This is a genomic window from Streptomyces sp. NPDC042346 (assembly GCF_055581845.1).
Map to the genome: position 1 here is coordinate 114193 of NZ_JBVJEH010000009.1, position 55953 is coordinate 170145.

Annotated in this window: 53 protein-coding genes (2 of these 53 cut by a window edge); 36 read left to right on the top strand and 17 right to left on the bottom strand. The window is 73.1% G+C overall.

Annotated features, from left to right (window positions below):
- From ACZ6K0_RS30400 to ACZ6K0_RS30410, 3 genes are all read right to left on the bottom strand, one after another.
- A protein-coding gene (locus ACZ6K0_RS30400; protein ID WP_376395314.1) for an LON peptidase substrate-binding domain-containing protein crosses the window boundary here: on the bottom strand, positions 1–158 show its start. The gene continues 580 nt to the left of window position 1, outside the view; only the first 158 of its 738 coding nucleotides appear in the window; it begins with the start codon at positions 156–158; its stop codon lies off the left edge, out of view.
- A gap of 11 nt (positions 159–169) precedes the next feature.
- Positions 170–1210 (bottom strand): hypothetical protein, encoded by a 1041-nt coding sequence (locus ACZ6K0_RS30405; protein ID WP_376395311.1) that lies wholly within the window; start codon positions 1208–1210, stop codon positions 170–172.
- Between the two features lie 308 nt (positions 1211–1518).
- Positions 1519–3132 (bottom strand): oxidoreductase, encoded by a 1614-nt coding sequence (locus ACZ6K0_RS30410; RefSeq protein WP_376395308.1) that lies wholly within the window; start codon positions 3130–3132, stop codon positions 1519–1521.
- A 289-nt stretch (positions 3133–3421) separates the two neighbouring features.
- On the opposite strand from ACZ6K0_RS30410, the gene hisD reads away from it, so the two are divergent.
- From hisD to ACZ6K0_RS30460, 10 genes are all read left to right on the top strand, one after another.
- Entirely contained in the window at positions 3422–4759 is a 1338-nt protein-coding gene (gene hisD / locus ACZ6K0_RS30415) for a histidinol dehydrogenase (RefSeq protein WP_469228286.1), read from the top strand.
- Positions 4756–5886 (top strand): histidinol-phosphate transaminase, encoded by a 1131-nt coding sequence (locus tag ACZ6K0_RS30420; protein WP_469228284.1) that lies wholly within the window; start codon positions 4756–4758, stop codon positions 5884–5886. The genes hisD and ACZ6K0_RS30420 overlap by 4 nt, the downstream gene beginning before the upstream one ends.
- Positions 5883–6476, top strand: a complete 594-nt coding sequence (gene hisB, locus ACZ6K0_RS30425; RefSeq protein ID WP_015032911.1) for an imidazoleglycerol-phosphate dehydratase HisB — start codon at positions 5883–5885, stop codon at positions 6474–6476. Before ACZ6K0_RS30420 ends, hisB begins: the two co-directional genes overlap by 4 nt.
- A gap of 2 nt (positions 6477–6478) precedes the next feature.
- Positions 6479–6643, top strand: coding sequence for a hypothetical protein (locus ACZ6K0_RS30430; protein ID WP_376395300.1), 165 nt, complete (start codon positions 6479–6481; stop codon positions 6641–6643).
- The gene (gene hisH, locus ACZ6K0_RS30435; protein WP_376395297.1) at positions 6640–7290 is read left to right on the top strand and encodes an imidazole glycerol phosphate synthase subunit HisH; all 651 of its coding nucleotides are present in this window, start codon (positions 6640–6642) and stop codon (positions 7288–7290) included. Before ACZ6K0_RS30430 ends, hisH begins: the two co-directional genes overlap by 4 nt.
- A 2-nt stretch (positions 7291–7292) precedes the next feature.
- Positions 7293–8027 (top strand): bifunctional 1-(5-phosphoribosyl)-5-((5-phosphoribosylamino)methylideneamino)imidazole-4-carboxamide isomerase/phosphoribosylanthranilate isomerase PriA, encoded by a 735-nt coding sequence (gene priA / locus ACZ6K0_RS30440; RefSeq protein WP_376395294.1) that lies wholly within the window; start codon positions 7293–7295, stop codon positions 8025–8027.
- Positions 8024–8425 (top strand): RidA family protein, encoded by a 402-nt coding sequence (locus tag ACZ6K0_RS30445; protein WP_376395291.1) that lies wholly within the window; start codon positions 8024–8026, stop codon positions 8423–8425. Before priA ends, ACZ6K0_RS30445 begins: the two co-directional genes overlap by 4 nt.
- Positions 8422–9177 (top strand): imidazole glycerol phosphate synthase subunit HisF, encoded by a 756-nt coding sequence (gene hisF, locus ACZ6K0_RS30450; protein ID WP_376395288.1) that lies wholly within the window; start codon positions 8422–8424, stop codon positions 9175–9177. The genes ACZ6K0_RS30445 and hisF overlap by 4 nt, the downstream gene beginning before the upstream one ends.
- 110 nt (positions 9178–9287) lie before the next feature.
- The gene (locus tag ACZ6K0_RS30455; protein WP_469228281.1) at positions 9288–9875 is read left to right on the top strand and encodes a helix-turn-helix domain-containing protein; all 588 of its coding nucleotides are present in this window, start codon (positions 9288–9290) and stop codon (positions 9873–9875) included.
- A complete protein-coding gene (locus ACZ6K0_RS30460; RefSeq protein ID WP_469228279.1) occupies positions 9872–11113 on the top strand; it encodes an MFS transporter in 1242 nt (413 codons plus the stop codon). The genes ACZ6K0_RS30455 and ACZ6K0_RS30460 overlap by 4 nt, the downstream gene beginning before the upstream one ends.
- A gap of 36 nt (positions 11114–11149) precedes the next feature.
- Here the strand turns inward: ACZ6K0_RS30460 and ACZ6K0_RS30465 are convergent, their stop codons facing one another.
- Positions 11150–11785: a TIGR03085 family metal-binding protein gene (locus ACZ6K0_RS30465; protein ID WP_376395281.1), complete on the bottom strand. Its 636-nt coding sequence runs from the start codon at positions 11783–11785 to the stop codon at positions 11150–11152.
- A gap of 84 nt (positions 11786–11869) precedes the next feature.
- Here ACZ6K0_RS30465 and hisI point away from each other — a divergent pair, with 84 nt between their 5' ends.
- From hisI to lgt, 11 genes are all read left to right on the top strand, one after another.
- Positions 11870–12220, top strand: a complete 351-nt coding sequence (gene hisI, locus ACZ6K0_RS30470) for a phosphoribosyl-AMP cyclohydrolase (protein WP_024757910.1) — start codon at positions 11870–11872, stop codon at positions 12218–12220.
- Positions 12221–12231: 11 nt separating this feature from the next.
- Entirely contained in the window at positions 12232–13722 is a 1491-nt protein-coding gene (locus tag ACZ6K0_RS30475) for an anthranilate synthase component I (RefSeq protein ID WP_469228277.1), read from the top strand.
- A 14-nt stretch (positions 13723–13736) separates the two neighbouring features.
- Positions 13737–14387, top strand: a complete 651-nt coding sequence (locus ACZ6K0_RS30480) for a TIGR02234 family membrane protein (protein WP_469228275.1) — start codon at positions 13737–13739, stop codon at positions 14385–14387.
- Between the two features lie 151 nt (positions 14388–14538).
- Entirely contained in the window at positions 14539–14793 is a 255-nt protein-coding gene (locus ACZ6K0_RS30485; protein WP_469228273.1) for an HGxxPAAW family protein, read from the top strand.
- A gap of 313 nt (positions 14794–15106) precedes the next feature.
- Positions 15107–15514, top strand: a complete 408-nt coding sequence (locus ACZ6K0_RS30490; RefSeq protein WP_469228271.1) for a DUF2752 domain-containing protein — start codon at positions 15107–15109, stop codon at positions 15512–15514.
- Between the two features lie 154 nt (positions 15515–15668).
- A complete protein-coding gene (gene trpC / locus ACZ6K0_RS30495; protein ID WP_376395270.1) occupies positions 15669–16478 on the top strand; it encodes an indole-3-glycerol phosphate synthase TrpC in 810 nt (269 codons plus the stop codon).
- Between the two features lie 64 nt (positions 16479–16542).
- The gene (trpM, locus tag ACZ6K0_RS30500) at positions 16543–16770 is read left to right on the top strand and encodes a tryptophan biosynthesis modulator TrpM (RefSeq protein WP_469228825.1); all 228 of its coding nucleotides are present in this window, start codon (positions 16543–16545) and stop codon (positions 16768–16770) included.
- 384 nt (positions 16771–17154) lie between these two features.
- Entirely contained in the window at positions 17155–18393 is a 1239-nt protein-coding gene (gene trpB / locus ACZ6K0_RS30505) for a tryptophan synthase subunit beta (protein WP_376396133.1), read from the top strand.
- Entirely contained in the window at positions 18390–19211 is an 822-nt protein-coding gene (trpA, locus tag ACZ6K0_RS30510; protein ID WP_469228269.1) for a tryptophan synthase subunit alpha, read from the top strand. Before trpB ends, trpA begins: the two co-directional genes overlap by 4 nt.
- Positions 19212–19275: 64 nt before the next feature.
- The gene (locus ACZ6K0_RS30515) at positions 19276–20118 is read left to right on the top strand and encodes a DsbA family protein (RefSeq protein WP_376395265.1); all 843 of its coding nucleotides are present in this window, start codon (positions 19276–19278) and stop codon (positions 20116–20118) included.
- A 64-nt stretch (positions 20119–20182) separates the two neighbouring features.
- A complete protein-coding gene (gene lgt, locus ACZ6K0_RS30520) occupies positions 20183–21196 on the top strand; it encodes a prolipoprotein diacylglyceryl transferase (RefSeq protein ID WP_469228267.1) in 1014 nt (337 codons plus the stop codon).
- A 63-nt stretch (positions 21197–21259) separates the two neighbouring features.
- On the opposite strand, the gene ACZ6K0_RS30525 is transcribed toward lgt, so the two are convergent.
- The 7 genes from ACZ6K0_RS30525 to ACZ6K0_RS30555 are packed head-to-tail and all read right to left on the bottom strand — an operon-like array spanning position 21260 to position 29613.
- Positions 21260–22075, bottom strand: a complete 816-nt coding sequence (locus tag ACZ6K0_RS30525) for an HpcH/HpaI aldolase/citrate lyase family protein (protein ID WP_469228265.1) — start codon at positions 22073–22075, stop codon at positions 21260–21262.
- Positions 22072–23289 carry a CaiB/BaiF CoA transferase family protein gene (locus tag ACZ6K0_RS30530; protein ID WP_376395256.1) on the bottom strand — a complete coding sequence of 406 codons (1218 nt, stop codon included), beginning with the start codon at positions 23287–23289 and terminating at the stop codon, positions 22072–22074. The genes ACZ6K0_RS30525 and ACZ6K0_RS30530 overlap by 4 nt, the downstream gene beginning before the upstream one ends.
- Positions 23286–24206 (bottom strand): ribokinase, encoded by a 921-nt coding sequence (rbsK, locus tag ACZ6K0_RS30535; protein ID WP_376395253.1) that lies wholly within the window; start codon positions 24204–24206, stop codon positions 23286–23288. The genes ACZ6K0_RS30530 and rbsK overlap by 4 nt, the downstream gene beginning before the upstream one ends.
- Complete coding sequence (locus tag ACZ6K0_RS30540; RefSeq protein WP_469228262.1) at positions 24203–25882, bottom strand: ADP-ribosylglycohydrolase family protein; 1680 nt, start codon at positions 25880–25882, stop codon at positions 24203–24205. The genes rbsK and ACZ6K0_RS30540 overlap by 4 nt, the downstream gene beginning before the upstream one ends.
- On the bottom strand, positions 25879–27045 hold the full coding sequence (locus ACZ6K0_RS30545; protein ID WP_469228260.1) for an ADP-ribosylglycohydrolase family protein: 1167 nt from the start codon (positions 27043–27045) through the stop codon (positions 25879–25881). The genes ACZ6K0_RS30540 and ACZ6K0_RS30545 overlap by 4 nt, the downstream gene beginning before the upstream one ends.
- Positions 27011–28621, bottom strand: a complete 1611-nt coding sequence (locus ACZ6K0_RS30550; RefSeq protein ID WP_376395247.1) for an ADP-ribosylglycohydrolase family protein — start codon at positions 28619–28621, stop codon at positions 27011–27013. Before ACZ6K0_RS30550 ends, ACZ6K0_RS30545 begins: the two co-directional genes overlap by 35 nt.
- Entirely contained in the window at positions 28618–29613 is a 996-nt protein-coding gene (locus ACZ6K0_RS30555; RefSeq protein WP_056645764.1) for an ADP-ribosylglycohydrolase family protein, read from the bottom strand. Before ACZ6K0_RS30555 ends, ACZ6K0_RS30550 begins: the two co-directional genes overlap by 4 nt.
- Positions 29614–29880: 267 nt before the next feature.
- On the opposite strand from ACZ6K0_RS30555, the gene ACZ6K0_RS30560 reads away from it, so the two are divergent.
- The 3 genes from ACZ6K0_RS30560 to ACZ6K0_RS30570 all read left to right on the top strand — a co-directional run bounded on the left by ACZ6K0_RS30560 (position 29881) and on the right by ACZ6K0_RS30570 (position 37127).
- Complete coding sequence (locus ACZ6K0_RS30560) at positions 29881–30609, top strand: VIT1/CCC1 transporter family protein (RefSeq protein ID WP_376395243.1); 729 nt, start codon at positions 29881–29883, stop codon at positions 30607–30609.
- 499 nt (positions 30610–31108) lie between these two features.
- Positions 31109–35674: a glutamate synthase large subunit gene (gltB, locus tag ACZ6K0_RS30565; protein WP_469228258.1), complete on the top strand. Its 4566-nt coding sequence runs from the start codon at positions 31109–31111 to the stop codon at positions 35672–35674.
- Complete coding sequence (locus tag ACZ6K0_RS30570; RefSeq protein ID WP_376395238.1) at positions 35667–37127, top strand: glutamate synthase subunit beta; 1461 nt, start codon at positions 35667–35669, stop codon at positions 37125–37127. The genes gltB and ACZ6K0_RS30570 overlap by 8 nt, the downstream gene beginning before the upstream one ends.
- Before the next feature lie 105 nt (positions 37128–37232).
- Here the strand turns inward: ACZ6K0_RS30570 and ACZ6K0_RS30575 are convergent, their stop codons facing one another.
- A complete protein-coding gene (locus tag ACZ6K0_RS30575; protein ID WP_469228256.1) occupies positions 37233–38357 on the bottom strand; it encodes an LLM class flavin-dependent oxidoreductase in 1125 nt (374 codons plus the stop codon).
- Positions 38358–38500: 143 nt separating this feature from the next.
- Here ACZ6K0_RS30575 and ACZ6K0_RS30580 point away from each other — a divergent pair, with 143 nt between their 5' ends.
- A complete protein-coding gene (locus ACZ6K0_RS30580; RefSeq protein ID WP_469228254.1) occupies positions 38501–39130 on the top strand; it encodes a PadR family transcriptional regulator in 630 nt (209 codons plus the stop codon).
- A 9-nt stretch (positions 39131–39139) separates the two neighbouring features.
- Here the strand turns inward: ACZ6K0_RS30580 and ACZ6K0_RS30585 are convergent, their stop codons facing one another.
- Entirely contained in the window at positions 39140–40084 is a 945-nt protein-coding gene (locus ACZ6K0_RS30585) for an aldo/keto reductase (protein WP_469228252.1), read from the bottom strand.
- Positions 40085–40154: 70 nt separating this feature from the next.
- Here ACZ6K0_RS30585 and ACZ6K0_RS30590 point away from each other — a divergent pair, with 70 nt between their 5' ends.
- The 5 genes from ACZ6K0_RS30590 to ACZ6K0_RS30610 all read left to right on the top strand — a co-directional run bounded on the left by ACZ6K0_RS30590 (position 40155) and on the right by ACZ6K0_RS30610 (position 44243).
- Complete coding sequence (locus ACZ6K0_RS30590; RefSeq protein WP_469228249.1) at positions 40155–40568, top strand: MerR family transcriptional regulator; 414 nt, start codon at positions 40155–40157, stop codon at positions 40566–40568.
- 4 nt (positions 40569–40572) lie between these two features.
- Positions 40573–40953, top strand: a complete 381-nt coding sequence (locus tag ACZ6K0_RS30595; protein ID WP_376395223.1) for a VOC family protein — start codon at positions 40573–40575, stop codon at positions 40951–40953.
- Positions 40954–41032: 79 nt separating this feature from the next.
- A complete protein-coding gene (locus ACZ6K0_RS30600; protein WP_469228247.1) occupies positions 41033–41542 on the top strand; it encodes a pyridoxamine 5'-phosphate oxidase family protein in 510 nt (169 codons plus the stop codon).
- A 27-nt stretch (positions 41543–41569) separates the two neighbouring features.
- On the top strand, positions 41570–42190 hold the full coding sequence (locus tag ACZ6K0_RS30605) for a TetR/AcrR family transcriptional regulator (protein ID WP_376395217.1): 621 nt from the start codon (positions 41570–41572) through the stop codon (positions 42188–42190).
- Between the two features lie 319 nt (positions 42191–42509).
- A complete protein-coding gene (locus ACZ6K0_RS30610; protein WP_376395214.1) occupies positions 42510–44243 on the top strand; it encodes a DEAD/DEAH box helicase in 1734 nt (577 codons plus the stop codon).
- Here the strand turns inward: ACZ6K0_RS30610 and ACZ6K0_RS30615 are convergent.
- Positions 44171–45076 (bottom strand): tyrosine-protein phosphatase, encoded by a 906-nt coding sequence (locus ACZ6K0_RS30615; protein WP_469228245.1) that lies wholly within the window; start codon positions 45074–45076, stop codon positions 44171–44173. The genes ACZ6K0_RS30610 and ACZ6K0_RS30615 overlap by 73 nt on opposite strands.
- A 345-nt stretch (positions 45077–45421) precedes the next feature.
- Here ACZ6K0_RS30615 and ACZ6K0_RS30620 point away from each other — a divergent pair, with 345 nt between their 5' ends.
- Positions 45422–45847, top strand: coding sequence for a guanyl-specific ribonuclease (locus tag ACZ6K0_RS30620; protein WP_376395208.1), 426 nt, complete (start codon positions 45422–45424; stop codon positions 45845–45847).
- Between the two features lie 66 nt (positions 45848–45913).
- On the opposite strand, the gene ACZ6K0_RS30625 is transcribed toward ACZ6K0_RS30620, so the two are convergent.
- Together ACZ6K0_RS30625 and ACZ6K0_RS30630 are read right to left on the bottom strand one after the other, a co-directional pair.
- Positions 45914–47383: an ankyrin repeat domain-containing protein gene (locus tag ACZ6K0_RS30625; protein ID WP_376395205.1), complete on the bottom strand. Its 1470-nt coding sequence runs from the start codon at positions 47381–47383 to the stop codon at positions 45914–45916.
- A gap of 145 nt (positions 47384–47528) precedes the next feature.
- Positions 47529–48413, bottom strand: coding sequence for a hypothetical protein (locus ACZ6K0_RS30630; protein ID WP_469228243.1), 885 nt, complete (start codon positions 48411–48413; stop codon positions 47529–47531).
- 142 nt (positions 48414–48555) lie between these two features.
- Between ACZ6K0_RS30630 and ACZ6K0_RS30635 the strand changes: the two genes are divergently transcribed.
- Positions 48556–49356, top strand: a complete 801-nt coding sequence (locus ACZ6K0_RS30635) for a S1 family peptidase (protein WP_376395199.1) — start codon at positions 48556–48558, stop codon at positions 49354–49356.
- Between the two features lie 73 nt (positions 49357–49429).
- On the opposite strand, the gene ACZ6K0_RS30640 is transcribed toward ACZ6K0_RS30635, so the two are convergent.
- A complete protein-coding gene (locus ACZ6K0_RS30640) occupies positions 49430–51256 on the bottom strand; it encodes a beta-galactosidase (protein WP_469228240.1) in 1827 nt (608 codons plus the stop codon).
- An 82-nt stretch (positions 51257–51338) separates the two neighbouring features.
- Between ACZ6K0_RS30640 and ACZ6K0_RS30645 the strand changes: the two genes are divergently transcribed.
- The 4 genes in view from ACZ6K0_RS30645 to pepN are tightly spaced (at most 58 nt apart) and all read left to right on the top strand, a layout consistent with a single transcriptional unit that may run on beyond the window.
- The gene (locus ACZ6K0_RS30645) at positions 51339–52226 is read left to right on the top strand and encodes a helix-turn-helix domain-containing protein (protein WP_376395193.1); all 888 of its coding nucleotides are present in this window, start codon (positions 51339–51341) and stop codon (positions 52224–52226) included.
- An 11-nt stretch (positions 52227–52237) separates the two neighbouring features.
- Positions 52238–52561 carry a chorismate mutase gene (locus ACZ6K0_RS30650; RefSeq protein ID WP_056645811.1) on the top strand — a complete coding sequence of 108 codons (324 nt, stop codon included), beginning with the start codon at positions 52238–52240 and terminating at the stop codon, positions 52559–52561.
- Entirely contained in the window at positions 52561–53547 is a 987-nt protein-coding gene (locus ACZ6K0_RS30655) for an asparaginase (protein ID WP_469228238.1), read from the top strand. Before ACZ6K0_RS30650 ends, ACZ6K0_RS30655 begins: the two co-directional genes overlap by 1 nt.
- A gap of 58 nt (positions 53548–53605) precedes the next feature.
- Positions 53606–55953, top strand: partial view of an aminopeptidase N gene (gene pepN, locus ACZ6K0_RS30660; RefSeq protein ID WP_469228236.1) — the 5' portion only. It continues 139 nt past the right edge of the window; only the first 2348 of its 2487 coding nucleotides appear in the window; it begins with the start codon at positions 53606–53608; the stop codon falls past the right edge of the window.

Below are 55953 nucleotides of genomic sequence, written 5' to 3' on the forward strand. Positions count from 1 at the left end.
ATGGCGACGACGGCGAAGCGGCGCGGCTCCGTGTCGTCGATCGTGAGCAGCTCACGCATCATGGCGCGATAGCGCTCCTCGAAGACGTTCAGCGGCAGCACGAGGCCAGGGAACAGCACCGCGTTGAGCGGGAAGAGAGGCAGGCGAGCGGTGGTCACAGCGGCCAAGCCTAATGGCCGCCGGGACCGCCCCGTCCGGCCCGTCCGTCTCCGGGCCTCCAGAGGGGCGTCCGGCCGGCCGACTCGGCCCGTACGACGTCCCGCACGGCCAGGAACCTGCGCAGCGGATCCTCCTGGACGGCACCCCGTGGAGCACCCCACGGGAAGGAGGTCGCATGGGGGCCGATCCGGCGGAACTCGTCCAGCGCCTCCTCCCACCGCGCCCGCTCCACCAGCACGTACGCGAGCAGATTGCGGACCTCGGCGGGCCACGGGTCGCCGGGTGGGAAGGCGGCCGACAGCGCGAGGGCCCGGTCGGCAGCCCGGTCGAGCCGCGTCGCGGCCGCCGAACGGTCCGGCCTGGGCAGCGCCCGGAGCCGGTCGTAGACCGCGCGGACCGGGAGCGCGCGCACGAGCGAATCCGGGGCGGCGTCGTCGGCGGCCTGCTCGGCGAAGTCGAACGCGGCCCGGTGCGAGCCGTACCACTGCGCGGAGAGGTACTTGAGCGCCGCGACGTGGCTGCCGTAGTGGTGCGGGGAGCGGCGCACGGCCTGCTCCCACAGCGTCTCGAAGACGGTGTGCCCGGCGTGCGCCCCGCGCGCGTGGTCCAGGGCCAGCCGCCACGGCACCGGATCGTGCGGCGCCTCCTCCGTGACCGTCCGGATCAGCGGGTCGAGCTCGCGCAGCCGCTCGGCCCGGGCGGGGGACTCCCAGGCCCGGCGGACGGCGAGCTGCGCCGAGACGAGCAGGGCGTCGGGGTCGCGGGGAGCGGCGGAGAGCCAGTGCTCCAGCCAGTCGCCCCTGTGGTACGCGAAGGTGGCGAGCCGGGTGACGTACCGGTCGCGGTCCTCCCACTCGGCGGCGTCCCGGGTCGTGGCGAGCAGCTTCGCGGCGGGTTCCGGGTCGGCCAGGGCGGCGGCGACCAGGGCGGGGGCGAGCCGCTCGTCCGGGGCGTCGAGCAGCACGTCGTCGTCCGGCACGAGCCCGGCGGCGAGCCGCGGGGTGTGCCGGGCCGAACGGACGGCGCCGATCACGGCGCGGAGGAAGGACATGGTGCGACGTATTTTCCCACCGGGTCGTGCTGTTTCGCTCCCATCTGCCCAGCCCTTTCACCCCCACCTCACCCCGCCCCCTCACAACGCCGCTTCCGCCGCCCGCGGTCGAGGGAGGCGGCGCGAGTCCAGGGCGAATGCGCGAGGCAGAGGGCGGCTGCGCGAGGTGGAGAGAGGCTGCCCGAGGTCGAGGGCGGCTGTGCGAGGTCGAGAGCGGCTGTGCGAGGTGGAGGGCGGCTGTGTGAGGTCGAGAGCGGCTGTGTGAGGCAGAAGGCGGCTGCCGCGAGGTCGAGGGCCGCCTCGCCCCGTCAGCCGCGGCGCAGGAGACGCGTCGCGCCCGCCGCCACCGTCGTCGCCAGGATCCAGCCGAGCAGTATCAGCGCCGCCGCCACCCACTGCCAGATGCCCTCCAGACGCCAGTAGCCGTCCTGCCCGAGGTTGATCACCGGCAGCAGCAGGTCTAGCGCGTACAGCGTCCCGTTCCACTCCGGAGCCTCGTCCCCCTTCAGCGCTATCGGGCGGTAGTGCGAGAAGGCCACCGTGCCCGCCGCCCACAGCACCGCCATCCACAGCGCCGCGCGCCCCGGCCGGTAGCCGTACGCCACCGTCCAGTCCTGCACGAACCCCCACAGCTTCCCCGCCAGCGGCAGCGTCTCCCGCCGGCGCCGCTGCTTGGCGAGCAGCACCTCGCGCGCGTCCGCGTCCTCCCCGCTGTTGCGCAGGACCGTCGCCAGGCGCTCGTACGGCTCGGGGGCGTACTCCGGAGTGGCCGCCGCCACCCACTCCAGGCGCCGCGCCAGCGGGAAGTGCCCGTACGGCACGAGGTTCTCGTAGACGAACCCGCCCATCGCCAGGCCGCCGGGCCCCGGCCAGCTGGTCGACAGGTCGATCAGCGTGACGATCCTGGCGCCGTTGAGCACCACCCGCCCCTCCTCCGGGCGCTCGCCGTTGAACCGCAGCTCCGGGGTGGCGATCCGGCGCAGCGACACCTCCTCCCGGCGCGAGCCGTTCAGCAGGAACCGGGCGCTGTGCAGGTCCACCGCGTCGCCGAAGCGGCCGTCGTCGAGCCGGACGCCGCCGTGGCACTCCACGGGTTTGCGCCGGGCGCCCTGGGCGGGCGTCACGCCGTACGGCGGGGTGGCCGTCGAGTTGGCCGTGCTTCCCGACGTCCCCGTCTCCTCGTACACCCACGCCGCGTTCAGATAGAGCGAGCGCTCCACCGTCAGCTGCGGGGCGTTGAGCGCGCGGCGCTGCTGCGCCCCGCGCAGCACGCTGCCCCGCAGGCTGAGCGAGACGCCGACCTTCGCCCCGCGCAGGCTCAGCTCGCCGTGCGTCTCGATCAGTTCGGCCTGGAGGTCCTGGGCCACCACCATCCCGTCCGCCGTGATCGCCCGCCCGCGCCGGTCCGGCCACACCTGGATCTGGTTGATCAGCAGGTCCGTGCCGATCTGCGCGTCCGTGAGCCGGATGCCGCGCCCCACCCGGCAGCGCGGCAGATGCAGGTCGCCCGTCGTGTGCAGCCGGGCCGCCTCCAGGCGCGGGATCGCGCAGGCGACCATCCGCAAGGTGCCGAACTGGGCCTCGGGGAGCACGACCTCGCCGTCGAAGCGGCAGCCGTGCAGCTCCACGTACGGCCCTATCGTCCCGCCGGCCAGATTCAGCACTCCGGTGATCCGCACCCCGCGCAGCTTCAGCGCGGCCACCCGGCCCGACCGGGCCTGCGGCCCGTCGAGCAGCAGCAAGGCCACCACGTCCGCGCGGACGCTCCGCTCCGGGCCCCACTCCCGTGCGCCGAACGGGTCGTCCCGCTCGGCGATCCCCTCCGTCAGATCGCAGGTCCTGCCGACCCGGAACGCCCGCCAGACGGCCCGCTCCGGGCCCGTCAGCCCGTCGGGCATCCCGTCCTCGTGCGGCTCGGTCACGCCGCCCCCTCGCTTTCCCCGTGAAACGTGAATCTGTGAATCTGTGAATCCGCGAAGCTGCGAACCCGGGAATCCGCGAATCGACGCGTCGGCGACCGGCGCTTCGGTGCATCCGCCCAGGCCGTTCGTGCCGTTCGTGGATTCGCACAGCCGTTCTTCCCGTTGTGTGACGGGCTGAACGCTAACGGTCAGGTGTGGCGACAAGACGCCACTGTGGCGCGTATCAGCACGTGTATCAGCCAGTGATACAGGCGACCGGAGCGATGGAGCCGTCTGCGAGAATTGACCCGTGATCTCTCGAATCGATCTGCGCGGCGAGGCCCTCCCCGAGGGTGCCGCCCTGCGCGACCTGCTGCCCCGTGCCGAGTTCGACGTGGAAGCCGCCCTGGAGACGGTGCGGCCGATCTGCGAGGACGTCCGGCATCATGGCGCGGCGGCAGTGATCGACTATGGCGAGAAATTCGACGGCGTACGCCTCACGCGCCTCCGCGTGCCCGCCGAGGAGATCAGCCGCGCCCTCGACGAGCTCGACCCGGCCGTCCGGGCCGCGCTGGAGGAGTCCATCCGGCGGACCCGCATCGTCCACCGCGAGCAGCGCCGCACCACCCACACCAGCCAGGTCGTCCCCGGCGGCACGGTCACCGAGAAGTGGATCCCGGTCGGGCGCGTCGGCCTGTACGTGCCGGGCGGCCGCTCCGTCTACCCGTCCTCCGTCGTGATGAACGTCGTCCCGGCGCAGGAGGCCGGTGTCGAGGGCGTGGCCATCGCCTCGCCCCCGCAGAAGGAGTTCGGCGGACTGCCGCACCCGACGATCCTCGCCGCCTGCGCCCTGCTCGGCGTCGACGAGGTGTACGCCGCCGGCGGCGCCCAGGCCGTCGCCATGTTCGCGTACGGCACCGAGGCGACCGCCGACGAGCCGGGCTGTGAACCCGTCAACCTGGTGACCGGCCCCGGCAACATCTACGTGGCCGCCGCCAAGCGCCTCCTCAAGGGCCGCATCGGCATCGACGCCGAGGCCGGACCGACTGAGATCGCGATCCTCGCGGACTCCACCGCCGACCCCGTGCACGTCGCCGCCGACCTCATCAGCCAGGCCGAGCACGACCCGATGGCCGCCTCCGTCCTCGTCACCGACTCGGAGGAGCTGGCCGCCGCCACCGAGGCCGAGCTGAAGACCCAGGTCGCCGCCTCCAAGCACGTCGACGACCGGATCGTCCCGGCCCTCGCCGGCCGCCAGTCCGCGATCGTCCTCGTCCGCGACCTGGCCGACGGCCTCAAGGTCGTCGACGCGTACGGCGCCGAGCACCTGGAGATCCAGACCCGCGACGCGGCCGCCGTCGCCGACCGTGTCCGCAACGCCGGCGCGATCTTCGTCGGCCCCTGGGCCCCCGTCTCGCTCGGCGACTACTGCGCCGGCTCCAACCACGTCCTGCCCACCGGCGGCTGCGCCTGCCACTCCTCGGGCCTCTCCGTGCAGTCGTTCCTGCGCGGCGTGCACATCGTGGACTACACGCGCGACGCGCTCGCCGAGGTCGCCCACCACGTGGTGACCCTCGCCGAGGCCGAGGACCTCCCGGCCCACGGCGCCGCGATCAAGGCCCGATTCGGCTGGAAGGTGCCCCGATGAGCCGCGGAACCGACACCGACGGCTTCGGCATCGACGACCTGCCCGTCCGGGACGAGCTGCGCGGCCAGAGCCCGTACGGCGCGCCCCAGCTCGACGTCCCCGTCCAGCTGAACACCAACGAGAATCCCTACCCGCTGCCCGAGGCGCTCGTCGCCCGGATCGCGGAGCGGGTCGCCGAGGCCGCCCGCGGCCTCAACCGCTACCCCGACCGGGACGCGGTCGAACTGCGCACCGAGCTCGCCCGCTACCTCTCCCGCACCGGGAAGCACCCGGTCGCCGTGGAGAACGTGTGGGCGGCCAACGGCTCCAACGAGGTCCTCCAGCAGCTGCTGCAGACCTTCGGCGGCCCGGGCCGTACCGCGATCGGCTTCGAGCCCTCGTACTCGATGCACGCCCTGATCTCCCGCGGCACCGGCACCGGCTGGATCTCCGGGCCGCGCAACGACGACTTCACGATCGACGTGGCGGCGGCCGAGCGGGCCATCGCCGAGAACACGCCGGACGTCGTCTTCATCACCTCGCCCAACAACCCCACCGGCACCGCGGTCGAGGCCGCGACCGTCCTCGCGCTGTACGAGGCGGCCCAGGCGGCCAAGCCCTCCCTGGTGGTCGTCGACGAGGCGTACGTGGAGTTCAGCCACCGCGACTCGCTGCTGCCCCTCATCGAGGGCCGGCCGAACCTGGTGGTCTCCCGGACCATGTCCAAGGCCTTCGGCGCCGCCGGACTGCGCCTCGGCTACCTCGCCGCGCACCCGGCCGTCGTCGACGCCGTCCAGCTGGTCCGCCTGCCGTACCACCTCTCCGCCGTCACCCAGGCCACCGCGCTCGCCGCCCTGGAGCACACCGACACCCTCCTCGGGTACGTCGAGCAGCTCAAGGTCGAGCGCGACCGGCTCGTCACCGAACTGCGTGCCCTTGGCTTCGAGGTCACCGAGTCCGACGCCAACTTCGTGCAGTTCGGGACGTTCCCCGACACGCACGCGGCCTGGCAGCGGATCCTCGACCGGGGCGTCCTGGTCCGGGACAACGGCGTACCGGGCTGGCTGCGGGTCACCGCGGGCACCCCCGAAGAGAACGACGCGTTCCTCGACGCGGTCCGTGAACTGATGAAGGAGCAGAAGCGATGAGCCGCGTAGGCCGCGTTGAGCGCACCACCAAGGAGACCTCCGTCGTCGTCGAGATCGACCTCGACGGCACCGGAAAGGTCGACGTGTCGACCGGGGTCGGCTTCTACGACCACATGCTCGACCAGCTCGGTCGGCACGGTCTGTTCGACCTCACCGTCAAGACCGACGGCGACCTGCACATCGACTCGCACCACACCATCGAGGACACCGCCCTCGCCCTCGGTGCCGCGTTCAAGCAGGCCCTCGGCGACAAGGTCGGCATCTACCGCTTCGGCAACTGCACCGTCCCGCTGGACGAGTCGCTCGCCCAGGTGACCGTCGACCTCTCCGGCCGTCCGTACCTCGTGCACACCGAGCCCGAGAACATGGCGCCGATGATCGGCTCGTACGACACGACGATGACCCGGCACATCTTCGAGTCCTTCGTCGCGCAGGCCCAGATTGCGCTGCACATCCACGTCCCGTACGGGCGCAACGCCCACCACATCGTGGAGTGCCAGTTCAAGGCCTTCGCCCGCGCCCTGCGCTACGCCTCGGAGCGCGACCCGCGCGCCGCCGGAATCCTCCCCTCCACGAAGGGCGCGCTCTAACCGTGAACGGCCTCTCCACCATCCTCATCGTCGTCGGGCTCTTCCTGCTCGGCGGCATCTACTCCTTCGTGAAGCAGCAGATGCCGAAGGGCCTCATCGTGCTCGTCGCCATCGGCGCCGCGATGTGCATCTCCGCCGGCGTGCTCCGCCTGGACGTGTGGTCATGACCGTGACCGGCAGCCCCAAGAAGGTCGTCGTCTTCGACTACGGCTTCGGCAACGTCCGCTCCGCCGAGCGCGCGCTCGCCAGGGTCGGCGCCGACGTCGAGATCACCCGCGACTACGACAGGGCCATGAACGCCGACGGACTCCTCGTCCCCGGCGTCGGCGCCTTCTCCGCCTGCATGGACGGCCTCAAGGAGGCCCGCGGCGACTGGATCGTCGGCCGCAGGCTCGCCGGCGGCCGCCCCGTCATGGGCATCTGCGTCGGCATGCAGATCCTCTTCGCCAACGGGATCGAGCACGGCGTGGAGACCGAGGGCCTCGACGAGTGGCCCGGTACGGTCGAGCCGTTGAACGCCCCCGTCGTCCCCCACATGGGCTGGAACACGGTGGACGCCCCCGAGGGCAGCACGCAGTTCGCGGGCCTCGACGCCGACGCCCGGTTCTACTTCGTGCACTCCTACGCGGTGCGCGAGTGGAGCCTGGAGGTCGGCAACCCCAACATGCGCGCCCCCAAGGTCACCTGGGCCACCCACGGCGAGCCGTTCGTCGCGGCCGTCGAGAACGGCGCCCTGTGGGCGACCCAGTTCCACCCCGAGAAGTCCGGCGACGCCGGAGCCCAGCTCCTCACCAACTGGATCGGAACCCTGTGACAGTGTCTTCCAGCCGCCTGCTCGAACTCCTCCCCGCCGTCGACGTCCGCGACGGTCAGGCGGTCCGTCTCGTACACGGCGAGTCCGGCAGCGAGACCTCCTACGGCTCCCCCCTCGAGGCGGCCCTCGCCTGGCAGAGCTCGGGCGCCGAGTGGCTGCACCTGGTCGACCTCGACGCCGCCTTCGGCACCGGTGACAACCGGACGCTGATCGCCGAGGTCGCGCAGGCCATGGACATCAAGGTGGAGCTCTCCGGCGGCATCCGCGACGACGCCTCGCTCGCCGCGGCGCTCGCCACCGGCTGCACCCGCGTCAACCTCGGCACCGCCGCCCTGGAGACCCCCGAGTGGGTCGCCAAGGTCATCGCCGAGTTCGGCGACAAGATCGCCGTCGGCCTCGACGTGCGCGGCACGACCCTGCGCGGCCGCGGCTGGACCCGCGACGGCGGCGACCTGTACGAGACGATGGCCCGCCTCGACGCCGAGGGCTGCGCCCGCTACGTCGTCACCGACATCGCCAAGGACGGCACCCTCCAGGGCCCCAACCTGGAGCTCCTGAGGAACGTCTGCGCGGCCACCGACAAGCCCGTCGTCGCCTCCGGCGGCGTCTCCTCCCTGGACGACCTGCGGGCCCTGTCCGGCCTCGTCCCGCTGGGCGTCGAGGGCGCGATCGTCGGCAAGGCGCTCTACGCCAAGGCGTTCACCCTGGAAGAGGCGCTCGCGGCGGTGAAGTCGTGACCTCCGAGGTCCGCAAGGTGGTGACCGGCGCTCCTTGGGAGGAGCAGTTCGGCTACTCCCGCGCGGTGGAGCTGCCGAACGGCCTGGTCCTCGTCGCCGGCTGTACGTCGGTGGTCGGCGGCCAGATCGCCGGGGGAGGCCCCTACGAGCAGACGGTCAACTCCTTCAACGTGGCCCTGGACGCGCTGAAGCAGCTGGGCCTGGGCGCCGAGCACGTCGTGCGGACGCGGATGTACATCACGCACGCGCGGGACGTGGACGAGGTCGGCCGCGCCCACAAGCAGCTGTTCGACGCCGTCCGCCCCGCCGCGTCGATGATCATCGTCTCCGGCTTCGTCGACCCGAGTCTGGTCGTCGAGGTGGAGGTCGAGGCGTACCGGACGGAGGCCTCCGCATGAGCCTCGCCGTACGCGTGATCCCCTGCCTGGACGTGGACAACGGCCGGGTCGTCAAGGGCGTCAACTTCCAGAACCTCCGCGACGCGGGCGACCCCGTCGAGATGGCCAAGCTGTACGACGCCGAGGGCGCCGACGAGCTGACCTTCCTCGACATCACCGCCTCCTCCGGGAACCGGGAGACCACCTATGACGTGGTGCGCCGCACCGCCGAGCAGGTCTTCATCCCGCTCACCGTGGGCGGCGGGGTCCGGGCGGCCGAGGACGTCGACAAGCTGCTGCGGGCCGGGGCCGACAAGGTGGGCGTCAACACCGCCGCCATCGAGCGCCCCGAGCTGATCCAGGAGATCGCGGAGCGCTTCGGCCGTCAGGTGCTCGTCCTCTCCGTGGACGCGCGCCGGACCGAGTCCGGCTCCTTCGAGGTCACCACGCACGGCGGGCGCCGGGGCACCGGCATCGACGCCGTCGAGTGGGCCCACCGGGCCGCCGAGCTCGGCGCGGGCGAGATCCTGCTCAACTCGATGGACGCGGACGGCACCAAGGACGGCTACGACACCGAGATGATCGCGGCCGTGCGCAAGCACGTCACGGTCCCGGTGATCGCCTCCGGCGGCGCCGGCAAGCTCTCCGACTTCGCGCCGGCCGTCGAGGCGGGCGCGGACGCGGTGCTCGCCGCCTCCGTCTTCCACTTCGGCGATCTGCGGATCTCGCAGGTCAAGGACGCGCTGCGGGAGGCGGGCCACCCGGTCCGCTGAGCCGTCGTCAAGAAGGGCCCCTGCGGGGGCCCTTCTTCTTCCCGAGACGTGCAGGATTATTTGTGCAATTTCTGTTGTGCAAGTTTTCCTGTGGATCTAGGGTCGGTGTCATGACCTCGCAGGAGAACCGTCGGATCACCGATCTCGGCACGCTCAAGGCCATCTCGCACCCGCTGCGGATGCGCCTCTACCGCGCCCTCTTCGTGGCCCGCACCGCCACCGCCTCCCAGCTCGCCGACCAGGTCGACGAGGCCGTCTCACTCGTCAGCTACCACCTGCGCAAGCTCGCCGACCACGGCCTCATCGAGGAGGCCGAGACCCAGTCGGCGGACGGCCGCGAGCGCTGGTGGCAGCCGAGCTCGTACGGGGTCAGCATCCGCGACGAGGACGTCCGCGGCACCCCCGAGCTGGCCGCCGCGAGCGACGCCCTCGGCCGCGCCATCAACGAACAGCGCACCGAACTCCACCGGCGCTTCCTCGACGAGCGGCTCACCTGGTCCGACGCGTGGCGCTCCGCCTCCGTCAGCGCCGAGTGGCTGCCCCGGCTCACCGCCGCCGAACTCGCCGCCCTCGGCGCGGAGCTCGACGCCGTCCTGGAGAAGTACGACCAGAAGGCCCGCGCCGCCGAAGCCGCCGGTGAGACCGAGGGCCGCGAGAACGTCGCCGTCCACCTCCACGCGTTCCCCTACCGCTCATGACGGCCACCCAGCTCGCCGCCCCCGTCGAGCGCCCCGCCTACCGCGACCCCAACATCCTGCGCTGGCTCGGCGCGTACACCGCCTCCGCCACCGGCGACATGGTCTACCACCTGGCCCTCTCCTGGGCCGCCGTCCAGAGCGGCACGCCCGCGCAGGCGGGGATCGTCCTCGCCCTCAGCGCCGTGATGCGCGCCCTCCTGATGCTCGGAGGGGGAGTGGTCGCCGACCGCTTCGGGCCCTGGCGGGTCGTCATATCCTCCGACGCCGTCCGCTGCGCCGTCGTCCTCGGCGTCGCCGCGACACTGGCGCTCGCCACCCCCGGCCTCTGGGTCCTCGCCGCCGTCGCGCTCGTCTTCGGAGCCGTGGACGCCCTGTTCATGCCCGCCGTCGGCGCCCTGCCGCCACGGATCGCCGCCTCGGGACAGCTCGGCCGGGTCCAGGGGATGCGGGGCCTCGCCTACCGCGTCTCGGTCCTCGTCGGCGCCCCGCTCGGCGGCCTCGCCGTCGCCCTCGGCGGATCGGCCGCCGCCTTCGGCACCGCCGGGCTGCTCTTCGCCCTCTCGCTGCCCCTGCTCCTGACGCTCCGCCTCAGGCCGCTGCCGACCGACGAGGGGGCACGGGAGAAGACCACCGCCCTGCGCGACCTCGCCGACGGGCTGCGCTACATCCGCCGCCACCGCGTCCTCGGCCCGCTGATGATCGTCGTCGCCCTCAGCGACCTCGGCTTCGTCGGCCCCCTCAACGTCGGCCTCGCGCTCCTCTCCGACCAGCGCGGCTGGGGCGCCGCCGGCATCGGCTGGGTCCTCGCCGGTTTCGGTACGGGAGCGGGGGCCGCGTCCCTGCTCCTGACCGTCCGGGGCCGCGTCCCGCGCGCCGGACTCGTCCTCTCCTGGACCATCGCCCTCGGCGCCGTGTCGATCGCCGCCCTCGCGTACGTGCCGGGGCTGCCCGCGGCCGTCGCCGTGTCCGTCTCGGTCGGCCTGCTCGCCGGCCTCAGCGGCGCCCTGTGCGGAGCACTCACCCAGACCGAGTGCGACCCCGCCTACCTGGGCCGGGTCACCTCGGTGTCCACCTTCTTCAGCCTCGGCATCGCCCCGCTGAGCTTCCCGCTCACCGGCGCGGCCGTCGGCCTGTGGGGCCCCGGGCCGGTCTTCACCGCCAGCGCCGCGGTCTGCGCCCTCGGCGGGCTCTACGGCCTCTCGGTGAGGTCCCTGCGCCGCGCGGAGCTGCCGAAGTAGCCCGGACCTGGACCCCCGAAGCAGCCCGGCCCGGACTCAGATCCCCAGCTGCTTCGCCTCGCGCAGCCGCTCGATCGCGTCCGGCTCGCCGTCCAGGGCCACCTTCGCCACCGCCTGGCGGCCGTACAGGTACATCAGGAGCTCGCCCGGCTCCCCGGAGGCCGTCACCACCGGGGTGCCGCGGTGGGCGACGGCCGTCTGGCCGTTCGGGCGGCGCAGCACCAGGCCCACCGGGGCCTTCCGGCCGAGGAGCCGGGCCATGCGCTCCAGACGGGACCAGAGGGCGTCCGCGAAGACCGGGTCGAGCTCGCGCGCCGACCAGTCGGGCTGGGCGCGGCGTACGTCCTCCGTGTGGACGTAGAACTCGACGACGTTCGCGCCCTCGTCCACCTGCTTGATGGTGAACGGCGAGAACCGCGGCGGCCCCGTACGAATGAGCTGGATCAGCTCCTCGTACGGCTTGTCGGCGAACTCCGCCTGCACCCGGTCCTGCCGCTCTTTGAGCGCCGGTACGAGCGCACCCGCCGCCGCGTCCGGGCGCCGCTCGCGCACCACCACATGGGCAGCGAGGTCCCGGGTCCGCCAGCCCTCGCAGAGCGTCGGGGCGTCCGGGCCCGCCGCCTCCAACAGATCGGCGAGCAGAAGCCGTTCACGTTTCGCATGCGTCGACATGCCCGCCAGCGTACGACCGGCGCCACCGGTCCGCCCAGTGGACGCCCCGCCGGACACCGTCCCCGGGCGCGGCACAATGGCGCCATGAGCAGCAATCTCGACCCGGCCATCGCCGCCCGCCTCAAGCGCAGCCCCGACGGGCTCGTGCCCGCCATCGCCCAGCAGTACGACACCGGCGAGGTGCTGATGCTCGGCTGGATGGACGACGAGGCCCTCCACCGCACCCTCACCACCGGCCGCTGCACCTACTGGTCCCGCAGCCGCAACGAGTACTGGGTCAAGGGCGACACCTCCGGGCACGTCCAGCACGTCAAGTCCGTCGCCCTCGACTGCGACGCCGACACCGTCCTCGTCAAGGTCGACCAGGTCGGAGCCGCCTGCCACACCGGCGACCGCACCTGCTTCGACGCCGACGTGCTCCCGCTCTCCCAGTAAGGTCTGGCGCCATGGATCTCGAGACCTTCCGCAAGCTGGCGGCCGACCGCCGCGTCATCCCCGTCAGCCGCAGGCTCCTCGCGGACGGCGACACCCCGGTCGGGCTCTACCGCAAGCTCGCCGCCGAACGCCCCGGCACCTTCCTCCTCGAATCCGCGGAGAACGGCCGGAGCTGGTCCCGCTACTCCTTCATCGGAGTCCGCAGCGACGCCACCCTCACCGTCCGGGACGGCGAGGCCCACTGGCTCGGCACCCCGCCCGTCGGCGTCCCCACGGACGGCGACCCGCTCCAGGCCCTGCGCGCCACCGTCGAGACCCTCCACACCCCGCGGAGCCCCGAGCCCGGCATGCCCCCGTTCACCGGCGGCATGGTCGGCTACCTCGGCTACGACATCGTCCGCCGCCTGGAGAAGATCGGGGACTCCACCCGCGACGACCTGGAGCTCCCCGAGCTCACCATGCTCCTCACCAGCGACCTCGCGGTCCTGGACCACTGGGACGGCACCGTCCTGCTGATCGCCAACGCGATCAACCACAACGACCTGGAGACCGGCGTCGACGAGGCGTACGCGCACGCCGTCGCCCGCCTCGACGCCATGGAGGCCGACCTGGCCCGCCCGGTCGCCACCGCCCCCGCCGCCCTCCCCGCCTCCGAACTGCCCGAGTTCTCCGCCCTCTGGGGCGGCCCGGCCTACCAGGACGCCGTCGAGGACATCAAGGAGCGCATCCGGGCCGGCGAGGCCTTCCAGGTCGTCCCCTCCCAGCGCTTCGAGACCGCGTGCACGGCCTCCGCGCTCGACGTCTACCGGGTCCTGCGGGCCACCAACCCGTCCCCGTACATGTACCTCTTCCGTTTCGAGAACGGCTTCGACGTCGTCGGATCCAGCCCCGAGGCCCTCGTCAAGGTCGAGGACGGGCACGCGATGCTCCACCCGATCGCCGGCACCCGGCACCGCGGCGCCACCCCGCAGGAGGACCACGACCTCGCCGAGGAGCTGCTCGCCGATCCCAAGGAGCGCGCCGAGCACCTCATGCTCGTCGACCTCGGCCGCAACGACCTCGGCCGGGTCTGCGCGCCCGGCTCGGTGGAGGTCGTCGACTTCATGTCCGTCGAGCGCTACTCGCACGTCATGCACATCGTCTCCACCGTGACCGGCAGGGTCGCCGAGGGCCGGACCGCCTTCGACGTCCTCACCGCCTGCTTCCCGGCCGGCACGCTCTCCGGCGCCCCCAAGCCCCGCGCCATGCAGATCATCGAGGAGCTCGAACCCTCCCGGCGCGGTCTGTACGGCGGATGTGTCGGTTATCTCGATTTCGCCGGCGACGCGGACACGGCCATCGCCATCCGCACCGCCCTGCTCCGCGACGGCACCGCGTACGTGCAGGCCGGAGCGGGTGTCGTCGCGGATTCCGATCCGGTCGCCGAGGACAACGAGTGTCGCAACAAGGCCGCGGCCGTGCTCCGCGCCGTACACACCGCCAACCGGATGAACGGCTCCTGAGCACGTAGGGGATAGTGGGGTACGTGAGTGCCGTACCCGTACCCCAGCCCCGGGCCGCCCGCGCGGCCGTCCCCACCGGCGGCCGCCGCAGCCTGGCCGCGGCCCTCCTCCTCGGCGCCCTCGGCGCCACCGTCGTCCTGCTCTCGGCCGGCCAGATCTGGGCGGAGGGCATCGCCTCCGTCGGCGGCGGCACCGTCGCCGTCGAGGCCGACGGCAGCGCCGTCACCGGCGTGCCGACGGCCCTCGCGATCGTCGGCCTCGCCGCGCTCTTCGCCGTCTTCGCCGTCCGCCGCACCGGCCGCACCCTCGTCGCCGCGCTCCTCGCGCTGAGCGGCGCCGGCGCCGCGCTCGCCGCCGTCCTCGGCGCGACCGACAGCGCGGCCCTGGACGCCGAGGCCGCCCGGATCAGCGGCGACACGGCCGCCGCCGTGGCCGGTCTGACCCACACCGCCTGGCCGTATGTCACGGCCGCCGGCGCCGTCCTCATCCTGCTCGCCGGGCTCCTCGCCCTGCGCTTCGGCAAGAGCTGGCCCGGGATGGGCGGGCGCTACGAGCGGTCCGGGACCCCGCGCACCGCACGCAAGGCCCCCACGGTCGACCCGGACCGCCCCGAGGACCTCTGGAAGGCCCTGGACCGCGGCGAGGACCCCACCCGCGGCGAGTGAGCCCGCGAAGGCGATCCGGAGGGCCGACCGCGACGCGTGATCGTCCGGGCACCCCCGATTCATCCTCGCGCGCCCGCGTGCGGGACAATGGGCACCGAGTGTCCGCGCACGCGAGACCTCACCACCGAGCAACAGCAACGAGGAGCAACTCATGGCGGGCAGCGCCCACGGACACACCCCGGCCGCCTGGACCGGTGTCATCATCTCCTTCATCGGCTTCTGCATCGCCGGCGTCTTCATGGTGGCCGCCAACCTGCCCGGGTTCTGGGCCGGCGTGGGTGTCATCGTGCTCGGCGGCATCGTCGGCGGCGCGATGAAGGCGGCCGGCCTCGGCATGCCGAAGGAGTCGGCGGCCGTCGCCGCCGCCCGCGAGGCCGCCACCGCGACCGCGCAGGCCCGTTCCTGACGCGACACGCGTACCTGAAGGCGCAGTCCGGCCGTGCCGGGCTGCGCCTTCGCGCGTCAGGAGCGAGAATCACCGGGTGGACCCGCAGCCGACGGCCGAAGCCGAGACCGACGATCCCCTCGCCCGACCGGGTGAACCCGCCCGGGCGGACGCCCCGGGTCCGGCCGCGCCCGCCGGACCCCCGGTGCACCCGGCCGTACACCCGGCCGCGCAGCCCGTTCCGGCGCCTCCCGCGCCTCCCGTGTCCCTCCTGCCTCCCGCGCATCCCCTGCCTCCCGCGCATCACCTCCCTCCGCTGCCTCCTGCGCCTCCCGTGCCTCCGCGGCCGCTCGCCCGGCGGCTCCTCGCGCCGGTCGCGACCCTCGCCGGGGTCGCCGCCGCCTTCGCCTACGTCGGGGCCGTCGACCCCAACGAACCCGGGCACTACCCCGTCTGCCCCCTGCTCCGCTTCACCGGCATCTACTGCCCCGGGTGCGGCGGACTCCGCAGCGCCCACGCCTTCGCCCACGGCGACCTCCCGGCCGCCCTGGGCTCCAACGCCCTCGCCGTCCTCGGCTACGGACTCTTCGCCGTCGTCATGGCCCTGTGGCTGATTCGTGCCATCCGCGGGGTGCCCATGCGCCTCGCGATCTCCCCGGCGTGGTGGTGGGGGATCGGGGCCGTCCTCGCCCTCTTCACCCTGGTCCGGAACCTTCCCTTCGGCTCAGCGCTGGCCCCGTGAGGGCCCGCGCGCTCCCGGGCAAACCCCCACGGGAGTCCCAGCAGGTGGGACGCCACTCCGGCCGATGCGAGTCCGGGGCCGTCCTGCGGATAGGATCGATGTGGCTGAACCTGGTTCCTCATCACCATCACCGTCCCGGAAGGGGGCCCCTCGCGTGAGTGTGCTCGACGAGATCATCGAAGGCGTACGCGCCGACCTCGCAGAGCGGCAGGCGCGGGTCACCCTCGACGAGCTCAAGGAACGCGCCGCCAAGGCGCCGCAGGCCAAGGACGGCGTCGCCGCACTGCGCGGCGACGGCGTCAAGGTGATCTGCGAGGTCAAGCGCTCCAGCCCGTCCAAGGGCGCGCTCGCCGCGATCGCCGACCCCGCCGGACTCGCCGCGGACTACGAGGCGGGCGGCGCGGCCGTCATCTCGGTCCTCACCGAGCAGCGCCGCTTCGGCGGCTCGCTCGCGGACCTGGAGGCCGTCCGGGCCAAGGTCGACATCCCGGTCCTGCGCAAGGACTTCATCGTCACCGCGTACCAGCTCTGGGAAGCCCGCGCGTACGGGGCGGATCTCGCGCTCCTCATCGTCTCGGCCCTGGAGCAGGAGGCGCTGGTCTCCCTCATCGAGCGTGCCGAGTCCATCGGGCTGACCCCGCTGGTCGAGGTCCACGACGAGGACGAGGTCGAGCGTGCCGTCGACGCGGGCGCCCGGATCATCGGCGTCAACGCGCGGGACCTCAAGACCCTCAAGGTCGACCGCTCCACCTTCGAGCGGGTCGCCCCCGAGATCCCGGCGCACATCGTCAAGATCGCCGAGTCCGGCGTCCGGGGCCCGCACGACCTCATCGCGTACGCCAACGCGGGCGCCGACGCGGTCCTGGTCGGCGAGTCCCTCGTCACCGGCCGCGACCCGAAGGCCGCCGTCGCCGACCTGGTCGCCGCCGGCGCCCACCCGGCCCTCCGCCACGGCCGGAGCTGAACCTGACATGACCGTCGTCCGCGCCACGCCGACCCCTCCGGGCACCGCCCGGGGGATCGTCGGCGTGCCGTCGACGGTCACAGGACGTGGCGGCAGGCTGCGTATCGCCGCCTCCGTCCCCGCGCATGCCCCGCTGGCCAGGGGCTGCCGACCGCGTGGCTGCCGCGCGCCCGCCCGCCGTGTCCACGGCCGCCGGGTCCGGTACGTGATCGGCGACGAGCCGGGCCAGGTCAACGGCATGCGATGGCGCCCGCGCCTCGCGCGCACCTTCATCAACACCACCACCGCCTAACCCGACCGCTCCGCCCCCTGCCCCTCCGTTGTGGGCAGTCGTTCCGCTGGGCTGGGGGTCCCCCCTCTGGGGGAGGGTGGGCACAACGGAACGGCGCCCTTGCGGGCGCGTTCCGCACCTGTGCCTACCCGCACCACGTGCCCGGCCCGCCCTCGTGGGCACCGGGTTTCGGGAGCGGAGGCACCCGCAAAGGGTGCCGTCCCGTGTGCCCACCCGTCCCGCCCTGCGGGACGATTGCCCACACGGGACTCGGGCGCAGCCCGCACGGGACCCGGGCGGAGCCCGGTGGTGTAGCGGCGTTGCCGTTGGTGAAGGGGTCGCGCGCATAACGTGACCATCTACCGCAACGCGATCCGGGGCACCCGCCCCGCGAGGAGCATCCGCATGTCCAGCGAGTTCTTCATTCCGGACCTGGAAGGTCAGGTCCCCACCGCCGAGGGGTACTTCGGCGCCTACGGCGGCAAGTTCATCCCGGAGGCCCTCGTCGCCGCCGTGGACGAGGTCGCCGCCGAGTACGACAAGGCCAAGGCCGACCCCGAGTTCGCCCGCGAGCTCAACGACCTCATGGTCAACTACACCGGCCGCCCGAGCGCCCTCACCGAGGTCCCCCGGTTCGCCGAGCACGCCGGCGGTGCCCGGATCTTCCTCAAGCGCGAGGACCTCAACCACACCGGCTCGCACAAGATCAACAACGTGCTGGGTCAGGCCCTGCTGACCAAGCGCATGGGCAAGACGCGGGTCATCGCCGAGACCGGCGCCGGTCAGCACGGCGTGGCCACCGCCACCGCCTGCGCCCTCTTCGGCCTCGACTGCACCATCTACATGGGCGAGATCGACACCCAGCGCCAGGCCCTCAACGTGGCCCGGATGCGGATCCTCGGCGCCGAGGTCATCGCCGTGAAGTCCGGCAGCCGCACCCTCAAGGACGCCATCAACGAGGCGTTCCGCGACTGGGTCGCCAACGTCGACAGGACTCACTACCTGTTCGGCACCGTGGCCGGCCCGCACCCCTTCCCCGCCATGGTCCGCGACTTCCACCGGGTCATCGGCGTCGAGGCCCGCCGCCAGATCCTGGAGCGCGCCGGACGCCTCCCCGACGCGGCGATCGCCTGCGTCGGCGGCGGCTCCAACGCCATCGGCCTCTTCCACGCCTTCGTCCCCGACGCGGACGTGCGCCTGATCGGCTGCGAGCCGGCCGGTCACGGCGTCGAGACCGGCGAGCACGCGGCCACCCTCACCGCCGGCGAGCCCGGCATCCTGCACGGTTCGCGCTCGTACGTCCTCCAGGACGAGGAGGGCCAGATCACCGAGCCGTACTCGATCTCGGCCGGCCTCGACTACCCGGGCATCGGCCCCGAGCACGCGTACCTCAAGGACAGCGGCCGCGGCGAGTACCGCGCCGTCACCGACGACGCCGCCATGCAGGCGCTGCGGCTGCTCTCCCGTACCGAGGGCATCATCCCGGCCATCGAGTCGGCGCACGCCCTGGCCGGCGCCCTGGAGGTCGGCAAGGAGCTCGGCAAGGACGCGCTGCTCCTGGTCAACCTCTCCGGGCGCGGCGACAAGGACATGGACACGGCCGCCCGCTACTTCGGCCTGTACGACGGGGAGGGTTCCAAGTGACGACCGGAAACATCCAGCTGCTGAGCGAGACCCTCGCCAAGGCCAAGGCCGAGAACCGGGCGGCGCTCATCGCCTACCTGCCTGCCGGCTTCCCGACCGTCGACGGCGGCATCGCGGCCATCAAGGCCGTCTTCGACGGCGGCGCGGACATCGTCGAGGTCGGTCTCCCGCACAGCGACCCGGTCCTCGACGGACCGGTCATCCAGACGGCCGACGACATCGCCCTGCGCGGCGGCGTCAAGATCGCCGACGTCATGCGCACGGTCCGCGAGGCCCACGAGGCCACCGGGAAGCCGGTCCTCGTCATGACCTACTGGAACCCGATCGACCGCTACGGCATCGAGCGCTTCACCGAGGAGCTCGCCGCCGCCGGCGGCGCGGGCTGCATCCTGCCCGACCTGCCTGTCCAGGAGTCCGCCGTCTGGCGCGAGAACGCCGACAAGCACGGTCTCGCCACCGTCTTCGTCGTCGCGCCCAGCAGCAAGGACGCCCGCCTCGCCACCATCACGGCGGCCGGCTCCGGCTTCGTCTACGCCGCCTCGCTCATGGGTGTCACCGGCACCCGCGAGTCGGTCGGCGAGCAGGCGGCCGATCTCGTCCGCCGTACCCGCGCCACCTCCGAACTGCCGGTGTGCGTCGGGCTCGGCGTCTCCAACGCCACCCAGGCGAAGGAGGTCGCCGTCTTCGCCGACGGCGTCATCGTCGGCTCCGCCTTCGTCCAGCGGATCCTCGACGCCGACGGCGACGAGGCCGCCGGGCTCGCCGCCGTAAGGGAACTGGCAGGCGAACTCGCGGCCGGCGTGCGTCGCGTTTCGTAACCCATTTGGGTGGATCTGGAACCGGGGAGGCACGTACGTGCCTCCCCGGTTCGTTGCTGTGGGCGTGAGCGAGAAGAACCGTGGTGACGGTAACCGGAGCGCGCGGGAGCGCCTCCAGCAGCAGCGCGAGCGCGACAAGGCCCGTGAGAAGCAGCGGCGCGTCCTCATCGTGTCGGCGGCGGTGGTCGGCGTCCTCGGCCTGGCCGCGGTCGTCGGGGTGATCGCCGCGAACAGCGACGGCGGCGGCGGATCGGACAAGGCGGGCCCGGTCGTGGCGCCGACGGGGGCCATCGAGGGCGACAAGCCCGCCGTCCCCACGGGCAAGGCGGACGCCCCGTCGACGCTCACGATCTGGGAGGACTTCCGCTGCCCGGCGTGCGCCCAGTTCGAGAACGTCATGCGGGACACCATCCACGAGCTGGAGGCCTCCGGCGCGCTCAAGGCCGAGTACCACCTCGCCACCCTCATCGACGGGAACATGGGCGGCAGCGGCTCGCTCCGCGCGGCGAACGCGGCCGCGTGCGCCCAGGACGCGGGGAAGTTCACCGCGTACCACGACACGCTCTACATCAACCAGCCGCCGGAGACGGACGACGCCTTCGGGAACAACGCCAAGCTGATCGAGCTGGCCGCGAAGGTGCCGGGGCTCGACACGCCCGCCTTCCGCAGCTGCGTCGAGGACGGCACGCACGACAGCTGGGTGGCGAAGTCCAACGAGGCCTTCCAGAACGGCGGCTTCCGCGGCACCCCGACCGTCCTCCTCAACGGCGAATCGATCTTCCCGACGAAGGGGAGCGAGCAGATCTCCCCGGAGAACCTGAAGAAGTGGGTCGCCGAGGCCAACAAGGGCAAGAAGTCCGGAACGGCCTCTCCGGCGGCCTCCTCGGCCGCTCCCTCGGCGGGTTAGTTACCCATACGTTGCCGGGTGGGCTGCCGTCGTGCCCGCCCGGCAAGGTAGCGTCGGACCTGCCATGGACCTTGCCTATATTCCCAGCCCGTCGACCGGCGTGATCAACCTCGGACCGATCCCGCTGCGCGGCTATGCCTTCTGCATCATCATCGGTGTCTTCGTCGCCGTCTGGTACGGCAACAAGCGCTGGATCGCCCGGGGCGGCACCGCCGGCACCGTGGCCGACATCGCCGTCTGGGCGGTGCCCTTCGGCCTCGTCGGCGGACGCCTCTACCACGTGATCACCGACTATCAGCTGTACTTCAGCGAGGGTGAGAACTGGGTCGACGCCTTCAAGATCTGGGAGGGCGGCCTCGGTATCTGGGGCGCCATCGCGCTCGGCGCGGTGGGTGCCTGGATCGGCTGCCGTCGACGGGGCATCCCGCTCCCGGCGTACGCGGACGCGATCGCGCCCGGCATCGCCCTCGCCCAGGCCATCGGCCGCTGGGGCAACTGGTTCAACCAGGAGCTCTACGGCAAGCCCACCGATCTGCCCTGGGCCCTGAAGATCACCGAGAGCGCGAACCGCGAGGCCGGGCTCTACCACCCGACCTTCCTGTACGAGTCGCTCTGGTGCGTCGGCGTCGCCGCCCTGGTCGTCTGGGCCGACCGCCGCTTCAAGCTGGGCCACGGGCGCGCCTTCGCGCTCTACGTCGCCGCGTACTGCGCGGGCCGCGTCTGGACCGAGTACCTGCGCGTCGACGAGGCGCACCACATCCTCGGTCTGCGCCTGAACGTGTGGACGGCGATCATCGTCTTCCTGCTCGCGGTGACCTACATCGTGATCTCGGCGCGGATCCGGCCGGGACGCGAGGAGATCGTGGAGCCCAAGGCCGAGAAGACCGACAAGGCCGACAACGCCGATGAGGGCGACGAGGGCGAGACGGCTGATGAGGCCGGGAAGTCCGGGGACGACGCCGTCGGTGGTGAGCCCGGGGACGCCGTGACGGACACGGATACGGACACAGACACGGATACGGATACGGACGTGGATCACGGTGCCGACAACGGCGCCGGATCGGCCGCCAAGGGCTGATCCTCCGTCGTCGAAGGGCCGTCGGGACCGAGAGGTTCCGGCGGCCCTTTCGCATGCGGCGGGTCAGGCCGTGCGGGAGGCGAGGGCGAGGACCCGGTGGGCGCCCTCCACGACCGCCGCGTCGACGAAACGGCCGTCGGGGAGAGCCAGGGCACCCCGGCCGGTCCGGGCCGCAGCGACGACCTCCCGCGCCGCGTCGACCTCATCCGGGGTGGGGAGGTAGGCCCGCTCGATGACGGGGAGCTGGCGGGGATGGATCGCCGCCCGGCCGAGGAAGCCCATCGCCCGGCCCCGGGCGCAGCTGGCGGCCAGGGCGTCCAGGTCGCCGATGTCGGGGTGGACCGACTGGGCCGGGGGCGGCAGGGCGGCCGCGCGGGCGGCGACCACGACGCGGCTGCGCGGCCAGTCGAGGCCGCTGTCGTCCCGTACCCCCAGGTCGGCGCGGAGATCGGCCTCGCCGAGCGCGATGCCGCGCACGTCGGGGTGGGCGGTGGCGATGGCGTAGGCGTGCTCCACGGCGAGGGCGTTCTCCAGGAGCGGGTAGAGGGGCAGACCGGGGGCGAGGCCCGCGATCCGGTGGATGTCAGTGGCGTGTGTCACCTTGGGTACACGGAGACCGCAGAGGCCGGGGAGGGGGGCCAGGGTGGGGATGTCGAGCGGGGAGTGGACGCGGACGTGCACCGGGACGGGGTGGGCGTCGGCGAGCAGATCGACCGTGGCGTCGAGGGCGTACGCCTTGCGGTGCGGGGCGACCGCGTCCTCCAGGTCGACGATGACGACGTCGGCGCCGGAGAGCAGGGCCTTGGACACGACCCCGGGGCGGTCGCCGGGCGCGTACAGCCAGGTGAGGGGAGTGCGCAGCCGCTCCATACCGGTCATACCGCTCCCTGGGCGCGGAGGGCGTCGATCTCGGCGGGGGTGAGGCCGAGCTCGGTGAGGACGTCGGCGGTGTCGGCGCCGTGCGGGCGGCCGGGCCAGCGGATCGCGCCGGGGGTCTCGGAGAGGCGGAAGAGCACGTTCTGCATCTTGATCGGGCCGAGTTCCGGGTCCTGCACCTCGGTGACGGTGCCGAGTGCCCGGAACTGCGGATCGTCGAGGACGTCCCGGACGTCGTAGACCGGGGCGATGGCGGCCTCGGCCTTCTCGAAGGCGGCCATGGCCTCGTCGCGGGTGTGGCGGGCGATCCAGGTGCCGACCGCCTCGTCCAGGACGTCCGCGTGCGCGGCGCGGCCCGTGCCGTCGGCGAACCACGGCTCGTCGACGAGCTCAGGGCGGCCGACGAGACGCAGCACCCGCTCGGCGATCGACTGGGCGGAGGTGGAGACGGCGACCCAGGAGCCGTCGGCGGTCCGGTAGGTGTTGCGCGGGGCGTTGTTGCGGGAGCGGTTGCCGGTGCGGGGCTGGACGTAGCCGAGCTGGTCGTACCAGAGGGGGTGGGGCCCGATGACGGAGAGCATCGGTTCGATGATCGCCATGTCGACGACCTGGCCGCGGCCGGTCGTGGTCCTGGCGGTGAGCGCGGTCATCACCGCGTACGCCGTGGCGAGGGCGGCGATGGAGTCGGCCAGGCCGAAGGGGGGCAGGGTGGGCGGGCCCTCGGGCTCGCCGGTGATCGCGGCGAAGCCGCTCATCGCCTCGGCGAGGGTGCCGAAGCCGGGGCGGTGGGCGTACGGGCCGAACTGGCCGAAGCCGGTGACGCGGGCGAGGACGAGACGCGGGTTGACGGTGGAGAGCTCCTCCCAGCCCAGACCCCAGCGTTCCAGGGTGCCGGGGCGGAAGTTCTCCACGATCACGTCGGCTTCGGCGGCGAGTCCGAGGAGGGTGTCGCGGCCGCCCGGTGCAGAGAGATCGAGGGTGATCGTCCGCTTGTTCCGGCCGAGGACCTTCCACCACAGACCGACGCCGTCCTTCGCGGGGCCGTGGCCGCGGGACGGATCGGGCTTGCGGGGGTGCTCGACCTTGATGACGTCGGCGCCGAAGTCGCCGAGCATCGTCGCCGCGAGCGGGCCGGCGAAGAGCGTCGCGAGGTCCAGGACGCGCAGTCCGTGGAGGGGAGGTGCGGGGGCGGCGGGGGCATGGGGGGCGGTCGTCATGCGGGGTCGGCCTCCAGGTCGTCGAGGGAGCCGAAGGCCGCCTCGATCTCGGTCCGGTACGGCATCGAGGTCGACGCGCCCTCGCGCTGGACGGAGAGCGCGGCGGCGGTCTGCGCCCAGGCGAGCGCCTCGGGGACGGGCCGGCCCTCGCCGAGGGCGACTGCGAGGGCGCCGACGAAGGTGTCGCCTGCGGCGGTGGTGTCCACGGCCCTGACACGGGGGGCGGGCACGGTGACCGGCTCGGCGCCGCGCGCCGCGTACAGGCTGCCGGCCGCGCCCAGGGTGACGACGACCTCGGGGACGTCCCGCAGCAGGGCCTGGGCGGCGGCGTGCGGGTCGGTGAGTCCGGTGAGCGCGGTGGCCTCGTGCTCGTTGGGCACCAGCAGGTCGGTGGCGGCGAGGAGTTCGGGAGGGAGCCGTTGGGCGGGGGCGGGCGTCAGAACGGTGCGGACGCCGAGACGGCGGGCGGTCGCGGCGCCCTCGACGACGACGGAGAGGGGGAGTTCGAGCTGGAGGAGCAGGGCGTCGGCGGTGCCGATCAGGGCCTCGTCGCCGTGACTGAGTGAGACGACGGCGGCGTTGGCGCCGGGGACGACGACGATCGCGTTGCCGCCCTCGTCGTCGACGACGATGTGGGCGGTGCCGGAGGGGCCCTCGGCGGTGCGCAGGAGGTCGGTGTCGACGGCGCAGTGCTCCAGGTTGGCCCGGAGCCGCGCACCGAAGTCGTCCGCGCCGACCGCGCCGATCATCGCGACCTCGGCGCCGGCGCGGGCGGCGGCGACGGCCTGGTTGGCGCCCTTGCCGCCGGGGATCGTGCGGAACGCGCGGCCGGTGACCGTCTCGCCGCGGGCGGGCGCCCTCGGGACGTAGGCGACGAGGTCCATGTTCGTGCTGCCGAGTACGACGATGCTGGTCATGGGCGTACTGCCTCCAGATGTGTCAGTTCGGCCAGGGTGTCGAACCCGATGCCGTCGAAGGACGGGACCGAGGTCGCGAGACGGTTCTTGAGGGGGGTGGTCCAGTGCTCGGGCAGCCGGTCGGGGTGACCGGCGAGCAGCCCGGCGACCGAACCGGCGGTGGCGCCGTTGGAGTCGGTGTCCCAGCCGCCCGAGACCGCCGCGCAGACGGAGCGGGAGAAGTCTCCGTCGCCGTGCGTGAGGGCGGCGGCGAGCAGGGCGGCGTTGGGGACGGCATGGACCCAGTGGTACCCGCCGAGTTCGGCGTGCAGACGGTCGACGACGGTGTCGAAGTCGCTCTCCTCGCGGGCGGACGCGATGCCCAGGCGGACGGCCGCGGCGAGGCGGGAGCGGGGCGGGATCACCGCGAGTCCGGCGGCGAGCGACCGGTGGACGTCGGCGGTGCCGGTCGCGGCGGTGGCGAGGGCGGCGGCGACGAACATGGCGCCGTAGACGCCGTTCGCGGTGTGGGTGAGCGCCGCGTCCCGGTAGGCCTGCGCGGCGGCGGCGACCGGGTCGCCCGGGTGGGTCCAGCCGTGGACGTCGGCCCGGATCTGGGCGCCGATCCACTCACGGAAGGGGTTGCGGTGGACGGCGGTCAGCGGGGGTTCGACGCCGTCGAGGAGATTGCGGTAGGCGACGCGCTCGGCCGTGAAGGTGCGGCCTGCGGGGAGTTCGTCGAGCCAGAGGCGGGCGACGTCGGCGGTGGTGAAGTCGCGGCCGTACCGCTGGAGGAGCAGCAGGTTGAGGAGGGGGTAGTTGAGGTCGTCGTCCTCGGGCATCCCGTCGATGTTCTCGGCGAGGGAGGTGGGGGCGGAGCGGCGGTTCCAGGGGTGGGCGGCGAGCAGGTCCGGGGGGACGCCGCGGGCGGTGAACCAGGTGGAGAGGGGCCAGTTGCCGGTGGCGCGGGCGAGGGCGCGGATGGCGGGGAGGGGCAGCTTCTCGACGGGCTTGCCGAGCAGACACCCGACGGCCCGCCCGAGCCAGGCGGCGTGCAGCCGGTGGAGGAGGGAGCCGCTTTCCCCCACCCCGCCCCTTCCCGAAACCCTGACGGGACCGGGGGCGCCACCCCCGAACCCCGGGGTCCCCGGCGCTTCGCGCGGGGGGTGGTGCGGGGGTTCGCCCCCGAACCCCGGGGTCCCCGGCGCTTCGCGCGGGAGGTGTTGGGGGGCTTCGCCTTCGAGTCCTCGGCTCTCCGGGGCTTCGCTTGGGGGGTGGTGGGGGGTGTCCGGCGTCGGGGGGTGTGGCCGGGCGTTCCTGTCTTCGTTGAAGCCGGGGGTGGGTGCTTCGTGAGGGGGTTCGGGGGTGGAGACCCCGGTGCCGGCAGGGTTGGGGGGAGGGGTGGTGAGAGGGGTGGTGAGAGGGGTCGTCAGAGTTTGGATGCTGGGCAGTGGTGTCGGTTCGTGCTTCGCCGACGGTGTGGGGAGGGTCGCGAGGGCGTCCAGGAGTTCCTCCGCCAGGGGGCGGAGGTCCGGGCGGGGTACGGCGGAGGCGCCGGCCGTCTCCGGGGCCTGCGGGCCGCCCGCCGCGTGCCAGCGCGCGGCGATCGCGGCGGCGTCGCGGCCGTCCTCCGCCGCCTGGCGCAGCTCGTGGCCCACCAGGTCCTCCGGCTGCACCCAGGTCAGCCGGAGGTTCACCGGTCCGCGCTCGTCAGTGTCGTGAAGGCCGCCTCGTGCGCCCGGCGCGCCTTCTCGTCCTGGGCGAAGACCTCGCGCGTCACCCGGGCCAGCGCCGCCGCCGGGGCGTGCAGGTCGAGCCGGCTCGCCTCCGCGACCCGCTTCGCCCAGTCGGCGGGAACGGCGGACTCGCCGTGCAGGGCGCCCACGATCGCGCCCGCCATCGTGGCGATCGAGTCGCAGTCGCGGCCGTAGTTGACCGACCCCAGGACCGTACGACGGAAGTCGCCCTCGCCGACGAGCAGCATGCCCAGGGCGATCGGCAGCTCCTCGATCGCGTGCAGGCGGGACGGGCGGCGGGCGCCGAGGGAGGGGGAGCGGTAGTCGGGGCCGACCGTGTCGAAGGGGGCCACCGCCGCGCGGAGCGGGGTGAGCGCGGACTCGAAGTCCGTGTGGCGGGCCGCCACTTCCGCGACCGCCTCGATCGCCGACCTGGTGCCGTCCTTCGCGAGGGTGAGGGCTGTGTCGACGATCGAGGAGGGCGTCGCGCCCGGCGCGCAGGCCGCGGCGACCGCCGCCGCGAAGACGCCCGCCGCCTCCCGGCCGTACGAGGACTGGTGCGCGCCCGCGACGTCGAGGGCCTCGGCGTAGGCGGCCGCGGGGTGGCCGGCGTTGACGAGCCCGACCGGCGCCATGTACATCGCGGCGCCGCAGTTGACGATGTTGCCGGCACCGGCCTCGCGCGGGTCGACGTGACCGTAGTGGAGCCGGGCCACGAGCCACTTCTCGGCGAGGAAGATCCGCTGGAGGGGGAGGGCCTCTGCCTCCAGCTCCGGGATCCAGACGGGGGAGCCCATGAGTTCGGGGACGAGGAAGTCCGCGACCGCGTACGCGTCGAGGTGGCCGCGGACCTTCTCGTACACCCGGATCAGGGCGTGGGTCATCAAGGTGTCGTCGGTGACGTGCCCGTCGCCCTTGTGGTACGGCGCGATGGGGCGGGCGGTGCGCCAGTCGTCGCCGTTCCAGGGGCCGACGATCCCGGTGACGCGGCCGCCGTGCCGCTCCAGGATCTGCTGGGGGGTGTAGCCCTCGACGGGGCCGCCGAGCGCGTCGCCGACGGCGGCCCCGAGGAGGCTGCCGGTGATCCGGTCATCCAGGGTGGGCACAGCCAGTGTGGGTGTCATGTCGGAATTGTCCACCTGGGGAGGCCGGTTCCGTGGCTCCCAGGAGCCCGGCGAGTTCGACCAGATCCGTCCCCGCGAGCCGGGGCAGCGCGCACCCCGCGAGCGTCCGGCAGGCCTCGCGCCAGGTCGCCGGCACCGAACGGCCGCCGCCCAGCGCGCCGGTGAGCGCGCCCGCGAGCGCGGGGGCGGAGTCCGCGACCCGGGAGAGGCAGACGGCGGCCGGTACCGCCGCCGTCATCTCGCCCCGGGCGGCGGTGGCGAGCGCGAGGGCGACCGGGACGGTCTCGGCGGCGGCGATCCCGTAGCTGTAGACGTGGTCCACGATCCGGTGCTCCAGGAGCGGGACCAGCTCGAAGGCCGAACCGGCGGTCCGGGCCAGCTTCACCGCGTACCGGGCGTTGCGGCCGATCTCGGTGACGGGCGGGAGTTCGGCGAGTGCCGCCTCGACGGCCTCGTCGACCGTCGCCCCGCCGAGGGCCGCGGCGACGGCCGCCGCCGTCGCGCGGGCGCCGTGGACGCCGTCCCCGTCCTGGGTGTACCGGGCGTCGAACTCGGCGAGTTCGGCGGCGGCGTGCGGGTCGCCGGGGTGGACGACGGCGAGGACGGCCGCCCGGACGCAGGCGGCGTCGTCGAAGTAGTGCGGGTTGTCGTGGCCGGTGGCGGGCGGGCGCAGACCGGTGGCGAGATTGCCGAGCCCGGCGCGTACGGAGATGCGGGCGCGGAGGGGGAGGACGGCGGACTCGACCTCGGGGGCGCGCTCGGCGGCGGCGGCGACCTGGCCGGCGAGGGCGTTCCAGGCGAGGTCGACGGCGGCGCGGAGGCGGCGCTCCGGGGGGAGGCCGGCGAAGACGGGGCCGGAGGCGGTGAGGATCGCCTCGGCGGTGAAGGCCGCCCACTCGGCGTCGTCGGAGGGGCCGAGGCGGAGGGGCTCGGGGGGCTGGTTGAGGGCGATGGGGACGGGGAGGGTGGTCGTCGCGTTCTGCTCGGCGAAGGTGTCGAGTTCGCGGGTGAGGCGGCGGGTCCACTCCGGCATGCGGGCGGCGCGGTGGCGGGCGGCGGGCCAGCCGGCGGCGTCGCCTGCGGCGAGGCCGAGGAGGAGGCCCTCGGTCTTGTCGCGACCGGCCCTGCGGGGGGCCTTCGGCTGAGGGGCGTCGGGCTGCGGGGCCTCGTGGGCGCCGGCGCCCCATGATCCGGTCCCGCGTACTGGGGCGGGGGCCAGGGGGTGGGTGTCCGGGAGTGGGGTGGGGGCCTGTGTGTCGGTGCCTGGGAGTGGGGCGGGGGCCAGGGTTTCGGTGCCCGGCAGTGGGGCGGGGGCCAGTGTGTCGGCGCCCAGTAGCGGGGCGGGGGCCTGCGGGTCACCGAGCAGGGGGCCGGTGCCCGGCATCGGGGGCTGTGCCCACCCGTCCCGCCCTGCGGGACGATTGCCCACAGCCGGCGCGGTGGTGGTGCCCACAGCGTTGGTGGCGGTAGCGCCTGCTGGGGCGGCGGTGTCCGCAGCGGTGGCGCCCGTGGTGGCGGTGGCGCCCGGGGTGGCGGCCGCGGCCGCCGCGGTGGTCGTCGTCGTGTTTGCGGTCATGTCAGGGTCTCCTCCGGGGTCAGCAGGTCCGCGATGTCCAGGACGTGGTAGCCGCGCATGGAGGGCAGGCAGCTGCCGGTGACCGGGGCGATGGCCGTCGACCATTCCTCCGGGATCGCCGAGGCGCCCGCCATCGCTCCGGCGAGGGCGCCCGCGACCGCTGCCGTCGTGTCGGCGTCGCGGCCCATGTTGACCGCGGTCAGGACCGCCGTACGGAAGTCCCCGCGGGCCGCCGCGAAGGCGCCGAAGGCCAGGCCCACCGCCTCCGGTGCCAGGTCCGTCCACGGGTAGCCGCCGATGACGACCGCCGAGCGGACCTGCCGTTCGCGGGTGAGCGGGTCCGGCTGGACGCGTTGCGCGGCGACGACCGCGCGGCGCAGGGAGCGGGCCGTCCAGGAGTCCATCGGGACGACGGAGAGCGCCGCCGCGATGATCGAGGTCACCCCCGCGCCCGCCATCGCCGCCGCGACGCCCGCCGCGACGGCCTGGCCCCCGTAGATGCCCTCGCCCTCGTGGCTGACGCTGCCGTCGATCGCGACGAGGCGCGCCGCCTCCGCCGGACGTCCGGCCGCGAAGACCCCGAAGGGCGCGGCGCGCATCGCGAGCCCGTCGCTCCAGGCGTGGCGGTGCTGGGCGGAGATGGGTGCGGCGAGGCCCCGGCGGAGGTTCTCCAGCGTGCCGCGCTCCGAGAAGCCCGCGCCGCGGAAGGGGCCCTCGTCGAGGTCGGCGATCCAGTGGTGCCAGGCCCGTTCGACGTGGTGGACGGTGAGCGCCGAGCCGTGCCGGGCGAGGAGCAGGGCCGAGAAGATCGCGTACTCGGTGTCGTCGGTGCCCGCCGGGCGGTCCGTCACGAAGCCCTCGATGCGGCCCCATCGGCGGCGGATCTCCGAGGGGCGCATGTTCTCGGCGGGCGCGCCGAGCGCGTCGCCGACGGCGAGGCCGAGGAGCGCCCCCCTCGCCCGTTCGCGCGTGTCGCATGCCGTGGTCGTCATTCTCGCGGCCCCTTCCTCGGTGGGGGCGCGCAGTGCGGCGTGCCCCGATGCCTGGATCTGTGCCACCGCGCGCCGCGAACTCGCTGAAGAAACGTCTCTGTCACCCGGCTGACACCTCGCCAGAACCAGGTTCACCCGGAGGGGCACTCCTAAGGGGCGCCTTAGTAAGTACGGCCTGCCTTGCTGGCGGGCCCCTTACATCGCGCGTATTTTCGAGGTGTTGGGGGCGGCGGGTGCGACCCGGCCCGCCGGAACGAGGGGAGAGCCATGTCCATCATCGAAGCTCAGGCGCCACTGCACGAGGCCCACCGCGACAACCACACGCACCGTGACGTGAACGGCGGTTGGCTGCGGCCCGCGGTGTTCGGCGCGATGGACGGACTCGTCTCCAACCTCGCCCTGATGACCGGTGTCGCCGGCGGCGCGGTCTCCACGCAGACCGTCGTCATCACCGGCGTCGCGGGGCTCGCCGCCGGTGCCTTCTCCATGGCGGCCGGCGAGTACACCTCCGTGGCCTCGCAGCGCGAGCTCGTCCAGGCGGAACTGGACGTCGAGCGCCGCCAGTTGTGCAAGCACCCCATCGACGAGATGGAGGAGCTCGCCGCGCTGTACGTGTCCCGGGGCGTCGAGCCCGCGCTCGCCCGCGAGGTCGCCATGCAGCTCTCCCGGGATCCGGAGCAGGCCCTGGAGATCCACGCCCGCGAGGAGCTCGGCATCGACCCGGACGACCTGCCGTCGCCGATGGTCGCCGCGGTGTCGTCCTTCGCCTCCTTCGCGCTCGGCGCCCTGCTCCCCGTCCTGCCGTTCCTGCTCGGGGCGACCGCGCTGTGGCCCGCCGTGCTGCTCGCGCTCCTCGGGCTCTTCGCCTGCGGCGCGCTGGTGGCCCGGGTGACGGCCCGCGGCTGGCTCTTCAGCGGGATGCGCCAGCTGGTCCTGGGCGGGGCCGCGGCCGCCGTCACGTACGGGCTCGGGATGCTCTTCGGAGCGGCGTTGTAGCTCCGGATATCGGAACGGATTCCGTACCCGCAGAGAAGGCCGGGAGGTCCCTACAAGGGGCCTTTTCGGCATTTCGGGGCACCTTTTCGGGACGAAGAGCCCGTATCGGTTGTGACGTATATCCCTGGCTGGATCCGCCGCGGCGATGAGACACTATGCACGACGCCACATAAGTAGCCGGTTACCCGGCGGTTTCGAACCCGTGACCAACGGGAAGAAGGCATGAGCGTCGTTGGGCAATGAGGCCCACCCAGTGTCGGACCGCCGGAAGCCCGGAGATCCTCCGGCTCCCCCCGGTCCGTCCCCCGCGGGACAGTCCCCTGTCCTCGCACCCCACAGGTGAGAACACACCACCATTGCGTGTCGGTGGTGTCCGCATGCTGGAATGAGCTATCCACTTCGCGAGAAGCCAGCCATCATGTAACCTGCACGAAATTTCGCGGAGGGCCAACGTCGTCCCTCGGCATCTGCATATGCCAATACGACGACGGGAGAGCCGATGCGTTCCGACGCCTGGTCGCCCATGGACGGTCGCCCTGCTCCGCAGGGGATGTACGACCCCCGTAACGAACACGACGCCTGTGGTGTCGGATTCGTGGCCACCCTCACTGGTGTAGCCAGCCACGCACTGGTCGAGCAGGCGCTGACCGTACTGCGCAATCTCGAGCACCGCGGCGCCACCGGCTCCGAGCCCGACTCCGGAGACGGCGCCGGCATCCTTTTCCAGGTCCCGGACGCCTTCCTCCGCGAGGTCGCCGGATTCGAGCTCCCCGAGGCCGGCGCGTACGCCGTCGGCATCGCCTTCCTCCCCGAGGACGGCACGGACGAGATCGTCTCGAAGATCGAGACGATCGCCGCCGAAGAGGGCCTCACCGTCCTCGGCTGGCGCGAGGTCCCCGTCGCCCCCGAGCTGCTCGGCGCCTCCGCCCGCTCCACCATGCCGGTCTTCCGCCAGCTGTTCGTGAAGGACGCCGACGGTACGGCCACGGGCATCGTGCTGGACCGCAAGGCGTTCGTGCTGCGCAAGCGCGCCGAGCGCGAGGCCGCGACCTACTTCCCGTCGCTCTCCGCCCGCACGATCGTCTACAAGGGCATGCTGACCACCGGCCAGCTGGAGCCCTTCTTCCCGGACCTGTCGGACCGCCGCTGCGCCTCCGCCGTGGCCCTGGTCCACTCCCGCTTCTCCACCAACACCTTCCCGAGCTGGCCGCTGGCCCACCCGTACCGCTTCGTCGCCCACAACGGTGAGATCAACACCGTCAAGGGCAACCGGAACTGGATGACCGCCCGCGAGGCGCAGCTCGACTCCGCCGTCTTCGGCGAGGGCTCGCTGGACCGGATCTTCCCGATCTGCACCCCGGACGCCTCCGACTCGGCCTCCTTCGACGAGGTCCTGGAGCTGCTCCACCTCGGCGGCCGTTCCCTGCCGCACGCGGTCCTGATGATGGTCCCCGAGGCGTGGGAGAACCACGACTCGATGGACCCGGCCCGCCGCGCCTTCTACCAGTACCACTCCACGATGATGGAGCCCTGGGACGGACCGGCCTGCGTCACCTTCACCGACGGCGTCCAGGTCGGCGCGGTCCTCGACCGCAACGGACTGCGCCCCGGCCGCTACTGGGTCACCGACGAGGGCCTCGTCGTCCTCTCCTCCGAGGTCGGCGTCCTCGACATCGACCCCGCCAAGGTCGTCCGCAAGGGCCGCCTCCAGCCCGGCAAGATGTTCCTCGTCGACACCGCCGAGCACCGGATCATCGAGGACGACGAGATCAAGGCCGGTCTCGCCGCCGAGAACCCGTACCAGGAGTGGCTGGAGACCGGGGAGATCGAGCTCTCCGACCTCCCCGAGCGCGAGCACATCGTGCACACCCACGCCTCGGTCACCCGCCGCCAGCAGACCTTCGGCTACACCGAGGAAGAGCTCCGCGTCATCCTCGCCCCGATGGCCCGCACCGCCGGCGAGCCGCTCGGCTCCATGGGCACGGACTCGCCGATCGCGGCCCTGTCCGCCCGCCCCCGGCTGCTCTTCGACTACTTCACCCAGCTCTTCGCGCAGGTCACGAACCCGCCGCTGGACGCCATCCGTGAAGAGCTCGTGACGAGCCTCCGCTCCTCGCTGGGCCCCCAGGGCAACCTGCTCGAACCGACCTCCGGCTCGTGTCGCAGCGTCACCCTGCCCTTCCCGGTGATCGACAACGACGAGCTGGCCAAGCTCATCCACATCAACGCCGACGGCGACATGCCCGGCATGAAGGCCGTGACCCTCTCCGGTCTCTACCGGGTCTCCGGCGGCGGCGAGGCCCTCGCCGCCCGCATCGAGGCGATCTGCGCCGAGGCCGACACCGCGATCGAGGGCGGCGCCCGCCTGATCGTGCTGTCCGACCGGCACTCCGACGCCGAGCACGCGCCGATTCCCTCGCTGCTGCTCACCTCGGCCGTCCACCACCACCTCATCCGCACCAAGCAGCGCACCAAGGTGGGTCTGCTCGTCGAGGCCGGTGACGTCCGCGAGGTCCACCACGTCGCCCTGCTCATCGGCTACGGCGCCGCGGCGGTCAACCCGTACCTCGCCATGGAGTCCGTCGAGGACCTGGTCCGCGCCGGCACCTTCATCGAGGGCCTGGAGCCCGAGCAGGCCATCCGGAACCTGATCTACGCCCTCGGCAAGGGCGTCCTCAAGGTCATGTCCAAGATGGGCATCTCCACCGTCGCCTCCTACCGCGGCGCGCAGGTCTTCGAGGCCGTCGGCCTGGACGCCGGCTTCGTCGCCACGTACTTCAACGGCACGGCCACCAAGATCGGCGGCGCCGGTCTCGACGTCGTCGCCAAGGAGGTCGCCGCCCGCCACGCCAAGGCGTACCCCGTCTCCGGCGTCCCCTCGGCGCACCGCGCCCTGGACATCGGCGGCGAGTACCAGTGGCGCCGCGAGGGCGAGCCGCACCTGTTCGACCCGGAGACGGTCTTCCGCCTCCAGCACGCCACGCGCAACAAGCGGTACGACATCTTCAAGCAGTACACGGAGCGGGTGAACGAGCAGTCCGAGCGCCTCATGACGCTCCGCGGCCTCTTCGGCATCACCTCCGACCGCCCGTCGATCTCCGTCGACGAGGTCGAGTCCGTCAGCGAGATCGTCAAGCGGTTCTCGACCGGCGCCATGTCGTACGGCTCCATCTCCCGCGAGGCGCACGAGACCCTCGCCATCGCCATGAACCAGCTGGGCGCCAAGTCCAACACCGGTGAGGGCGGCGAGGACCCGGACCGCCTGTACGACCCGGCGCGCCGCTCCTCCATCAAGCAGGTCGCCTCCGGCCGCTTCGGCGTCACCAGCGAGTACCTGGTCAACGCCGACGACATCCAGATCAAGATGGCGCAGGGCGCCAAGCCCGGCGAGGGCGGCCAGCTGCCCGGCCACAAGGTCTACCCGTGGGTCGCCAAGACGCGTCACTCGACGCCCGGCGTCGGCCTCATCTCGCCGCCGCCGCACCACGACATCTACTCCATCGAGGACCTGGCTCAGCTGATCCACGACCTCAAGAACGCCAACCCGGTCGCCCGCATCCACGTGAAGCTGGTCTCCGAGGTCGGCGTCGGCACGGTCGCCGCCGGTGTCTCCAAGGCCCACGCGGACGTCGTCCTCATCTCCGGCCACGACGGCGGAACGGGCGCCTCCCCGCTGACCTCGCTGAAGCACGCGGGCGGCCCCTGGGAGCTCGGCCTCGCCGAGACCCAGCAGACCCTGCTGCTCAACGGCCTGCGCGACCGCATCGTCGTCCAGACCGACGGCCAGCTCAAGACCGGCCGCGACGTCGTCATCGCCGCGCTGCTCGGCGCCGAGGAGTTCGGTTTCGCGACCGCGCCGCTCGTCGTCTCCGGCTGCGTCATGATGCGCGTCTGCCACCTGGACACCTGCCCGGTCGGCATCGCCACCCAGAACCCCGCCCTGCGCGACCGGTTCTCCGGCAAGGCCGAGTACGTCGTCAACTTCTTCGAGTTCATCGCCGAGGAGGTCCGCGAGCTCCTCGCCGAGCTGGGCTTCCGCACCATCGAAGAGGCCGTCGGCCACGCCGAGCTGCTCGACACCAGCCGTGCCGTCACGCACTGGAAGGCGCAGGGTCTCGACCTGGAGCCGCTCTTCTACGTGCCCGAGCTGCCCGAGGGCGCGGTCCGCCACGCCCTGATCGAGCAGGACCACGGTCTGGAGAAGGCCCTCGACAACGAGCTGATCGAGCTCGCCGCCGAGGCCCTGAACGCCGCCTCCGCCGAGGAGGCGCAGCCGGTCCGCGCCCAGGTCGCGATCCGCAACATCAACCGCACGGTCGGCACCATGCTCGGCCACCAGGTGACGAAGAAGTTCGGTGGCGCCGGCCTCCCGGCCGACACCATCGACATCACGTTCACCGGCTCCGCCGGCCAGTCCTTCGGCGCCTTCCTGCCGAGCGGTGTCACCCTCCGCCTGGAGGGCGACGCCAACGACTACGTCGGCAAGGGCCTCTCCGGCGGCCGCGTCGTCGTCCGCCCGGACCGGGGCGCCGACCACCTGGCCGAGTTCTCGACCATCGCGGGCAACACCATCGGCTACGGCGCGACCGGCGGCGAGCTGTTCCTGCGCGGCCGCACCGGCGAGCGCTTCTGCGTCCGCAACTCCGGCGCGCTGGTCGTCTCGGAGGGCGTGGGCGACCACGGCTGCGAGTACATGACCGGCGGTACGGCGGTCGTCCTCGGCGAGACCGGCCGCAACTTCGCGGCGGGCATGTCGGGCGGCGTCGCCTACGTCGTCGACCTCGACCGGGACAACGTCAACTCCGGCAACCTGGGAGCGGTCGAGTCCCTGTCGGACTCCGACAAGGCGTGGCTGCACGACGTCGTGCGCCGCCACCAGGAGGAGACCGGCTCGACGGTCGCCCAGAAGCTCCTCGCCGACTGGGACGCGAACGCGGACCGGTTCAGCAAGATCATCCCCACCACGTACAAGGCAGTGCTCGCCGCCAAGGACGCCGCTGAGCTCGCCGGTCTCTCCGAGACCGAGACCACCGAGAAGATGATGGAGGCGGCGACCAATGGCTGACCCCAAGGGCTTCCTGACCACCGGGCGCGAAGTCGCCAAGACCCGGCCGGTGGGCGAGCGAGTCAGGGACTGGAACGAGGTCTACGTTCCCGGTTCCCTGCTGCCGATCATCAGCAAGCAGGCCGGCCGCTGCATGGACTGCGGCATCCCGTTCTGCCACAACGGCTGCCCCCTCGGGAACCTGATCCCCGAGTGGAACGACTACGCCTACCGCGAGGACTGGTCGGCGGCGCAGGAGCGCCTGCACGCCACCAACAACTTCCCGGAGTTCACCGGCCGCCTGTGCCCGGCTCCGTGCGAGTCGGCGTGTGTCCTCGGCATCAACCAGCCGGCCGTCACCATCAAGAACGTCGAAGTCTCCATCATCGACAAGGCCTGGGACGCGAACGACGTCAAGCCGCAGGTGCCCGAGCGCCTGTCCGGCAAGACCGCCGCCGTCATCGGCTCGGGCCCGGCGGGTCTCGCCGCGGCCCAGCAGCTGACCCGGGCCGGCCACACCGTGGTCGTGTACGAGCGCGCCGACCGCATCGGCGGCCTGCTGCGCTACGGCATCCCCGAGTTCAAGATGGAGAAGCGGCACATCAACCGCCGCATCGAGCAGATGCGCGCGGAGGGCACCAAGTTCCGCACCGGCATCGAGATCGGCCGCGACCTGACGTCGACGGACCTGCGCAAGAGGTTCGACGCCGTGGTCATCGCCGCCGGCGCCACCACCGCCCGTGACCTGCCCGTCCCGGGCCGCGAGCTCAACGGCATCCACCAGGCCATGGAGTACCTGCCACTGGCCAACAAGGTCGTCGAGGGCGACTTCGTGGCCCCGCCGATCACCGCCGAGGGCAAGCACGTCGTCGTCATCGGCGGCGGCGACACCGGCGCGGACTGCGTCGGTACGGCGCACCGCCAGGGCGCGGCCTCGGTCACGCAGCTGGAGATCATGCCCAGGCCGGGCGAGGACCGGAACGCCGGCCAGCCCTGGCCGACCTTCCCCATGCTGTACAAGGTCACCTCGGCGCACGAGGAGGGCGGCGAGCGGGTCTACTCCGTCTCCACCACCCACTTCGAGGGCGACGAGGACGGCAACGTCCAGTTCCTCCACCTCGTCGAGGTCGAGTTCGTCGAGGGCAAGCTGACCCAGAAGCCGGGCACGGAGCGCAAGATCCCCGCCCAGCTGGTCACGCTCGCGATGGGCTTCACCGGAACGGACGTGGAGAACGGCCTGGTCGCGCAGTTTGGTCTGGACCTGGATGCGCGGGGTAACATCGCCCGTGACGCGGACTTCGCCACCAACGTCGATGGCGTGTACGTCGCCGGTGACGCGGGTCGCGGCCAGTCCCTCATCGTGTGGGCCATCGCCGAGGGCCGCTCCGCCGCCCGTGGCGTGGACCGCTTCCTGACCGGAGCCAGCTCGCTGCCGGCCCCGATCCGCCCGACGGACCGTTCGCTGACGGTCTGATCCCGCCGGATCACCCCTGAACGTCCCGTACAACGACGTGCGGAACTGAGCGCGGCGCCCCCCGAATGTCCCCGACCGGACGACTGGGAGGGCGCCGCGGTGCGTTCACCCGCCGGAGAGCGCCCGGAAGTGCGGGATGACCTTCGTGCCCCACTGCCGGATCGTCTCCAGGCAGACCTCCTGCGGCACCGTGCCCATCTGGATCAGGCACATCACCTCGTCGACGCCGATCTCCCGCAGCCGCTCCACGTAGGCGATCGCGGTCGCGGCGTCCCCGTACGCGTGGTCGGTGTTGTACGTGCCGGTGTCGACCGGGCGGGCCGGGATGCTCGCCTCGTGGAGCCGGGCCACCAGCTTCCGCCGCTCCTCCTCCAGGGCGCCCGTGTGGTCCTCGTCCTCCGCGTAACCGGTGGGCGCGGGGGCGCCGCCGTACCAGTGGGCGATCGACTCGGCGAAGAAGCGCTGGCCGCGCGTGCCGAGCCGCAGCGCGCGGTCGGCGTCGTCCAGGACGACCGTCGGGCACAGGGCCGAGAAGTGGTCGTTGACCTCCGTGGAGACGAACCGCGACCCGTCCCGTACGGCGATGGCCCCGTCGTACACCGCGCGCATCGCGCGGACGTCGTCGGCGCCCGCGAAGCCCATCACCAGCGCCCCGATGCCCAGTTCGGCCGCCTGCCGCAGGGAGTCGTGCTGCGAGCAGGCCATGAAGAGGGGCGGGTGCGGGTGCTGCACGGGGCGCGGCAGGACCGCGCCGGGGCCGATGTCGAGGGAGCCGTGCCACTCGAACTCCGGCTCGCGCCACGCGGCGGCGAAGATCCGCAGGGCCTCCTCGGTCTGCGGCCGGGTGTCCTCGGGGTCCACCCCGAACATCCGCATCTCCTGGCGGGTCGCGCCCCGGCCGGCGCCCACGTCGAGCCGGCCGCCGGACAGCACGTCGAGCATGGCGGCGCGTTCGGCGACCCGGACCGGGTGCTGGTAGCCGAAGGGCATGGTGACCACGCCGTGGCCGACGCGGATCGTCCGCGTACGGGCGGCGACCCAGGTCAGGAAGATCTCGGACGCGCTCATGTGGGCGTACTGGGTGAGGGAGTGGTGCTCGACCGCCCAGACGCGGTCGAAGCCCATCTCCTCGGCGAGGACGGCCTGTTCGACGCAGTCGTGGATGACCGCGCGTTCGCGTGCGGGGGTGGGGTCGACGAGCTGTGCTTCGAAGATCATGGAGAACTTCACGGTGAGCTCCTCCCGGACCTGTGCGGGGACCTGTGCGGGGACCTGTGCAGGGACCCGTGCGGGGTCCTGCGCGGCGGATATGCCTAATCGAAATACTTCTAGCAGGCATAGGGAGAGGAGGGAAGCGCCGTACACTTCCGCCCGTGGACGAGAAGACGGAGGGGACTCCGGAACCGCTGCCCGGGCTTCCGGCGACCGGCTGGGCCGTGCTCGGACTGCTCTCCTTCGGACGGGAGCTGTCCGGTTACGACCTCAAGAAGTGGTCGGACCGGTCGCTGCGCCTCTTCTACTGGAGCCCGTCGTTCAGCCAGATCTACAGCGAGCTCAAGCGGCTGGAGAAGACCGGCTACGCCACCTCGCGCCTGGTCGCACCGGAGGCCGGCACCCGTGACAAGCGCGTCTACCGGATCACCGACGAGGGCCTCGCCGCCGTCCGGACCTGGGCCCGCACGGCCCCCCTCGACCCGCCCGTCCTCAAGCACGGCCCGATGCTGCGGCTCTGGCTGGGCCATCTCGTCGAACCCGACCGGATGCGCGAGATCCTGGCCGGACACCGGGAGTACGCCGAGAGCATGCGGCTCCGTGCCGAGGCCGACGTGGCGGACGCCGGCGCCGACGAGGCGTGGGCGTACCCCCGGCTCACCCTCACCTGGGCCGAGCGGTACTACGCGGCCGAGCGCGACCTCGCCGACGCCATGCTCGCGGACATCGAGCGGCTGGAGACCGAGCGGTTGAAGGCCGAGGGGCTGGAGACCGAGCCTCCGCGGCCGTGAGTGTCGGCTTCAGTCCTCCTTCCCGAGTCGCGCGAACTGCTCCTCGGTGAGGGTGACGTCGAGCGCGCCCAGGTTCTCCAGGAGGTGCGCCGCCGAGGACGTACCGGGGATGGGGAGGATGTGCGGGGCCCGGTGCAGGAGCCAGGCCAGGGCCGTCTGGGACGGGGTGGCGCCGACCTCGCGGGCGACCCGGGCCACCGGGCCGTCCGGCCCCGCGTGCCCGCCCATGGCGATCGGGAAGAAGGGGACGAAGGCGATGCCGCGGCCCGCCGTGTGCGCGACCACGGCCTCGTGGTCGCGGGTCGCCAGGTTGTAGAGGTTCTGCACCGCGGCGATCGGGGCGACCGTCTCGGCCTCCTCCAGCTGGGCGACCGTCACCTCCGAAAGACCGATGTGCCGGACCTTGCCCTCCTCCTGGAGTCGGCGCAGAGCGCCCACCTGCTCGGCGACCGGGTAGTTCTCGTCCAGGCGGTGCAGGTACAGCAGGTCGATCCGCTCCGTCCGCAGCCGGCGCAGGCTCAGCTCGGCCTGCTGGCGCAGATAGGCGGGGTGGCCGAGCGGCACCCACTCGGTGGGGGAGGGCCTGACCACACCGACCTTGGTGGCCACCGCCACGGCGTCGCCGTACGGAGCCAGCGCCTCGGCGAGGAGCTCCTCGCCCGCCCCCAGCGCGTACGCGTCGGCCGTGTCGAAGAGGGTGACCCCCGCCTCGGCGGCCGTCCGCAGCAGGGCCAGCGCGGCCGCCCGTTCGGCAGGGGCCGACCAGATGCGGGCCTCGGGGCCCGTCGGGTCGCCGGGGCCGTCGGCGAGGCGCATCGTGCCGTATCCGATGCGCCGGACCGGGAGGTCGCCGCCGAGCTGGAATATCGTCGGGTCGATGCCGGACGTCCGGTCGGTACGGGCTTCGGCGTCCGTGGTGTTCGTGTCATTCGTGGTGTTCGTGTTGTTCGTCATGTCCGGCACCGTAGGAGCTCACACCGGTGTGAGCTTCAAGCGGCAACGGGCCGATGTGAGGGGGGTCACAGTGAAGATCGGTGAGCTGTCGCGTGAGACCGGGGTCGGCGTCCGGCTGCTCCGCTACTACGAGGAGCAGGGCCTCCTCTCCTCGGAGCGGACCCCGGGCGGGCAGCGGGTGTACGGTCCCGACGCCCCCGTCGTCGTCCGCCGTATCCGGGCCCTCCTCGGCGCCGGACTGCCGACCAGGGTCATCGCCGAGGTCCTGGACTGCGTGTGCGGCAGCGAGGCGGAGATCGAGCCCTGCCTCAGCCCGATGCTCGTCGCCCAGCTCGACGCCATCGACGAGAAGATCCACGGCCTCCAGGACACCCGTTCCTCCCTCGCGGCGCTCGTCGCGGTCACCGAGGACCGGCAACTCGCCGCCACCGACCGGGCGATGGGTATTCCGGTGGCCGGCGCCGCGGCGCCCGGGCGATCATGACGCCATGACTTCTCTCGTACGCCACGTGACCATCGACTGCGCCGACGCCCACGCCCTGGCGAGCTTCTGGGCCGCGGCGCTGGACGCGAAGCTCGCCGACGACGACTTCCCCGGCGACCCCGAGGCCACCGTCGAGTCGCCCGGCGCGAACCTCCTCTTCATCCAGGTCCCCGAGGCGAAGGCGGTGAAGAACCGCGTCCACCTCGACCTCCAGCCGCAGGACCGCACCCGCGACGAGGAGATCGAGCGGCTGCTCGCCCTCGGCGCCACCCTGCTCGACGACCGGCGGAACGCCGACGGCACCGGCTGGGCGACCCTCGGGGACCCGGAGGGCAACGAGTTCTGCGTCGAGCGCAGTGCGGCGGAGCGCGCCGCGGCCTCCTGAGCCGGCCGCCCGAGCCTTTCGGGAAACGTTCGGAGTAATCCGGACAGAAGATGTCGGGTATCCGGGGTTTCCTGGAGTCATGGGAGACACCGGAACCACCTGGTCGGCCTTCGAGGCCGCCGAACCCGAGCTCGCCGCGGCCGTGCGCGAGCGCTTCGGGCAGTACACCCACCACGCGCTCGCCACCGTGCGGAAGGACGGCTCGCCCCGCCTCAGCGGCATCGAGGCGGACTTCCGCTTCGGCGAGCTCTGGCTCGGCATGATGCCGAACTCCCGCAAGGCGCTCGACCTGCGCCGCGACCCCCGCTTCGCGCTGCTCGCCAACCCCGGCTCCGGCACCGACATGGGCGGCGGGGACGTCCGCGTCTCCGGGCGGGCGGTCGAGATCACCGACCCGGAGACCGTCGACCGGTACGCCTCCGACGCCGGCGCGCCGCTGCCCTTCCACCTCTTCCGGGTGGAGCCCACCGAGGTCGTACGGACCCGGGTGGACGGCGAGGAGCTGGTCGTGCGGACCTGGGCCCCCGGGCGTCCGGCGCGGACGATCCGGCGCGGCAACGACGACAGCCCGCCGCGCGGGGAGTCCTGAGACACCCGCTGGGGCCAGAATGGACGGGTGCCGAACACTGTCAGCAAGAAGAAGACCCAGGTGAGTGCCGGGCCCGAGCGGCGCCGTGAGCTCCTCGACACGGCGGCCGAGGTGTTCGCCGCCCAGGGGTACAACGCCACCACCGTGCGCAAGATCGCGGACGCCGCCGGCATGCTCGCCGGCAGCCTCTACTACCACTTCGACTCCAAGGAGTCGATGCTCGACGAGATCCTCTCCAGCTTCCTGAACGAGCTGTGGGAGGGGTACGACGCCGTCCTCGACGCCGGGCTCGGGCCCCGCGAGACCATCGAGGCCCTGGTCACCGAGTCCTTCCGGGAGATCGACCGGCACCGCGCCGCCGTCGCCATCTACCAGAAGGAGTCCCGGCACCTCACCGACCTGCCCCGCTTCCACTACCTCGTGGACTCGCAGGAGAGGTTCGAGAAGGCCTGGCTCGGCACGCTGGAGCGCGGGGTCGCGGCCGGGGTGTTCCGGGCGGACCTCGACGTCCGGCTGACGTACCGCTTCGTGCGCGACACCGTCTGGGTCGCCGCGTCCTGGTACCGGCCCGGCGGGCAGCACAGCCCGGAGGAGATCGCCCGCCAGTACCTGAGCATGGTCCTGGACGGCGTCGCCGTACGCGCGTGAAGGGAGTGCCCGACAGGGCCGGGTCCACCCGACGATCACCGAACGGCTGTGAAGTCGCCCACGTCGCGGCGTCCGGGCCTGGTCTGATCCGTCCGGGCATCGGTCGCGCGGGGCGGGAAGGTCCTGAGGCGCACTATTGTTCCGGTAGAGACATCCGGAGTGCGTATCGCGTGTTCCGGGAGAAACAGCCGGGGTCCGTTCACGTGCTCCGGGAGACACAGCCGGGGCCCGTTCGCGTGTTCCGGGTAGAACAGCCGGGGCCCGCATCGTGCAGGTGCGGGCCCCGGCTGTGCCGCGAGCACCGGCCAGGAAGGCACGCATGACCCGCTCCGAACGCCCCTTTAAGCGCGGCCCCCGCACCGCCCAGGCGAAGTCCACGTCACAGCCGAAGGCCTCCCGCGGTGGCCGTCGTCCCACCGCGCCCCCGCCGCCGAGCGAGTTCACTCCGCCGGAGACGGTGACGCCCGCGCTCCCCGCGGTGGCCTCCTTCGCCGACCTGGACATGCCCGAGGGCCTCCTGCGGATTCTGGGCGAGCAGGGTGTGACGGAGCCGTTCCCGATCCAGGCCGCGACCCTCCCGAACTCGCTCGCCGGGCGCGACGTCCTCGGCCGGGGCCGCACCGGCTCCGGCAAGACCCTCGCCTTCGGCCTCGCGCTGCTCGCCCGCACCGCCGGCCGCCGCGCCGAGCCGACCGCGCCCCTCGCGCTGGTCCTCGTGCCCACCCGTGAGCTCGCGCAGCAGGTCACCGACGCCCTCACCCCGTACGCCGGCGCCCTGCGCCTGCGGATCACCACGGTCGTCGGCGGCATGTCGATCTCCCGGCAGTCCTCCGCGCTGCGGCGCGGCGCCGAGGTGCTCATCGCCACGCCCGGCCGGCTCATGGACCTCATCGAGCGCGGCGACTGCCGTCTCGACCAGGTCGCCGTCACCGTCCTCGACGAGGCCGACCAGATGGCCGACATGGGCTTCCTGCCGCAGGTCACCAAGCTGCTCAAGCAGGTCGAGCCCGGCGGCCAGCGGCTGCTCTTCTCGGCCACGCTCGACCGGAACATCGACAAGCTCGTCAAGATGTTCCTGGACGACCCGGTCGTGCACTCGGTCGACCCCTCGGCCGGCGCGGTGACCACCATGGAGCACCACGTCCTGTACGTGATGGACGAGACCGACAAGAAGGCCGTCACGCTGAAGATCGCGGCCCGCGACGGCCGGACGATCCTCTTCCTCGACACCAAGCGGTCCGTGGACCGGCTGGTCAAGCGGCTCCTCGCCAACGGCGTGCGCGCCTCCGGCCTGCACGGCGGGCGCTCGCAGCCGCAGCGGAACCGGACCCTGGACCAGTTCAAGAACGGCCAGGTCACCACGCTCGTCGCGACGAACGTGGCGGCCCGCGGCATCCACGTCGACGACCTCGACATGGTCGTGAACGTCGACCCGCCGATGGACCACAAGGACTACCTGCACCGCGGCGGCCGGACCGCCCGGGCCGGCGAGTCCGGCAGCGTCTTCACCCTGGTCCTGCCCGAGCAGAAGCGGGACATGGGCCGGCTGATGTCGAACGCGGGCATCAGCCCCCGTACGGCGCAGATCAAGTCCAGCGACCAGCACCTGACCGATCTGACCGGCGCCAAGGAGCCCTCGGGCGTCCCGATCGTCATCGAGACGCCGCAGCCGACCCCGCCGCGCAAGGCGGCGGGAGCCGGTGGCTCGGGCTCCGGCGCCGGCCGAGGCCGTCGTCGCCGTCCCGCGGGCACCGGTGGCGGTACGGCCGCCACCGGCACGTCGATGGGTTCGGGGCGCGCCTCCGGCTCCGGTACGTCCACGGGTCGTGGATCCGGTTCCGCGGGCGGCTCCGGGCGCTCCGCTGGCGGCACGGGCCGTTCCGCGGCCGGTGCGGCGCGCGGCTCCGGCACGGGCCGGGGCTCCGGTTCCGGCGCGGGCGCCGGGCGCGGTGCCGCCGCGGGGGCCGGCCGTGGTGGGCGTCAGGCGCCGGCCACGAGCCGTTCCCGCAGCGCCAGCACGTCGCGGAACTCCAGGCCGAGGCCGACGGAGTAGTAACGGGCGAGGCTTCCGTACGAGGCCCGGACCTGGTCGAGGGCGGTGTCGAGATACTCCGGACGCACCTCCTGGAGCGGCACGATCAGGTCCGGGTTCTGCATGAACCCGCCCTGCCGGAGGCCCTCGCGCACCTGGGCGTCGTAGGCGGCGCGGATCGTGTTCGAGGCCAGGTAGTCGGCGCGGGCCGCCGCCGTCGGCACCCCCAGCAGGGTGAGCAGGAGATAGCCGGTCCAGCCGGTGCGGTCCTTGCCCGAGGTGCAGTGGAAGAGCAGCGGCCCCCGGGCGGGGTCGGCCAGGTCCCGCAGGTTCGCGGCGAAGGCGGCCCGGTTCGCGGGCTCGGTGACGAACGTCCGGTAGACGTCGCTCATGAAGGCGGCGGCCCGCCCGCCGCCGAGCATCTCCTCCTGCCGCACCGGGTCGCGGGAGCCGATCGCGGCCATGAGGCGCCCGAAGAGACCGTTGTCGGTGACGGGCCGGGCGACCGGGAGCACGCCGGACGGCAGCCGGTCGGCGCCGTCGTATCCGACCTCCAGCGGGATCCGCAGGTCCACGACCGTGCCGAGGCCGAGCCCGGCGAGCGTGGTGAGGTCGGCGGCGGTGAGCTTACCTAGGTGGTCGCCCCGGTAGGCGAGGCCGTGACGGACCCGGCCGCCGTCGTAGGTGCGGTATCCACCGAGGTCACGGACGTTGACCGCGCCCTGGAGCGGGATCTGCCGGATCGTGTTCCGGGGGGCTCGCGGTGTCGTGCGCGCCTCCGCGTTCGCCGGCAGGGCCGCGAACAGGGCGGTGGCGCCGGTGGTGGTGAGCAGCGCGCGTCGGGACAGGGGCATGGCGGACTCCCTCATGGACGTACGGGCTGACGGGCGGACGGGCCCACCAAACGTTTGTTAGATGATTGGGGAGGAAGGTAGCAGCCGCCGGGTCCGGGCGGGAGGGGCCTGCTCGTGATCGGTGACGCGCGCTCGGTGGCGAGACCGGTGACGAGCCCGGCCGGTGGCGAGCCCGGCTGGTGACGAGCCCGGCTGGTGACGAGCCCGGCTGGTGACGAGCCCGCCGGCGTGCTCGGTGAAACGTCGTGCACGACATCCCCACGACTGGTGACGAGTGGTGAACGTCCGGGGAATTGAAGGGCGTCGGCCTTCCGGGGGCCGCTCTACGCGCGTCATCATCCAGCCATGCGCATCCCCCCTCGATTCACCCTCGCCGGCGGTGTCGCCGCCGCCCTCCTCTCCTCCCTCCTCCTCGGCGCCCCCGCGACCGCCGCGCCGGCCCCCGCACCCGTCACCGTCGCGTCCTCGCTCGCGGCGACCGCGGCCGTCGGGGACATCTGCTACTCCGACCTGCCGTCCCAGGCCCACGACACCCTGCGGCTGATCGATGCGGGCGGCCCGTTCCCGTACCGCCAGGACGGCGTCGTCTTCCAGAACCGGGAAGGGGTCCTCCCGTCCCACTCGCTGGGCTACTACCACGAGTACACGGTCAAGACCCCGGGCGTCTCGACCCGCGGCGCCCGCCGCATCGTGACCGGGAACTCCGTCCAGGAGGACTACTACACGGCCGACCACTACGCCACGTTCGACCTGATCGACCACGGCTGCTGACACACCGCCGGCGCCGGGCCGGCGCGACTGCCGGCGCCCGCGGCCGTCGCGACCGCCGAGCGTGCGTCAGCCCCGGCGCGGCGCCGTCCACTCCAGGCGGGTCCTGACCCGGGCGTCCCGGACGTGTTCGAGGGCGGCGAGCGCCGTCTCGCGGGCCGCGCCGTCCGGGTCGCCGTCCGCCAAGACCGTCGCCAACGCGTCGACGGCCCGCGGATCCTGACGGATCGCCAGGCCGCGCGCCGCCTCCGCCGCCGTCTCCGGATCGTCGTCGCCGAGCCGCTCCGCGAGCCCCTCCCGTACGAGAGGGGTGTCGTCGGGCAGCTCGGCGAGGGCCAGCGTCGCCCAGTCCCGCACCCGGGCGTCGCCGTCCCGGCTCAGCGCGAGGAGCACCCCGAGGGCCTCCGTGTGCCCCGCCGGCACGATCCCGGCCAAGGCCCCCGCGACCGCCCGCCGTACCGCCGCCTCGGGATGCCCGGCCGCCGCGAGCAGCTCGGGCACGGCCTCCGCGTCCCCGCACTCCCCGAGCGCGAGCACCGTCGACAGCAGGGGCTCCCGCGCCGTGGGCGCGGCCTCCGAGGCCAGCCGCCGCAGCACCGGCTGCGCGCTCGCCGCGAAGCCCGGCAGCGCGCCGAGCACCCGCGCGCCGAGCGCCCGGCGCAGCGGATCGCGGTAGGCGCACCAGCCCGCCGCCGCCACGAAGGTCTCCTCGTCGGCCCGGCCGGCCAGTTCGGCCACCGCCGTCGTCCAGGCGTCGAGCTCCGGGTCCCCGCAGCGCAGCGCCCGCGCCGCGAGCTCCTCGTGCGGGGTGCGCAGCCCGATCGCCGCCTCCAGGAGCGTGGCGATCGCCGCGTGACCGGTCTGCCGCTCGTCGCCGCGCGTGGGCGCGCCGTCCTCCCGCAGCAGCTCGACGACGACCGTCACCCCGCCGTCCTCCCGGACCCGGCGGACGACCGCCTCGTACGTCTGCCCGCCGTCGTTCCCCGCGACGAGCCCGCGCCGCAGCTCGGCCGCGATGTCGGCGCCGATCCACCGCCGCGCCTCCCGCAGCGCGGCCTCCGGGGCCGCCGCCTCGTGGTCGAGCAGCGCCCGTACGCAGGCGGCGGAGCCGCGCCGGGCGGCGGCGACGAGCGGGAGGAACCCGTCCGGGCCCGGCCGGTCCGGGTCGGCCCCGTGCTCCAGGAGCACCCGGGCCGTGTCGGCGTGCCCGAGCCGGAGCGCCCAGGCGAGCGCCGTGAAGCCGAACTCCTCCTCCTGGTCGGCCGGCGCGCCGGCCGCGAGCAGCGCCCTGACGACCTCGGCGTGCCCGCCGCAGGCCGCCCCGCACAGTGGTAGGTCGCCGTCCTCCTCGCCGCTGCGGCGCGCCGGATCGGCTCCGGCGGCGAGCAGCACCCGGACGATCCCGGCCTCGTCGCCGACGGCCGCGCGGTACAGCGGTGTCTCCCCGTCCTCCCGGCCCTCGGGGTCCGCCCCGCTCCGCAGGGCCCGTACGGCCCCGTTCTCGTCCCCGGCTCGGATGGCGTCGAACAACGTACTCATGCGTCGACCCTGACGCGCCGTCCGCACATGGCGCAAATCCATTCCCCGTACGGAGGCAGGGGTGCGTGCCGCCGAACCCCCGTACGGGGGCAGAGATGTGCGCCGCCGCGCCCCGGACGGGCGCTCCCGTTTCGCCGTACGCGGGTCAGGGCGCGCACTCCAGGACGGAGCCGCACACTCCGCACCGCGCCCGCACGGTCCGCCCGGCCGGGACCCGCAGCCGCTGGAGGCAGACCGGGCAGGCGAAGGAGACGCCGGTCGCCGGGGCCCCGCCGTCGAAGGCGTACGGGGCGCCCGCCGCCGCCCGGCCCTGACGCCGCTCCCTGCCGTACCGCCGCCGTTCCGCCCAGCCCGCCCCGGCGAGCGGTGGCTGCCGCAGCTCCCGCTCCGCCTCGGCCCGGCCCCGTACCCATGCCTCGTACGCCACCGCGCTGGTGAACCACGGCGAGGGGTCCTCGCCGAAGAGCGCGGCCCGCTTGGCGAGGACGTAGCCGAACTCCTCCGGGGTCAGATAGCCGAGCTTCTGGCTCTCGACCCCGTCCTGGCGGTACGCGTCGAGGAGCAGCCAGCCCGCGCCCAGATAGGTGGTCACGACGTCGGTGAGGATCTCGTTCTCCGGGGTGCCGGGGAAGCCGAGTCCGAGCCGGTGCAGCAGGACATGGGTGATCTCGTGCGCCAGGGCCGCGCCGATGTCCCGGCGGCGGGTCCGGAAGCGGTCGTTGAGCTCGACGAAGTACTCGGGTCCGGCGGTGAGTTCGACGGTCGCCGCGTGCTCCATGGGGCGGAAACTCGCCACGATGCGGGCGTCGGGGAGCCGCAGGTGGTGCACGAGGGCGCGGGCCACCCGCTGGGTGCCCAGGTGGAGGTCCTCGTCGTCGCCGATGGCCATGTCGGCGGCCGGCACGCTCACCGGAAAGCGCTGCACACCGTCGGGGGAGAGGCGTCGGTGGAGCGCGGTGAGCGAGCCCCGGACCGCGGCGCGGTGCGGGAAGCCGTGGCCGACACGGTCGGCCCCCTGACGGTTCGGCATACGGGATCCCCCCTTCGTTCCACTGTACGGTCCCTCCACCGGTTCTGGCCGAAAAGGCTTTCTTGTGGCGGCAGTTGAGCGCTGTCCATAATCCGGACATGGCTTGACGGGCGCATGTCATGCCCGTCGGGCTCAACCCCCCATGGCAGAAGGAGCACGCGTGAAGAAGAACCGACTGGTCAGCGCCCTCCAGAAACTCGCGGCAGCCGGCGCCGTCGTCCTCGCCGCCGTCAGCCTCCAGCCCACCACGGCCTCCGCCGCCCCGGCCCCCGTCGTCGGCGGCGTGCGCGCCGCCCAGGGCGAGTTCCCCTGGATGGTCAGGCTCTCGATGGGCTGCGGCGGCTCGCTCATCACCCCGCAGGTCGTGCTCACCGCGGCCCACTGTGTGAGCGGCTCCGGCAACAACACGAGCATCACCGCCACCGCCGGAGTCGTGGACCTCCAGTCCAGCAGCGCCATCAAGGTCAAGTCCACCAAGGTCCTCCAGGCCCCCGGCTACAACGGCAAGGGCAAGGACTGGGCGCTGATCAAGCTCGCCAGCCCCATCACCTCGCTGCCCAACCTGAAGATCGCCGAGACCACCGCCTACAACAGCGGCACCTTCACGGTCGCCGGCTGGGGCGCCGCCCGCGAGGGCGGGGCGCAGCAGCGCTACCAGCTCAAGGCGAACGTCCCGTTCGTCTCCGACGCCTCCTGCCAGTCCTCGTACGGCACCGACCTGGTCCCGGCCGAGGAGATCTGCGCGGGGTACAGCCAGGGCGGGGTCGACACCTGCCAGGGTGACTCCGGCGGCCCGATGTTCCGCAAGGACAACGCCGGCGCCTGGATCCAGGTCGGCATCGTGAGCTGGGGCGAGGGCTGCGCCCGGGCCGGCTACCCCGGCGTCTACACGGAGGTCTCGACCTTCGCCGCCGCGATCAAGTCGGCCGCGGCCACGCTGTAACGGCGTCCTGAGAACGGGTGCCCCGGAGCGGCCTCGGCTCCGGGGCACCTTCACGCACGCTTGCTCCGCGAACTCAGCGGACGTCGATGGCGTCGATGTCGTCAACGCCGTCAACGCCGTCGATGTCGTCAGCGCCGTCGAGGACGTCGAGGACGACATCCGTCGCCGTCCCGCCCTCCAGTTCGAGCACCCAGACCTCGTTGGCGCCGTCCCGCAGCACCGGCCCCGGCACGAACAGCGACTCCTGCGGGCCGGCGTTCCAGTACCGGCCCAGGCAGAAGCCGTTCACCCAGACGAAGCCGCGCGCCCCGCCCGGCAGGGAGAGCAGCGCGTCCCCCGGCCCGGCCACCTCGACCGCCCCCCGGTACAGCCCCGAGCCCGCCGCCTCCCCGGCCACCGGCCGGAACGGCACCTTCGCCACCGCCGCCGCCTCGAAGGCGTCCAGACGCAGGCCCTGGGCCCGGAACCCGTGCAGGTACTGCCGCTCGTGCCGCACCCCGCCCGTGATCCCCTTCGGCTCCGCGAGCCGCGGCCCGTAGTTGACGCGGCCCAGCGACTCCACCCACAGGTCGACGGCGGCGGGCCCCGCCACCGGCTCCACCAGCGCCGGGTCCTCGGTGTCCCCGGTGCCGAGCACCCCCGCCAGGACCCCGTCGACGTACACCGTCGCCCGGTCCCGCAGCCCCGTCACCCCCAGTGGGTACGGCTGCCGGGGCCCCGGGACCTCCACCCGGTAGCGGACCAGACCCCGGTCCACGCCCAGCTCCTCGAACGTCGGCGGCACCGGCGCGGACCGCTCCTCGTCGCCGAGCACCTCCAGGACCTCGCCGAGCGGCGCCCACCCGCCGAGGGCGCCCCGCACCGGGGCCGCGAGCCGCGCCGGCGGCTCGGGGAGCCCGGGCAGCGGCCCCTCCGCGTACTCCGCGAGCACCTCGCGGAAGCGCCGGAACTTCTCCGTCGGCCGCCCCGCCTCGTCCACCGGCGCGTCGTAGTCGTACGAGGTCACCGTCGGCCGCAGTGCCCCGTCGTGCAGCTCGCCCGTCCGGTTCGCCCCCGCCCAGCCGCCGAAGTTGGTCCCGCCGTGCGCCATGTACACATTGACCGACGCCCCGCACTCCAGGATCTCCCGCAGCGCCGCCGCCGCGTCCGCCGCGTCCCGCGCCGCGTGCTCCGTGCCCCAGTGGTCGAACCAGCCGCACCAGAACTCCATGCACATCAGCGGCCCCGAGGGCTGATGGCGCCGCAGCGTCGCGAAGCCCTCCCGCGCCCCCGAACCGAAGTTCGCCGTCGCCAGCACCCCCGGCACCGAACCACCCGTCAGCATGTGGTCCTCGGGCCCGTCCGAGGTGAAGAGCGGCACGCTCACCCCGCACGCGCGCAGCAGCTCCGCCACCCACTCCAGATAGCCCCGGTCGCTGCCGTAACTCCCGTACTCGTTCTCCACCTGCACCAGGACCACCGGGCCGCCCCGGTCGACCTGCCGCTCCACCACCTGCGGAAGCAGTCGCCGGAACCAGGCCTCCACCGCCGCCAGGAACTCCGGATCGAGCGTCCGCACGCGCCGCCCGAGCGGCCCCGTCAGCCAGTGCGGAAGCCCGCCGTTCTCCCACTCGGCGCAGATGTACGGCCCCGGGCGCACGATCGCCCGCATCCCGGCCCGCTCCACCGCGTCCAGGAACCGGCCGAGCGCCTCCACGTCCCCGTACCGGCCGGGCTCCGGCGCGTACAGGTTCCAGGGGACGTACGTCTCGACACAGTTCAGGCCCATCGCGCGCAGCATCCCGAGCCGGTGCTCCCACTGCTCCTCGTGCACCCGGAAGTAGTGCAGCGCCCCCGAGAGGAGGCGCACCGGCCGCCCGTCGAGCAGAAAGTCCTCGTCACCCACAGCGAACGTGCTCATGGCCTCACTTTTGCCCTCTGGCGGCGAGCCGGTCCATGGACAAAGATCGTCGAAGTTTGGACGTTACGGAGGGGCCCGCCGCATGTACCACACCTGGATGCGTTACTTCACGCCCAGCCCCGTCCACCACCGCCTCGGCCTGGTCTGCCTCGGCGTCGGTCTCCAGCACGGCACCCTGCCCACCGTCGGACCCCGCACCCTCGACCACCACGTCGCCGTCGTCGTCTCCGCGGGCAGCGGCTGGTACCGGGGCGCCGACGGGCGCCGCACCACCGTCACCGCCCCCGCCCTCATCTGGCTCACCCCCGGCACCCCCCACCACTACGCCGCCGACCCCGGCACCGGCTGGGACGAGGCCTTCGTCGACTTCTCGGGACCGGCCACCGCCACGTACACCGAGCTCGGCTACATCGAGCCCGACCGGCCGGTGGTCCCCCTCTCCGACGCCGCGCCCGCCCGCGCCGCCATCAGCCGCATCGCCCGCGCCGCCCGCCCCGGCAACCCCCTCCTGGAGGTCGAGACCGGCGCCGCCGTCCACGAACTCCTCGTCGCCCTGCGCCGCGCCCGCGCCGACACCAACGCCGACGGCGACCCCGTCCTCGCCGCCCTCGCCCGCGACGCCTTCCAGCCGCTGTCCGTCGCCGAACACGCCGCCCGGCACGGCATGACCGCCGCCGACCTGCGCACCGCCGTCCGCCGCGCCGCCGGCTGCAGCCCCAAGGACTACCTGCTCACCGTCCGCCTCGGCCGCGCGAAGGAACTCCTCGCCGCCACCGAGCTCCCCGTCGCGGCCGTCGCCCGCCGCGTCGGCTACGACGACCCCGCCTACTTCTCCCGGCTGTTCACCCGCCGGGTCGGCACCGCCCCCATCCGCTTCCGCGAGCAGCAGGGGCGGTCCGTCCCCGGAGGCTGGAGCAACCGCGTACCGGATCCCGAACACCCGCCCACGATCCGGCCGAGATCCGTCTAAGCTCGCAGATCATGAGTGACTCCACCCTGCCCCGCCCGGTCGACGACTCCGTACGGGCCGAACTGACCCGGCTCCGCGAGAGCATCGACAACATCGACGCCGCGGTCGTGTACATGCTGGCCGAGCGCTTCAAGTGCACCCAGCAGGTCGGCGTCCTCAAGGCCGAGCACAAGCTGCCGCCCGCCGACCCCGCCCGCGAGTCCCGCCAGATCGCCCGGCTGCGCGAACTGGCCGAGAGCGCGAGACTGGACCCGGCCTTCGCGGAGAAGCTCCTGAACTTCATCATCGCGGAGGTCATCCGCCACCACGAGACGATTGCGGACGGAGCACGCTGATGGCCCGCGTCACGGTCTTCACCCTCGGCGGGACGATCTCCGCGCGAGGCGGTGACGCGGCCCGCATGACCGGCCAGGAGGTCCTGGCCGGCCTCGGCGCGCCCGAGGACGTCGTCCTCCGCGACTTCCGGCGCGTCCCCAGCTCCTCCCTCACCCACGAGGACCTCGCCGCGCTCGCCGCCGAGGTCCGCGCCACCGTCGCCGACGGCTCCGGCGTGGTCGTCGTCCAGGGCACCGACACCCTGGAGGAGACCGCCTTCCTCCTCGACCTGCTCTGCACCACCGAGCAGCCGATCGCCGTCACCGGCGCCATGCGCCGCCCCGACCTGCCCGGCGCCGACGGCCCCGCCAACCTCGCCGCCGCGCTCGCCGTCGCCGCCGACCCCGCCTGCCGGAACCTCGGCGTCCTCGTCGTCCTCGCCGACGAGATCCACGCCGCCCGCCTCGCCCGCAAGACCCACACGACCTCGGTCACCACCTTCGGCTCGCCCGGCGCGGGCCCGATCGGCACCGTCGTCGAGGGCGAGCCGCGGATCCTGCTCCGCCCCGCCGTCCGCACCGCCCTCTGCCCCCTGAAGTTCGACCCCGACGCCAGGGTCGCCCTCCTCACCCTGTCCCAGGGCGACCGGGGCGAACTCCTCGAAGCCGTCGACCACCGCTTCCAGGGCCTCGTCGTCGCCGCCTTCGGAGCCGGCCACGTCCCCACCTGGTTCGTCGACCCGCTCGCCGAGCTCGCCCGCCGCATCCCCGTCGTCCTCGCCTCCCGTACGGGCGGCGGAGCGACCCTCTCGCACACCTACCGCGGCCCCGGCTCCGAGTACGACCTGCTGCAGCACGGGCTGATCCCGGCCGGCCCCCTCGACCCCGCCAAGGCCCGGATCCTCCTCCACACCCTGATCTCCAGCGGCGCGGCCGGCCCCACCGGCTACGACCGCCCCCGCATCACGGCCGCCTTCGCCCACCTGAACGGCTCCGGACTGGCCTGAGCGCGGTTCTTCCCACCACCCCTGCCGCAGGCCGGAGGCATCGGGCAGCATAGGGCCCATGTCCGTACTGACGCGCGACGAAGCGCAGACCCGTGCCCAGCTCCTCGACGTCCACCACTACCTCGTGGACCTCGACCTCACCACCGGCGCCGAGACCTTCGAGTCCACCAGCACCGTCCGGTTCACCGCCCGCACAGCCGGGGACACCTTCGTCGAGCTCAAGCCCGAGACCCTCCACTCCGCCACCCTCGACGGAGAGGCCCTCGACCCCGCCGCCCTCACCGGCAACCGGCTCCCGCTCCGCCTCACCGAGGGCGAGCACGAGCTGAGCGTCACCACGACCATGCGGTACTCCCGCACGGGCGAGGGCATGCACCGCTTCACGGACCCCACCGACGGCGAGTCGTACGTCTACACGCAGCTCTTCATGGAGGACGTCCAGCGCGTCTTCGCCGCCTTCGACCAGCCCGACCTGAAGGCCGTCTTCGAGCTGACCGTCACCGCCCCCGAGGGCTGGACCGTCCTCGCCAACGGCATCACCGAGCAGCAGGCCGACGGCAGCTGGAAGGCCGCCGCCACCCCGCTGCTCTCCACCTACTTCGTCTGCGTCGCCGCCGGCCCCTGGCACTCGATCCGCACCGAGCACGCCGGGCTCCCCTTCGGCATCCACTGCCGCCGCTCCCTCGCCCCCCACCTCGACGCCGACGCCGACGAGATCCTCGCCGTCACCAAGGCCTGCTACGACCGGTACCACCAGAAGTTCGACGAGCCGTACCCCTTCGACTCGTACGACCAGGCCTTCGTCCCCGAGTTCAACGCGGGCGCGATGGAGAACCCCGGACTCGTCACCTTCCGCGACGAGTTCGTCTTCCGCTCCGCCGTCACCGTCACCGAGCGGCAGACCCGCGCCATGGTCATCGCCCACGAGATGGCCCACATGTGGTTCGGCGACCTCGTCACCCTGCGCTGGTGGGACGACATCTGGCTGAACGAGTCCTTCGCCGAGTACATGGGCTTCCAGACCGTCAACGAAGCCTGCGCCGACCTCTTCCCCGACACCTGGGTCGACTTCGGCGTCACCAGGAAGGCCTGGGGGTACGAGGCCGACCAGCGGCCCTCCACCCACCCCGTCGCCCCGGACCCGGAGGCCGTCCCCGACACCGCCTCCGCGCTCCTCAACTTCGACGGCATCTCCTACGCCAAGGGCGCCTCCGCGCTCCGCCAGCTCGTCGCCTGGCTCGGCGAGAAGGACTTCCTCGCCGGCATCAACATCCACTTCAAGCGCCACAAGTTCGGCAACGCGACCCTCGCCGACTTCATCGACAACCTCGCCGCCGCCACCGACCGCGACGTCCACGGCTGGGCCGAGCAGTGGCTGCGCACCACGGGCGTCGACACGCTCACCCCGCGCCTCGACGGCGAGGCCGCCCGTTGGCGGCTCACCGTCGACCGCGAGGGCAGCCGCCCGCACCGCGTCGACGTCGGCGTGTACGACCGGGACGCCCTGGACGCCCTGGTCCTGCGGGAGCGGCGCGAGATCGACGTCCCGCAGGAGGCACCGCTCGACCTGACCGGTCCGCGCCCGGCGCTCGTCGTCCTCAACGAAGGGGACCTCACCTACGCCAAGGTCCGCTTCGACGAGGCCTCCGGGGCGACGGTCCTGCGGTCGCTCTCCGCCATCCCGGACCCGGTCACCCGCGCCGTCGTCTGGAACAGCCTGCGCGACATGGTCCGTGACGGCGAGCTGGCCCCGGCCGCCTACCTGGAGGCCGCCCGCACGCACCTTCCGCAGGAGACCGAACTCTCCCTCGTCCAGGGCGTCCTGGGCTTCGCCCGCACCCAGATCGCCGACCGGTACGTCACCGAGGACGAGCGCCCCGCCGCCCTCGCCGCGATCGTCGAGATCGCCCGCGCGCTGCTGCGCCGCACCGAGGACGGCGAGGCCCCGGGCCTGCGCCTCACGGCCGTGCGCACCTTCGTCGACAGCGCCGGCACCCCCGAGAAGATCGCCTCCTGGCTGGAGGAGGGCACCGTCCACGGCGGCCCCGAGCTCGACCCCGAGCTGCGCTGGCGGATCCTCGCCCGCCTCGCCGTCCTCGGCGCCACCGACGAGACGGTGATCGCCGCCGAGCTGGAGCGCGACCCGAGCGCCACCGGCCGGGAGGGCGCCGCCCTCTGCCGGGCCGCCCTCCCGGACCCGGCGGCGAAGGCGGCCGCCTGGTCGGCCCTCTTCGACACGGACGACCTGTCCAACTACCTCTTCACCGCCACCGCCCGCGGCTTCTGGCAGCCCGAACAGGCCGAGCTCGTACGGGACTACGTGCCCCGCTTCTACGCCGCCGCCGCCGCGCTCGGCGACCGGCGCGGCGCGGCGATGGCCGAGGCGGCGGGCCGCTACGCCTTCCC

Bases quoted from the DNA above. Each gene is read 5' to 3' on its own strand.
- ACZ6K0_RS30405 (WP_376395311.1), bottom strand. From the start codon at position 1,210: ATGTCCTTCCTCCGCGCCGTGATCGGCGCCGTCCGTTCGGCCCGGCAC.
- ACZ6K0_RS30420 (WP_469228284.1), top strand. From the start codon at position 4,756: ATGAGCCGCGGAACCGACACCGACGGCTTCGGCATCGACGACCTGCCC.
- hisB (WP_015032911.1), top strand. From the start codon at position 5,883: ATGAGCCGCGTAGGCCGCGTTGAGCGCACCACCAAGGAGACCTCCGTC.
- hisH (WP_376395297.1), top strand. From the start codon at position 6,640: ATGACCGTGACCGGCAGCCCCAAGAAGGTCGTCGTCTTCGACTACGGC.
- hisF (WP_376395288.1), top strand. From the start codon at position 8,422: ATGAGCCTCGCCGTACGCGTGATCCCCTGCCTGGACGTGGACAACGGC.
- ACZ6K0_RS30455 (WP_469228281.1), top strand. From the start codon at position 9,288: ATGACCTCGCAGGAGAACCGTCGGATCACCGATCTCGGCACGCTCAAG.
- ACZ6K0_RS30460 (WP_469228279.1), top strand. From the start codon at position 9,872: ATGACGGCCACCCAGCTCGCCGCCCCCGTCGAGCGCCCCGCCTACCGC.
- ACZ6K0_RS30465 (WP_376395281.1), bottom strand. From the start codon at position 11,785: ATGTCGACGCATGCGAAACGTGAACGGCTTCTGCTCGCCGATCTGTTG.
- hisI (WP_024757910.1), top strand. From the start codon at position 11,870: ATGAGCAGCAATCTCGACCCGGCCATCGCCGCCCGCCTCAAGCGCAGC.
- ACZ6K0_RS30475 (WP_469228277.1), top strand. From the start codon at position 12,232: ATGGATCTCGAGACCTTCCGCAAGCTGGCGGCCGACCGCCGCGTCATC.
- ACZ6K0_RS30485 (WP_469228273.1), top strand. From the start codon at position 14,539: ATGGCGGGCAGCGCCCACGGACACACCCCGGCCGCCTGGACCGGTGTC.
- trpB (WP_376396133.1), top strand. From the start codon at position 17,155: ATGTCCAGCGAGTTCTTCATTCCGGACCTGGAAGGTCAGGTCCCCACC.
- lgt (WP_469228267.1), top strand. From the start codon at position 20,183: ATGGACCTTGCCTATATTCCCAGCCCGTCGACCGGCGTGATCAACCTC.
- ACZ6K0_RS30525 (WP_469228265.1), bottom strand. From the start codon at position 22,075: ATGACCGGTATGGAGCGGCTGCGCACTCCCCTCACCTGGCTGTACGCG.
- ACZ6K0_RS30530 (WP_376395256.1), bottom strand. From the start codon at position 23,289: ATGACGACCGCCCCCCATGCCCCCGCCGCCCCCGCACCTCCCCTCCAC.
- rbsK (WP_376395253.1), bottom strand. From the start codon at position 24,206: ATGACCAGCATCGTCGTACTCGGCAGCACGAACATGGACCTCGTCGCC.
- ACZ6K0_RS30545 (WP_469228260.1), bottom strand. From the start codon at position 27,045: ATGACACCCACACTGGCTGTGCCCACCCTGGATGACCGGATCACCGGC.
- ACZ6K0_RS30550 (WP_376395247.1), bottom strand. From the start codon at position 28,621: ATGACCGCAAACACGACGACGACCACCGCGGCGGCCGCGGCCGCCACC.
- ACZ6K0_RS30555 (WP_056645764.1), bottom strand. From the start codon at position 29,613: ATGACGACCACGGCATGCGACACGCGCGAACGGGCGAGGGGGGCGCTC.
- ACZ6K0_RS30560 (WP_376395243.1), top strand. From the start codon at position 29,881: ATGTCCATCATCGAAGCTCAGGCGCCACTGCACGAGGCCCACCGCGAC.
- gltB (WP_469228258.1), top strand. From the start codon at position 31,109: ATGCGTTCCGACGCCTGGTCGCCCATGGACGGTCGCCCTGCTCCGCAG.
- ACZ6K0_RS30570 (WP_376395238.1), top strand. From the start codon at position 35,667: ATGGCTGACCCCAAGGGCTTCCTGACCACCGGGCGCGAAGTCGCCAAG.
- ACZ6K0_RS30585 (WP_469228252.1), bottom strand. From the start codon at position 40,084: ATGACGAACAACACGAACACCACGAATGACACGAACACCACGGACGCC.
- ACZ6K0_RS30595 (WP_376395223.1), top strand. From the start codon at position 40,573: ATGACTTCTCTCGTACGCCACGTGACCATCGACTGCGCCGACGCCCAC.
- ACZ6K0_RS30600 (WP_469228247.1), top strand. From the start codon at position 41,033: ATGGGAGACACCGGAACCACCTGGTCGGCCTTCGAGGCCGCCGAACCC.
- ACZ6K0_RS30610 (WP_376395214.1), top strand. From the start codon at position 42,510: ATGACCCGCTCCGAACGCCCCTTTAAGCGCGGCCCCCGCACCGCCCAG.
- ACZ6K0_RS30615 (WP_469228245.1), bottom strand. From the start codon at position 45,076: ATGCCCCTGTCCCGACGCGCGCTGCTCACCACCACCGGCGCCACCGCC.
- ACZ6K0_RS30620 (WP_376395208.1), top strand. From the start codon at position 45,422: ATGCGCATCCCCCCTCGATTCACCCTCGCCGGCGGTGTCGCCGCCGCC.
- ACZ6K0_RS30625 (WP_376395205.1), bottom strand. From the start codon at position 47,383: ATGAGTACGTTGTTCGACGCCATCCGAGCCGGGGACGAGAACGGGGCC.
- ACZ6K0_RS30630 (WP_469228243.1), bottom strand. From the start codon at position 48,413: ATGCCGAACCGTCAGGGGGCCGACCGTGTCGGCCACGGCTTCCCGCAC.
- ACZ6K0_RS30635 (WP_376395199.1), top strand. From the start codon at position 48,556: ATGGCAGAAGGAGCACGCGTGAAGAAGAACCGACTGGTCAGCGCCCTC.
- ACZ6K0_RS30640 (WP_469228240.1), bottom strand. From the start codon at position 51,256: ATGAGCACGTTCGCTGTGGGTGACGAGGACTTTCTGCTCGACGGGCGG.
- ACZ6K0_RS30645 (WP_376395193.1), top strand. From the start codon at position 51,339: ATGTACCACACCTGGATGCGTTACTTCACGCCCAGCCCCGTCCACCAC.
- ACZ6K0_RS30650 (WP_056645811.1), top strand. From the start codon at position 52,238: ATGAGTGACTCCACCCTGCCCCGCCCGGTCGACGACTCCGTACGGGCC.
- ACZ6K0_RS30655 (WP_469228238.1), top strand. From the start codon at position 52,561: ATGGCCCGCGTCACGGTCTTCACCCTCGGCGGGACGATCTCCGCGCGA.